The organism is Micromonospora rifamycinica (assembly GCF_900090265.1).
Classification (GTDB): Bacteria; Actinomycetota; Actinomycetes; order Mycobacteriales; family Micromonosporaceae; genus Micromonospora; species Micromonospora rifamycinica.
The window spans coordinates 4,712,517-4,769,574 of sequence record NZ_LT607752.1; the positions used below are offsets into that span (position 1 = coordinate 4,712,517).

The 57,058-nt window shown below is 71.8% G+C and carries 49 protein-coding genes and 1 tRNA gene (2 of these 50 only partly in view); 25 read left to right on the top strand and 25 right to left on the bottom strand.

Annotation, left to right across the window (positions count from 1 at the left end; all coding sequences use genetic code 11):
* A protein-coding gene (locus GA0070623_RS19600) for a thiolase family protein (protein WP_067309185.1) crosses the window boundary here: on the bottom strand, nt 1-984 show its 5' portion. The gene continues 189 nt to the left of window position 1, outside the view; 984 of the gene's 1,173 nt are visible here — the first part of the coding sequence; the start codon lies at nt 982-984; the stop codon falls past the left edge of the window.
* A 138-nt stretch (nt 985-1,122) separates the two neighbouring features.
* On the opposite strand from GA0070623_RS19600, the gene GA0070623_RS19605 reads away from it, so the two are divergent.
* Nucleotides 1,123-1,548: a PH domain-containing protein gene (locus GA0070623_RS19605; RefSeq protein ID WP_084261338.1), complete on the top strand. Its 426-nt coding sequence runs from the start codon at nt 1,123-1,125 to the stop codon at nt 1,546-1,548.
* A gap of 51 nt (nt 1,549-1,599) precedes the next feature.
* On the opposite strand, the gene GA0070623_RS19610 is transcribed toward GA0070623_RS19605, so the two are convergent.
* Both GA0070623_RS19610 and GA0070623_RS19615 read right to left on the bottom strand, forming a co-directional pair.
* On the bottom strand, nt 1,600-2,547 hold the full coding sequence (locus GA0070623_RS19610; protein WP_067309175.1) for a rhomboid family intramembrane serine protease: 948 nt from the start codon (nt 2,545-2,547) through the stop codon (nt 1,600-1,602).
* A gap of 27 nt (nt 2,548-2,574) precedes the next feature.
* On the bottom strand, nt 2,575-3,105 hold the full coding sequence (locus GA0070623_RS19615; protein WP_067309172.1) for a peptidylprolyl isomerase: 531 nt from the start codon (nt 3,103-3,105) through the stop codon (nt 2,575-2,577).
* A gap of 84 nt (nt 3,106-3,189) precedes the next feature.
* Here GA0070623_RS19615 and GA0070623_RS19620 point away from each other — a divergent pair, with 84 nt between their 5' ends.
* Together GA0070623_RS19620 and GA0070623_RS19625 are read left to right on the top strand one after the other, a co-directional pair.
* Complete coding sequence (locus GA0070623_RS19620) at nt 3,190-4,056, top strand: hypothetical protein (protein ID WP_067309170.1); 867 nt, start codon at nt 3,190-3,192, stop codon at nt 4,054-4,056.
* A gap of 138 nt (nt 4,057-4,194) precedes the next feature.
* Nucleotides 4,195-5,079 carry a polysaccharide deacetylase family protein gene (locus tag GA0070623_RS19625; protein ID WP_084261337.1) on the top strand — a complete coding sequence of 295 codons (885 nt, stop codon included), beginning with the start codon at nt 4,195-4,197 and terminating at the stop codon, nt 5,077-5,079.
* Between the two features lie 12 nt (nt 5,080-5,091).
* Here the strand turns inward: GA0070623_RS19625 and corA are convergent, their stop codons facing one another.
* Nucleotides 5,092-6,240: a magnesium/cobalt transporter CorA gene (gene corA / locus GA0070623_RS19630; protein ID WP_067309168.1), complete on the bottom strand. Its 1,149-nt coding sequence runs from the start codon at nt 6,238-6,240 to the stop codon at nt 5,092-5,094.
* A 351-nt stretch (nt 6,241-6,591) separates the two neighbouring features.
* A complete protein-coding gene (locus tag GA0070623_RS19635; RefSeq protein ID WP_067309166.1) occupies nt 6,592-7,686 on the bottom strand; it encodes an aminotransferase-like domain-containing protein in 1,095 nt (364 codons plus the stop codon).
* Nucleotides 7,687-7,853: 167 nt separating this feature from the next.
* Here GA0070623_RS19635 and GA0070623_RS19640 point away from each other — a divergent pair, with 167 nt between their 5' ends.
* From GA0070623_RS19640 to GA0070623_RS19655, 4 genes are all read left to right on the top strand, one after another.
* On the top strand, nt 7,854-8,663 hold the full coding sequence (locus tag GA0070623_RS19640) for a helix-turn-helix domain-containing protein (protein ID WP_231932478.1): 810 nt from the start codon (nt 7,854-7,856) through the stop codon (nt 8,661-8,663).
* Between the two features lie 197 nt (nt 8,664-8,860).
* Nucleotides 8,861-9,592 (top strand): phosphocholine cytidylyltransferase family protein, encoded by a 732-nt coding sequence (locus GA0070623_RS19645; RefSeq protein WP_067309164.1) that lies wholly within the window; start codon nt 8,861-8,863, stop codon nt 9,590-9,592.
* On the top strand, nt 9,580-10,647 hold the full coding sequence (locus tag GA0070623_RS19650) for an iron-containing alcohol dehydrogenase family protein (RefSeq protein WP_067309159.1): 1,068 nt from the start codon (nt 9,580-9,582) through the stop codon (nt 10,645-10,647). The genes GA0070623_RS19645 and GA0070623_RS19650 overlap by 13 nt, the downstream gene beginning before the upstream one ends.
* Complete coding sequence (locus GA0070623_RS19655) at nt 10,622-11,341, top strand: CDP-alcohol phosphatidyltransferase family protein (RefSeq protein ID WP_067309156.1); 720 nt, start codon at nt 10,622-10,624, stop codon at nt 11,339-11,341. Before GA0070623_RS19650 ends, GA0070623_RS19655 begins: the two co-directional genes overlap by 26 nt.
* Here the strand turns inward: GA0070623_RS19655 and GA0070623_RS19660 are convergent.
* From GA0070623_RS19660 to GA0070623_RS30070, 4 genes are all read right to left on the bottom strand, one after another.
* Nucleotides 11,338-13,548: a peptidase domain-containing ABC transporter gene (locus tag GA0070623_RS19660; protein WP_067309153.1), complete on the bottom strand. Its 2,211-nt coding sequence runs from the start codon at nt 13,546-13,548 to the stop codon at nt 11,338-11,340. The genes GA0070623_RS19655 and GA0070623_RS19660 overlap by 4 nt on opposite strands.
* On the bottom strand, nt 13,506-14,498 hold the full coding sequence (locus GA0070623_RS19665) for a TIGR04500 family putative peptide maturation system protein (RefSeq protein WP_067309150.1): 993 nt from the start codon (nt 14,496-14,498) through the stop codon (nt 13,506-13,508). Before GA0070623_RS19665 ends, GA0070623_RS19660 begins: the two co-directional genes overlap by 43 nt.
* A complete protein-coding gene (locus GA0070623_RS19670) occupies nt 14,495-15,505 on the bottom strand; it encodes a hypothetical protein (protein ID WP_067309147.1) in 1,011 nt (336 codons plus the stop codon). Before GA0070623_RS19670 ends, GA0070623_RS19665 begins: the two co-directional genes overlap by 4 nt.
* 69 nt (nt 15,506-15,574) lie before the next feature.
* Nucleotides 15,575-15,748 (bottom strand): putative ATP-grasp target RiPP, encoded by a 174-nt coding sequence (locus tag GA0070623_RS30070; RefSeq protein ID WP_157517551.1) that lies wholly within the window; start codon nt 15,746-15,748, stop codon nt 15,575-15,577.
* Between the two features lie 132 nt (nt 15,749-15,880).
* Between GA0070623_RS30070 and GA0070623_RS31445 the strand changes: the two genes are divergently transcribed.
* Nucleotides 15,881-17,284: a helix-turn-helix domain-containing protein gene (locus GA0070623_RS31445; RefSeq protein WP_067309142.1), complete on the top strand. Its 1,404-nt coding sequence runs from the start codon at nt 15,881-15,883 to the stop codon at nt 17,282-17,284.
* A gap of 40 nt (nt 17,285-17,324) precedes the next feature.
* Here the strand turns inward: GA0070623_RS31445 and GA0070623_RS19680 are convergent, their stop codons facing one another.
* The 7 genes from GA0070623_RS19680 to GA0070623_RS19695 form a co-directional block, all read right to left on the bottom strand.
* On the bottom strand, nt 17,325-19,421 hold the full coding sequence (locus GA0070623_RS19680) for a tetratricopeptide repeat protein (protein WP_067309139.1): 2,097 nt from the start codon (nt 19,419-19,421) through the stop codon (nt 17,325-17,327).
* Nucleotides 19,422-19,507: 86 nt separating this feature from the next.
* Nucleotides 19,508-20,767: a hypothetical protein gene (locus GA0070623_RS19685; RefSeq protein WP_067309134.1), complete on the bottom strand. Its 1,260-nt coding sequence runs from the start codon at nt 20,765-20,767 to the stop codon at nt 19,508-19,510.
* 76 nt (nt 20,768-20,843) lie between these two features.
* The gene (locus GA0070623_RS31450; protein ID WP_269458963.1) at nt 20,844-20,969 is read right to left on the bottom strand and encodes a hypothetical protein; all 126 of its coding nucleotides are present in this window, start codon (nt 20,967-20,969) and stop codon (nt 20,844-20,846) included.
* Nucleotides 20,970-21,643: 674 nt separating this feature from the next.
* Nucleotides 21,644-22,009, bottom strand: coding sequence for a hypothetical protein (locus GA0070623_RS30075; protein ID WP_172898428.1), 366 nt, complete (start codon nt 22,007-22,009; stop codon nt 21,644-21,646).
* Between the two features lie 10 nt (nt 22,010-22,019).
* Entirely contained in the window at nt 22,020-22,748 is a 729-nt protein-coding gene (locus GA0070623_RS19690; protein WP_197700004.1) for an RHS repeat-associated core domain-containing protein, read from the bottom strand.
* Nucleotides 22,749-22,980: 232 nt separating this feature from the next.
* Complete coding sequence (locus tag GA0070623_RS30080) at nt 22,981-23,277, bottom strand: hypothetical protein (protein WP_157746984.1); 297 nt, start codon at nt 23,275-23,277, stop codon at nt 22,981-22,983.
* A gap of 13 nt (nt 23,278-23,290) precedes the next feature.
* Nucleotides 23,291-29,428 carry a DNRLRE domain-containing protein gene (locus GA0070623_RS19695; RefSeq protein ID WP_089004131.1) on the bottom strand — a complete coding sequence of 2,046 codons (6,138 nt, stop codon included), beginning with the start codon at nt 29,426-29,428 and terminating at the stop codon, nt 23,291-23,293.
* 1,174 nt (nt 29,429-30,602) lie between these two features.
* Between GA0070623_RS19695 and GA0070623_RS19705 the strand changes: the two genes are divergently transcribed.
* The 9 genes from GA0070623_RS19705 (at nt 30,603) to GA0070623_RS30420 (ending at nt 38,524) form a co-directional block, all read left to right on the top strand.
* Nucleotides 30,603-30,677 (top strand) — tRNA-Lys (locus GA0070623_RS19705).
* A 704-nt stretch (nt 30,678-31,381) separates the two neighbouring features.
* The gene (locus GA0070623_RS19710; protein ID WP_067310881.1) at nt 31,382-31,951 is read left to right on the top strand and encodes an RNA polymerase sigma factor; all 570 of its coding nucleotides are present in this window, start codon (nt 31,382-31,384) and stop codon (nt 31,949-31,951) included.
* Nucleotides 31,948-32,751, top strand: a complete 804-nt coding sequence (locus GA0070623_RS19715) for a cupin domain-containing protein (RefSeq protein WP_067310884.1) — start codon at nt 31,948-31,950, stop codon at nt 32,749-32,751. Before GA0070623_RS19710 ends, GA0070623_RS19715 begins: the two co-directional genes overlap by 4 nt.
* A 73-nt stretch (nt 32,752-32,824) precedes the next feature.
* Nucleotides 32,825-33,625 (top strand): ABC transporter ATP-binding protein, encoded by an 801-nt coding sequence (locus tag GA0070623_RS19720; RefSeq protein ID WP_067310887.1) that lies wholly within the window; start codon nt 32,825-32,827, stop codon nt 33,623-33,625.
* 65 nt (nt 33,626-33,690) lie between these two features.
* Nucleotides 33,691-35,028, top strand: coding sequence for a hypothetical protein (locus GA0070623_RS19725; RefSeq protein WP_067310890.1), 1,338 nt, complete (start codon nt 33,691-33,693; stop codon nt 35,026-35,028).
* Complete coding sequence (locus GA0070623_RS19730; RefSeq protein ID WP_067310893.1) at nt 35,025-35,615, top strand: hypothetical protein; 591 nt, start codon at nt 35,025-35,027, stop codon at nt 35,613-35,615. The genes GA0070623_RS19725 and GA0070623_RS19730 overlap by 4 nt, the downstream gene beginning before the upstream one ends.
* Before the next feature lie 348 nt (nt 35,616-35,963).
* Complete coding sequence (surE, locus tag GA0070623_RS19735; RefSeq protein ID WP_067310896.1) at nt 35,964-36,869, top strand: 5'/3'-nucleotidase SurE; 906 nt, start codon at nt 35,964-35,966, stop codon at nt 36,867-36,869.
* Between the two features lie 485 nt (nt 36,870-37,354).
* On the top strand, nt 37,355-38,137 hold the full coding sequence (locus GA0070623_RS19740) for a hypothetical protein (RefSeq protein ID WP_067310899.1): 783 nt from the start codon (nt 37,355-37,357) through the stop codon (nt 38,135-38,137).
* A gap of 240 nt (nt 38,138-38,377) precedes the next feature.
* On the top strand, nt 38,378-38,524 hold the full coding sequence (locus GA0070623_RS30420; protein ID WP_172898429.1) for a hypothetical protein: 147 nt from the start codon (nt 38,378-38,380) through the stop codon (nt 38,522-38,524).
* Here the strand turns inward: GA0070623_RS30420 and GA0070623_RS19745 are convergent.
* Complete coding sequence (locus GA0070623_RS19745; RefSeq protein WP_067310902.1) at nt 38,514-39,104, bottom strand: helix-turn-helix transcriptional regulator; 591 nt, start codon at nt 39,102-39,104, stop codon at nt 38,514-38,516. The two genes, GA0070623_RS30420 and GA0070623_RS19745, sit on opposite strands and share 11 nt — an antisense overlap.
* Before the next feature lie 47 nt (nt 39,105-39,151).
* Between GA0070623_RS19745 and GA0070623_RS19750 the strand changes: the two genes are divergently transcribed.
* Nucleotides 39,152-39,955 (top strand): class I SAM-dependent methyltransferase, encoded by an 804-nt coding sequence (locus GA0070623_RS19750; RefSeq protein ID WP_067310905.1) that lies wholly within the window; start codon nt 39,152-39,154, stop codon nt 39,953-39,955.
* Nucleotides 39,956-40,058: 103 nt separating this feature from the next.
* Here GA0070623_RS19750 and GA0070623_RS19755 read toward each other — a convergent pair whose 3' ends face one another.
* Entirely contained in the window at nt 40,059-40,910 is an 852-nt protein-coding gene (locus tag GA0070623_RS19755; protein WP_067310913.1) for an SAM-dependent methyltransferase, read from the bottom strand.
* Between the two features lie 364 nt (nt 40,911-41,274).
* Between GA0070623_RS19755 and GA0070623_RS19760 the strand changes: the two genes are divergently transcribed.
* From GA0070623_RS19760 to GA0070623_RS19785, 6 genes are all read left to right on the top strand, one after another.
* Nucleotides 41,275-42,345, top strand: a complete 1,071-nt coding sequence (locus GA0070623_RS19760; protein ID WP_089004132.1) for an SMP-30/gluconolactonase/LRE family protein — start codon at nt 41,275-41,277, stop codon at nt 42,343-42,345.
* 31 nt (nt 42,346-42,376) lie between these two features.
* Entirely contained in the window at nt 42,377-44,095 is a 1,719-nt protein-coding gene (locus tag GA0070623_RS31455; RefSeq protein ID WP_084261417.1) for a PQQ-dependent sugar dehydrogenase, read from the top strand.
* Between the two features lie 172 nt (nt 44,096-44,267).
* The gene (locus tag GA0070623_RS19770) at nt 44,268-45,587 is read left to right on the top strand and encodes an extracellular catalytic domain type 1 short-chain-length polyhydroxyalkanoate depolymerase (RefSeq protein ID WP_084261420.1); all 1,320 of its coding nucleotides are present in this window, start codon (nt 44,268-44,270) and stop codon (nt 45,585-45,587) included.
* Between the two features lie 154 nt (nt 45,588-45,741).
* Complete coding sequence (locus tag GA0070623_RS19775; RefSeq protein ID WP_067310909.1) at nt 45,742-46,515, top strand: class I SAM-dependent methyltransferase; 774 nt, start codon at nt 45,742-45,744, stop codon at nt 46,513-46,515.
* A 288-nt stretch (nt 46,516-46,803) separates the two neighbouring features.
* A complete protein-coding gene (locus GA0070623_RS19780; RefSeq protein ID WP_067313267.1) occupies nt 46,804-47,922 on the top strand; it encodes a ricin-type beta-trefoil lectin domain protein in 1,119 nt (372 codons plus the stop codon).
* A gap of 63 nt (nt 47,923-47,985) precedes the next feature.
* The gene (locus GA0070623_RS19785; RefSeq protein WP_084261522.1) at nt 47,986-49,332 is read left to right on the top strand and encodes a poly(ethylene terephthalate) hydrolase family protein; all 1,347 of its coding nucleotides are present in this window, start codon (nt 47,986-47,988) and stop codon (nt 49,330-49,332) included.
* A 51-nt stretch (nt 49,333-49,383) separates the two neighbouring features.
* On the opposite strand, the gene GA0070623_RS19790 is transcribed toward GA0070623_RS19785, so the two are convergent.
* From GA0070623_RS19790 to GA0070623_RS19805, 4 genes are all read right to left on the bottom strand, one after another.
* Nucleotides 49,384-50,214 (bottom strand): polyphosphate polymerase domain-containing protein, encoded by an 831-nt coding sequence (locus GA0070623_RS19790; protein WP_067313269.1) that lies wholly within the window; start codon nt 50,212-50,214, stop codon nt 49,384-49,386.
* Nucleotides 50,211-50,804: a DUF4956 domain-containing protein gene (locus GA0070623_RS19795; RefSeq protein ID WP_067313271.1), complete on the bottom strand. Its 594-nt coding sequence runs from the start codon at nt 50,802-50,804 to the stop codon at nt 50,211-50,213. Before GA0070623_RS19795 ends, GA0070623_RS19790 begins: the two co-directional genes overlap by 4 nt.
* Before the next feature lie 142 nt (nt 50,805-50,946).
* Nucleotides 50,947-52,341, bottom strand: coding sequence for a carbohydrate-binding domain-containing protein (locus GA0070623_RS19800; RefSeq protein ID WP_067313273.1), 1,395 nt, complete (start codon nt 52,339-52,341; stop codon nt 50,947-50,949).
* A 273-nt stretch (nt 52,342-52,614) separates the two neighbouring features.
* Nucleotides 52,615-53,595, bottom strand: coding sequence for an NAD(P)-dependent alcohol dehydrogenase (locus GA0070623_RS19805; RefSeq protein ID WP_067313275.1), 981 nt, complete (start codon nt 53,593-53,595; stop codon nt 52,615-52,617).
* Between the two features lie 114 nt (nt 53,596-53,709).
* Here GA0070623_RS19805 and GA0070623_RS19810 point away from each other — a divergent pair, with 114 nt between their 5' ends.
* Nucleotides 53,710-54,417, top strand: a complete 708-nt coding sequence (locus GA0070623_RS19810) for a TetR/AcrR family transcriptional regulator (RefSeq protein WP_067313277.1) — start codon at nt 53,710-53,712, stop codon at nt 54,415-54,417.
* Nucleotides 54,418-54,598: 181 nt separating this feature from the next.
* Here the strand turns inward: GA0070623_RS19810 and GA0070623_RS19815 are convergent, their stop codons facing one another.
* From GA0070623_RS19815 to GA0070623_RS19825, 3 genes are all read right to left on the bottom strand, one after another.
* Nucleotides 54,599-54,823 carry a ferredoxin gene (locus GA0070623_RS19815; RefSeq protein ID WP_231932482.1) on the bottom strand — a complete coding sequence of 75 codons (225 nt, stop codon included), beginning with the start codon at nt 54,821-54,823 and terminating at the stop codon, nt 54,599-54,601.
* Nucleotides 54,820-56,043, bottom strand: coding sequence for a cytochrome P450 (locus GA0070623_RS19820; protein WP_067313280.1), 1,224 nt, complete (start codon nt 56,041-56,043; stop codon nt 54,820-54,822). The genes GA0070623_RS19815 and GA0070623_RS19820 overlap by 4 nt, the downstream gene beginning before the upstream one ends.
* A 163-nt stretch (nt 56,044-56,206) precedes the next feature.
* A protein-coding gene (locus GA0070623_RS19825; protein ID WP_067313282.1) for a hypothetical protein crosses the window boundary here: on the bottom strand, nt 56,207-57,058 show its 3' portion. 9 nt of this gene lie beyond the right edge of the window; only the last 852 of its 861 coding nucleotides appear in the window; its start codon lies off the right edge, out of view; the stop codon is at nt 56,207-56,209.

Genomic DNA, 57,058 nt, shown 5'->3' on the forward strand with positions numbered 1-57,058 from the left:
GGTCTCGGCCAGCCAGGCCAGCGGCACCGGGGCGAACGCCTCGTTCACCTCGTACACGCCGATCTCCTCGATGCCCAGGCCGGCGCGGCGCAGCGCCTTCGCGGTGGCCGGGATGGGGGCGGTGAGCATGGTGACCGGGTCGTCGGCGGCGACCACGGCGGTGTGCACCCGGGCGAGCGGGCGCAGGCCGTGCCGCCCGGCCCACTCCGCGGTGGTCACCGCGAGCGCGGCGGCTCCGTCGGAGATCTGCGACGCGGAGCCGGCGGTGACGACCCCGTCCTTTCGGAACGGGGTCTTCAGCTCGCCCAGCTTCGCCAGCGAGGTGTCCCGCCGGATGCCCTCGTCGGCGGTGACCGTGCCGCCGTCGGGCAGCGGCACCGGGGCCAGCTCGGGGTCGAACGCCCCGGCGTCCTGCGCGGCGGCGGCCTTCTCGTGGCTGGCCAGCGCGAACTCGTCGAGCTGGGCGCGGGACAGGCGCCAGCGGGCGGCGATCAGCTCGGCGCCGACCCCCTGGTTGAACGGGAGCGGCTGGTCGTCGGCGAAGCCCTCGACGCCCCGGTAGCGCTCGCGGAGCTGCGCGCTGAACGGTGTGCCGTCGCTGACGCTGGCGCCCATCGGCACCCGGGTCATCGACTCGACACCACCGGCCACCACCAGGTCGGCCTGGCCGGACAGGACGGTCGCGGCGGCGAAGTGCAGAGCCTGCTGGCTGGAGCCGCACTGCCGGTCGAGGGTGGTGCCGGGCACCGTCTCGGGCCAGCCGGCGGCGAGCACCCCGTTGCGGGCGACGTTCCAGGACTGCTCGCCGACCTGGGACACGCAACCCCAGATCACGTCGTCGACCTGGCCGGGGTCGATGCCGGTGCGGTCGGCGAGGGCGCGCAGCACGTGTGCCGACAGGTCGACCGGGTGGATGCCGGCGAGGCCGCCCTTGCGCCGCCCGACCGGGGTGCGTACCGCACCGACTATGACTGCGTCACTCATGGCTACTCTCCGGTAACGTCGGCTGGCTCGATACTACCGGGGCCCGGCCCCACCCCGTGCCCCCGGCCGGGTCGTCACGCCGTGGGCCGTCCAGGCCGGTCGGCGGGGTGGTGCGGGCGCGGCTGGCATGCTGGGGTGGTGCATCCACCATCGTCTCCGGCCCGTCAGTGGCGGGTGTCCCCGGCGCTCCCGGCGACGAAACTGGCCGCCGCCCTCGGTCTGCTCGCCCTCGGGCTGCTGCTCGCCGCCGGTGACCCGGTCCAGTGGGTGCTGGCCCTCGCCGCCGCGGTGGGCCTGGTCGGCTGGGCGGCACGCGACCTGCTCGCCCCGGTCCGGCTCGCGGTCGACGCCGACGGGATCACCGTCGTCCGGGGGTACGCCGGGCGGCGGCACCTGCCGTGGGACGTGGTGGAGGCGATCACCGTGGACCGGCGGACCCGGTTCGGGCTGTCCGGAGAGACGTTGGAGATCGACGCGGGGGAGACCCTGCACCTGCTCGGCCGGGCCGACCTGGGTGCGCCGCCGACCGAGGTGGCCGAGTCGCTACTTGCCGCCCGCCCCTGATCCGCCCCCGGCCTGCCGCCCCGCCCCTGGCCTGCCGATCCGACCGGGTGATCAGCCGAGCAGCAGCACGGTGCGGACGATCACCAGGCCGAGCAGCGCGGCCAGGATCACCGCCGTGCCGGCCGCCTGGAACACCGAGCGCCGCATCCGGGGGGCGTACGCCAGCACCAGCGCCATCAGCGCCCCGACGACGAGCCCGCCGACGTGGCCCGGGATGGAGATGCCCGGCACGGTGAAGGTGAAGATCAGGTTGATCACCAGGATCGGCAGGATCGCCGAGGTGTCCCGGCCGAGCCGGCGCATCAGCACGAAGACCGCCGCGAACAGCCCGAAGATCGCCGTCGAGGCCCCGGCCGAGGCGGTGTTGGGGCTGCTGAACAGGTACGCCGCAACGTTGCCGCCGAGTCCGGCCACCAGATAGAGGGTGAGGAAGCGCAGCGGCCCGAGCAGGGCCTCCAGCTCCCGCCCCAGCACCCACAGCGCCCACATGTTGAGCAGCAGGTGCACCACGCCGTAGTGCAGGAACATCGCGGTGACCAGCCGGTACCACTCGCCGGAGGCGACCCCGTGCGCCTCGCCGAACGGCACGTACGACGCGTAGCTGAGCACCGAACCCCACTGGGTCAGCGGGGTGCCGCCACCGAGCAGGCCGCCGAAGCCGGACCCGCCGATCATCGAGTCGCCGCCCCGGTCGCTGAGCACCGAGACGATCATCACCAGCACGTTCAGGGCGATCAGCGTGCGGGTGACCAGGCCGCGACGGCCGGCGGTACCGCCACCGAAGGCGGTACGCGCCGGCCGTACGCTGCGGCGTCCCTCGTCGACGCACTCCGGGCACTGGTGGCCGACGGGCGCGTCCCGCATGCAGTCCGGACAGATCGGCCGGTCGCAGCGGGAGCACCTGAGGTACGTCTCCCGGTCGGAGTGCCGGTAGCAGACCGGGCTGGTCGGCACCGGCGCACCGGTGGCGTCGCCGGCCGGCCCGGAGCGTTCAGTCATGCGTGCAAAGGTACCTCGCGGGTGCGGTCAGGCCCCGGTGCGCTCGATCTCGACCCGCTCGATCACCACGTCCTGCAGCGGTCGGTCGCTCGGACCGGTCGGGGTGTTCGCGATCGAGTCCACCACCTTCGCGGACTGCTCGTCGGCCACCTGGCCGAAGATGGTGTGCCGGTTGTTCAGGTGCGGGGTCGGCCCGACGGTGATGAAGAACTGCGAGCCGTTGGTGCCCGGCCCGGCGTTCGCCATCGCCAGCAGGTACGGCCGGTCGAAGCGCAGCTCGGGGTGGAACTCGTCGGCGAACGTGTAACCCGGCCCACCCCGGCCGGTGCCGGTCGGGTCGCCCATCTGGACCATGAAACCGCTGATCACCCGGTGCGAGATGGTGCCGTCGTAGTACGGCCCGTTGCCCGGCTGGCCGGTGCGGGGGTCGGTGTACTCCTTGTTGCCCTCGGCCAGGTCGACGAAGTTACGAACCGTCTTCGGAGCGTGATTGCCGAAGAGCTCCAGCCGGATCGGGCCAGCGTTGGTGTGCAAGGTGGCGTAGATAGCCTCGGCCACGGGTACTCCTCACTCGTTGGTCAGTTCCATGCGGATCCTCCCATGTGCCCCATCTGGCAGTGCGGAGGCATCCGGTGGTGGAGGATGACGAAGGAACAACTCCCAGGAGGTGGGACCGTGTTGGGAATCGGGCGGCGCAAGACCCGGGGGCAGCTCGCGAAGGTGGAGTTGCACCAGGGCATCGGTCATCTGAGGCAGGCCGCCACGCACGCGGCGAAGGGCGCCGGCGCCACGGTCGGCCCGCGGGTCCAGGCGGCCCGGGAGGCTGTCGCGCCGGCTGCGGTCGTGGCGCGGGACCGGGCCTCCAGCGGCCTCGCGTCGACGGTCGCGGCCCTGGCGCCGGTGGCCCTGGCGGTGCGCAACGCCCAGGCCGAGGCCGCCGACCGGGCGGTGGCCGGCAGGAAGATCGCCGCCGCCAAGCAGGCCGCGGTGAGCAAGAAGATCAAGGCGAAGAGCCCGAAGGCGCAGAAGCGCAAGCGCAGGTCGCGGGGCATGCTCGCCGGCCTGCTGGTCGCCGGCTCGGTGGCCGGGGTGGCCGGTGCGATGGCCCTGCGGCGGCGGCGTGAGCAGCAGGAATGGGCCGAGTACGACCCGACCCACGGCATCGACACCACCCCGGGCGCCCGCAACGTCGGCGCGGCGGCCACCCCGGGTGCCACCGGGGTCCGCCCCACGACCGGTGTCGAGGCCGCCCGGGACGAGGTCGACGTCCTGGTCGTCCAGACCCCGTCGGCCGGCGGGTCCACCCCCGCCGGGTCGGCTGCGCCGGCCACCGGCGTCGGCAGCTCCGCGGTGGCCGCCGACACGTCGACCGGCAAGCCGGTGATCCACCCGAACCACCAGGTTCCCTCGGTCGCCGAGGGCGCGACCGACGTGTCCGGTCGGCCGGCTGACGACCTCGGCAAGGCGCTCGACGCCGGGCGGTCGGCGAAGTCCGGCACCCGCCGCTGAGCTCCGCGGTCCCGCCGACGGCGCGGAGACGATCCCGGTCGTCCCGCGCCGTCGGCACGTCCGGGTCGGTGGGCGTCCTGACTTAAGTCGCCGCTTATGGGATCGTCCGCCGGGCGTCCGGCTCCTACAGTGCTGACCATGCAGACGCCGACCACCGACCCGGATCCCCTCGCCCCGGAACCGGGTCGCACCTCAGCGGCCGGGCGGGACCGGGCACTGTCCCGGCGGCGGATCCTCTCCGGTGGCGCCGCCGCGCTGGCCGGCGCCGGGGTGGCGCTGACCGGCGAGTTCGGGTATTCCGAGGCCACCGCCGGTGGCAAACTGCCCGTCTACGGCGGCTACGCGGCGACCGTGCACGCCGACCGGCGTACCCCGCCGAAGTCCTCCCGGGTCGACGTGGTGTGGAGCGTGGACACCACCCGACGGCTGATCGCGCTCACCTTCGACGACGGCCCGGCGCCGAACTGGACCCCGCGGGTGCTGTCGATCCTCGCCGAGACCGACACCCCGGCCACCTTCTTCATGGTCGGCCGCCGCGCCCGCGAGTACGGCCGCCTGGTGACCCACCGGCTGGACCGGCACGAGATCGGCAACCACACCTGGGACCACCAGGACCTGGCGAAGATGACCTACGAGCAGGCCTGTGTCGCGATCGGCCGGGCGCACAACGAGCTGACCCGGCTCTGCGGCCGGGAGCCCACCCTGCTCCGCCCGCCCTACGGGCACCTGGCCGGCAGCACCCTGCTGGCCGCCAACGACCTCGGTTACCAGGTGGTCCTCTGGAACCGGCAGATGCTCGAATCCCGGTTCACCCGGAATCCGGACGGCCTGGTCGACTACGTTGTCGACTCCTGCGACCCGGGCACGATCCTGCTCGCCCACGACACCGGGCCGGTGGACCGGCTGGTCGCCATCCGGGGGCTGGCCGCGATGATCAGCGGGCTGCGGCGGCGCGGCTTCGAGTTCGTCACCGTCTCCGAGCTGCTGGCGGCGGCGACCCCGGCCGCCGCCCCGGCCCACTGACCGGGACGACCGTCAGAGCCAGCCGTTACGGCGGAACCACCGGTACAGCGCCAGCGAGATCGCGAGCATCAGCGCGAGCACGCCCGGATAGCCGTACGTCCACTTCAGCTCCGGCATGTTCTCGAAGTTCATGCCGTAGACCCCGGCGAATGCGGTCCAGACCGCCGCGATGGCGGCCCAGGCGGCGATCTTGCGCATGTCGTTGTTCTGATCGACGGTGACCTGCGCCAGCCGGGCCTGGAGGATCGAGTTGAGCAGGTCGTCGTAGGAGTTGACCTGCTCGACGGTACGGCTGAGGTGGTCCTGCACGTCGCGGAAGTAACGCCGGACCTCCTGCGGCACCTCCCGGTTCACCTGGGCGGTCAACGTCAGCAGCGGCCGTTGCAGGGGGATCACCGCCCGTTTGAACTCCACCAGCTCCCGCTTCATCTGGTAGATCCGCTGGATCCGCCCGCTGGTCTGCCGGTCGAAGACGTCGGCCTCCAGCACGTCGAGGTCGTCCTCCAGCTGGTCGGCGACCTCCAGGTAGAGGTCCACCACCCGGTCGGTGATCGCGTACGCCACCGCCCACGGCCCGTGTCGCAGCAGGTCCCGTTTGGCCTCCAGGTCGGCCCGGACCGGCGCCAGCCGGCAGGCGTCCCCGTGCCGGACGCTGATCAGGAAGTTCGGGCCGATGAAGAGCATCACCTGCCCGGTCTCCACCACCTCGGAGGTCTCGGTCAACTCGGTGTGCTCGCAGTACCGGGCGGTACGCAGCACCAGGAAGCTGACCTCGCCGAAGCGCTCCAGCTTGGGTCGCTGCTGCGCCTTCACCGCGTCCTCGACGGCCAGTTCGTGCAGCCCGTACGTCTCGGCGATGGCGGTCATCTCGGCCAGCTCCGGCTCGTGCAGCCCGAGCCAGACGAAGGCGTCGCGCTCGTCGCGGGCGGCCGCCAACGCCTCGGCGTACCGCCACTGGCCGGGGCGGCGCTTCCCGTCGACGTAGACGCCGCAGTCGACCACGCCGCTGCGGCCGGGGTCGGCGGGCGCGGGCGTCCGGGGGGAGCCGTCGGCGTTGAGGATGCGCGACATCGCCCGGACCGGGGACACCCAGGCGCGGGGATTGAGCACCCGGCCGCCGTGGAGTGTCGCCGACCGTTCCCGTTCCGCCCGGTCCGTCATGGCGTTCCCCCTCCCCGGTGTGGTGCTGCGGCTTGCAGGCTACGCCGCCACCGCACCGGCGGCCCCCGGGCGATCGGCGGCTCCGGGTACGGCGGCCCGGCCACCGGCAATGCGCGACCGTGGCTGGCGCCGGGCGGGTCGGGCCGCGTTCAGGGGGTGAGGGGGCGACCCGACCCACCCGGCGCCCTCGGGGGGCGGGGTGAAGCTGCGGTGTCGTCGACGTGTGGGCGCGACCGGGCCAGGTCAGCGGCCGAACGTGAGCGACGCTCGCAGCATTGTGGGTCGCCGGGCCGGTCAGGGCGAGCCCCTGACCGGCCGATGGCGTACTTCTGTCGGAAATCCGACAGATAATCAGCCGCGTACCGCGGCCACCGCCTCCGCCAGCCGGCGGACGCCCTCGTCGATCCGGTCCGCGGTCACCGCGGAGAAAGCCAACCGCAACGCGTGCCGCCCGCCGTCGACCATGAAGTCGCTGCCCTTGACCACGGCCACGCCGCGCTCGGCGGCGGCCGGCGCCAACCTGTCGACGTCCACGTCGTCCGGGAACTCCACCCAGAGGAAGTAACCGCCGTCCGGTTCGACGAAGGTGACCTCGGGCAGGTGCCGGCGCAGCGACTCGGCCAGCACCCCGGCCCGCTCGCCCAGCGCCGAGGAGACCGTGGCGATCGACCGCTGGATGTCACCGGAGACGCAGAACTGGTGCACGATCGCCTGGGAGACCATGCCCGGCGAGATGTAGAGGCTGGTCGCCGTCTTGGCGATGTCCGCGATCAGGCTCGCCGGCCCGACCAGGTAGCCGACCCGGACCCCCGGGCAGACGGTCTTGGTGAAGCTGGACGCGTGCACCACCACGCCCCGGGTGTCCATCGACAGCATCGACGGCAGTGGCTCACCCCGGAACCGGATGTCGGCGTACGGGTCGTCCTCGAAGATGGTGAAGCCGTACTCGGCCGCGAGGTCGAGCAGCTCCCGCCGCTTGTCCAGGGAGAGGGTCACCCCGGCCGGGTTCTGGTAGTTCGGGATCACGTGGGCCAGCCGGGGGCGTACCCCCGACTCCAGCAGCTTGCGCAGCTCGGCGGTGTCCAGCCCGTCCGGCTCGATGCCGACGCCGTGGATCTCGCCGCCCATCCGCTGGAGGTTGAGCAGGGTCCGGTCGTACGTGGGCCGCTCCACCACCACGGCGTCGCCGCGCCGGACCAGGTGGTCGAAGAGGAACGCGTCGGCCTGGAGCGAGCCGTTGGTGACCAGCACCTGGTCCGCCTCGACGCCGTGCTTCTCCGCGATCCACTTCCGCAGGGGCGGGTAGCCGACGGAGGTCCCGTACGCGGTGACCCCGGCGGGGTCGGCGTCGAAGGCACGGACGGCGGCGGCCTTGAGCCCCTCGACATCCACGATGTCCAGCGAGGGGGCGCCACGGGCGAACGAGATCAGCTGCTCGGCGGTCATGCACACGAGCCTAGGACCTGGTCGGGCCGCTCCGGCCGGGATACACGCCGAGTTCAACATGCGGGCACACCGTCGGGGGGTGACCTGCCCGGAACCGGTCGACTCCGTGCAGGTCGGGACAGGACCGGACATCGGCGCGGTCGCCCGCCGCTCGCTACTGTCGAAGCGTGCCCACCGAGCCCCTCCGCTGTCCCGGCGCGTTGACCGTGGACGATGGCGTCGAGTTGGCACCGCACCGGTTCGCCGGGCTGGTCGCCCCGGCGGTCGAGCGGGCGTTCGTGGCGGGGATGCTCGCCGGCCACGACGGTGGCGGCGCCGAGCTGAGCCAGCGGTACGGGGGACCGGCCGCCACCGCCTTCCTGGTGGAGTTCCGCACCCGGCTCGCCGTGCCCGGGGGCACCGTCGACCGGGTGGGCTTCGCGGCGGTCAACCGCTACCGCGATCCCGCGACCTGCCAACGTGCCCTGGACAAGCAGGTCGCGCACGGCATGATCGCCCGGCGGCCGGACGGCGGCTTCACCGCCACCGAGCGGGGCGCCGACTTCCTCGCCGAGCTGTACCAGGTGCACGCCGAGGTCACCGAGGAGCTGTGGGCCGGGCACGACGACCGGGTGCGCCGGCTGGTCGAGGCGTACGGCCGGGTGCTGGCGTACGCGCTGCTGCTGGCCGGGGAGCCGGCCGCCGAGCCCGCGCCGGCGTTCGACGTGCTGGCCCCGCCCCACGAGCCGGACGGCACCCCGCCGGGAGTGCTGCTGCTCAACCGGATCGGCGCGCTGCGGTACCACCGCGCGGACGCGCACGCCGCCGCGTGGACCGCCGCCGGGCACACCGCGACCAGCGTCGGCAAGCTGCCGGACGGGCCGGAACGACGGGCCATCGAGCTGGAGACCGACCGTCGGGCGGCCGGCCCGTACGCCACGCTGACCGCCGACGAACGGCTGGGCGTGCTCGCCGACCTGGCCGCCCTGCCCGGCTGAACCCCCGATCGACCCGGCCCGGACTTCCCGATCGACCCGGCCCGGACTTCCCGATCGACCCGGCCCGGACTTCCCGGCCCGGACTCCCGGGTGGCCCGGGGGTGAACTCCCGGTTGACGGCGGCCGTCCGGTGACGCGGGGCTATCCTCCACGGTGACCTGGAACGGTGACCTGGAGTAGGACGAGGGAGGCCCCGCATGATCGGGATGGTGCTCGCGGCCGGTGCGGGGCGCCGACTGCGCCCGTACACCGACACCCTGCCCAAGGCGTTGGTGCCGGTGGACGGTGAGACCACCATCCTGGACATCGCGCTGCGCAACCTGGCCGAGGTGGGGCTCACCGAGATCGTGATCGTGGTCGGCTACGCCGCCGACGCGGTCGTGCAGCGGCAGGCGGCCCTGGAGGAGAGGTACGGCGTCACCCTCACCCTGGTGCACAACGACAAGGCCGAGGAGTGGAACAACGCCTACTCGCTGTGGCTGGCCCGGGAACACTTCGCCCGGGGGGTGCTGCTGGTCAACGGTGACACCGTGCACCCGGTGAGCGTGGAGAAGACCCTGCTGGCCGAGCGGGGGCCGGGCATCCTGCTCGCCGTCGACACCCTCAAGACGCTGGCCGAGGAGGAGATGAAGACCACCTTCGACGCCGCCGGCCAGCTCACCCGGATCACCAAGCTGATGGACCCGGGCGAGGCGTACGGGGAGTACATCGGGGCGACGCTGATCGAGCCGCAGGTGGCCGGGGCGCTCGCCGATGCGCTGGAGGCGACCTGGCGGCGCGACCCGAACCTCTACTACGAGGACGGCTACCAGGAGTTCGCCGGCCGGGGCGGTGAGGTGCGGGCCGCGCCGATCGGGGACGTCTCCTGGGTGGAGGTCGACAACCACGACGACCTGACCCGGGCGCGGGAGATCGCGTGCCGCTACTAGCCCGTACCATCCTGACCCCGCTGCACATCGACGTGCGGCGCGGCGCGGTGGCCGACCTCGCCACCATCCTCGCCGACGGGCGGATCTCCGCCGGGGGCGACGTGGCGGTGGTGGTCGGCCCCGGTCAGGGCGGGCAGATCGCCGAGCTGGTCCGGCCGGCACTGCGCTCGGCGGACGTCTTCACCGTGTCCGGCGGCACCCTCGACGCCGCCGACGAACTGGGCGGCAAGCTCCGCGAACGGTCGTACGACGCGGTGGTCGGCATCGGCGGCGGCAAGACCATCGACGTGGCGAAGTACGCCGCCACCCGGCGCGGCCTGCCGATGGTGACGATGGCGACCAGCCTCGCCAACGACGGCATCGCCTCCCCGGTGGCCAGCCTGATCACCGGCGGTCTCAAGGGCTCCTACGGGGTGCACATCCCGATCGCGGTGATCGTCGACCTGGACTTCGTGGCCGCCGGCCCCGACCGGCACAACCGGGCCGGCATCGGCGACGTGGTCAGCAACATCAGCGCGCTGGCCGACTGGGAACTGGCCCGGCAGGTACGCGGCGAGCCGGTCGACGGCCTCGCCGCCTCGCTGGCCCGGATGGGCGCGGAGGCGGTGCTCGCGCACACCGGCGACATGACCGACGACGCCTTCGTGACGGTGCTGGCCGAGGCGCTGATCTCCAGCGGCCTGGCGATGGCGGTCTGCGGCAGCAGCCGACCGGCCAGCGGCGGCTGCCACGAGATCATGCACGCGATCGACACCCTCTTCCCGGGCACCTCGTCGCACGGCGAGCTGGCCGGGCTCGGCGCGCTGTTCTGCACGTTCCTGCGGGGCGACCGGCGGCGCTTCGCCGAGATGGCGGCCTGCCTGGGCCGGCACCGGCTGCCCCGGCTCCCCGCCGACGTGGGCCTGACCGACGCGCAGTTCGTCGAGGCGGTGCAGTTCGCCCCGGCCACCCGACCCGACCGGTACACCATCCTGGAGCACCTGGCCATGTCGGTTACCGAGACGCGGAAGCAGCTGGCAGACTACGCCGGTGCACTCCGCGACCACTGTGGCTGAACCCCGTCCCACCGTTGCCGACTTCCACCGGGTCAACCGGGGCGGCGGCCTGTTCAGCGAGTCGGTCAGCCAGTGGCTGGGTGCCGTCTTCGCCCTGGTCGCCCAGCGTCTCGGGCTGCGCCCGACGGCGCTGACCATCACCAACCTGGTGCTCGGTCTGGCCGCCTCGGTGACCGTGGTGGCGCTCGCCGGCCGGGTCGCCGCCGGGGCCGTACCGGCCTGGCTGGTCGGTCTGGTCGCGCTGGTCGGCTGGCAGGTGGCGTACGCGCTGGACTGCGCCGACGGGCAGCTCGCCCGGGTCACCGGCCAGGGCAGCGCAGCCGGCGCCCGGGTCGACGTGCTCTGCGACGTGGCCGCCCAGATCGCCCTGGTCGCCGCCCTGTCCGCGACCGCCGTGGCGCAGCGCCCGAGCACCCCGACCTGGCTGGTCGCCACCTTCGCCGGCACCTGGATGGTCAACCTGGTGACCTCGGTGATGCAGGCCGGCCCGAACGCCGCCAGCATGGTCACCTCCACCTCGCTGCCGGTACGCCTGGTCAAGCTGGTCCGCGACTACGGTGCGGTGATCTTCGTGGCCGGGTTGGTGCTGATGGCCGCCCCGGCGCTGGTGTTCTGGGTGATCGTGGCGTTCACCGTGGTCAACGGCGGGTTCCTGCTCGCCAGCATCGCCTTCTCGGCCCGCGCCTCGCTCTAGCACCGCGGGCGGGCCGCACCGGGGGCCGCACCGGGTAGGCGGGCCGCACCGGGTACGCCGGCCAGCCGGGCGAACGGCCCACCGGCGGCGAGCAGCACCCGGGGTGGTCCGCTCTCCACCAGCCGGCCGCGGTCCAGCACCAGCACCAGGTCGGCGTCGGCGACCGTGGACAGCCGGTGCGCGATGACCAGCCGGGTCATCGGCAGCGTACGGAGCGCCGCCTCGACGGCGGCCTCGGTCACCGTGTCCAGCGCGCTGGTCGCCTCGTCCAGGATGAGCAGGGCGGGGTCGGCGAGCAGCGCCCGGGCGAGCGCGACCCGCTGCCGTTGCCCGCCGGACAGGCCGGCGCCACCGTCGCCGAGGTGGGTGTGCAGCCCCATCGGCAGGGCCGCCACGTCGTCGTGCAGCGCGGCGAGCCGGAGCGCCCGGGCGATGGCGGCGTCGGAGGCGTCCGGGCGGGCCAGGGTCAGCGCCTCCCGGAGGGTGCCCGCGCCGAGGTAGGTCTCCTGGAGGACCACCCCGATCTGCCGGCGCACCGAGGACAGGTCCAGCGTGGCCAGGTCGTGGCCGTCGACGTGGATGCGCCCCCCGGTCGGTGCGTACAGGCCGGTCAGCAGGCCGACCAGGGTGCTCTTGCCGCTGCCGGAGCCGCCCACCACCGCCACCTTGCTGCCCGGCCGGATCACGGCGGTGACGTCGTGCAGCGCCCAGGGCGAGCGCCGGTCGTAGCGGAAGCTCACCCCGCTGAGGGTGACCAGCCCGGTCAGGGTGGGCGCGGGCATACCCGGGGCGGGTTGCTCGACCGGTGCGTCCGCGATGTCGGCCAGCCGGTCCATGGTGGGCGCGAGCAGGGTGAACGACGGCAGCCGCTGCGCCAGCGCCACCGCCGGGGTGATCGCGGCGACCGCGAGCGCGGCCAATCCGGCCGCCCGGCCGGGTGAGTCGGCCTGCCGGACCGCCACCAGCAGCATGAGCACCGGGCTCGCCATCGACCAGGCGGCGAGCAGGGCGTCCGCGACCGCCGACAGCCGGGCCAGCCGGTGCGCCGCCCCGACGCCCCGGTCGAACGACTCCTGCCAGCGGCCCAGCACCCGCTGCTGCGCCCCGGCGACCCGGATCGCCGCCATCCCCTGCACCGCGTCGGCCAGTCGGGCCGCCTCCTCGCCGGAGGCGAGCAGCTCCTCCCGTTGTAGCGCGCCGGAGCGACGGCCGACCCACAGCGCCGTGCCCGCCTGGACCGCGATCACACCGGCGGCCACCAGGCCCAGCACCGGCGCCAGCACGGTCACCACGGCCAGGTAGCCGACCACCAGCAGACCGTCGAGCGCGGTGGCCACCAGCGCCGACGCCAGCAGGTCACGGACGGCGGTGACCGCCCGGACCCGGTCGACCAGGTCACCGGCCGACCGGCGGTGGAAGTACCGGTAGACCACCGCGAAGAGCCGGTGCACCGTCTCGGTGCCGAGCCGGGTGCCGATGCGTCGTTGCAGGGCGGCCACGGTCAGCCCGCGGGCCAGGGACAACGCCCCGGTGAGCAGGGCCAGCGCGGCGACGGCGGCGAGCCAGGACGCTTCGGGGGGCGCGGCGGCGTCGATGATCGCGGCGGTGGCCCACGGTACGGCCAGTCCGGTCGCGGTGAGCAGCACCGAGGTCGCGGCCAGCAGGGCGAGCAGGCCGGTGTGCCGGCGCAGCACCGGCACCAGCAGGTCGCGTACCGGTGACGGTGCCGGGAGTGCCGGCGGGGCGGGACCGGCGGGCTCGGCCAGCAGCACCACACCGGTGGTGCCGGCCGAGAACTGGGCGGGCGACAGCCGCCGTCGGCCCACGGCCGGGTCGACCACGTCGATGCCGCGCCGTCCCACCCGCTCCACCACCAGGTAGTGGTCGCCGTTCCAGTGCGCCACCAGGGGCAGGGCCAGCTCCCGCAGCCGGGTGGCGTCCCGGCGCAGCGCGGGCAGGGCGATCGCCCGGCAACGCAGCCCGTGCTCCTGTGCCGCGTCGCGCAGGTCACGCAGGCTCAGACCGTCCCGGCCGACGTCGAGCCGGGCCCGCAGGTACGACGCCGGGACCGCCCGGCCGCAGGCGGCGAGCAGCATGGCGAGCGCACTGGGTCCACAGTCGGTGGCGGCGACCTGGAGCACCACCGGCACCCGTCGCCGGCCGGTCACCGGACCCGCGTCGTCCGGTCCCGGGGCAACCAGAACCACTCGACGTCCGTCTCGGCCCGCCGCCGCGCCAGCCACTCGTCGAACATGGCCCGCTCGACCAGCGCCCGGGTGCCCCCGTCGAGGACGGCCGGCTCGCGGTCGACCACCACCGCCGTCACCGCCGTCCCGGCGATCGTGGTCGGCACCGGTCCGCTGGCGGCGCGCAGCTCGGGCGGGGCCGCCACCGCGACCGTCCGCAGGATGCCCGCGGCCCGCCCGGCGCGGACCGCGGCGGCGACCGCCGGGAGCGCCGCCGCGCGGTCGGTCGGCGGCGACCCCTCGGCGGTCCAGGCGATCACGAGGGTGTCGAACGAGGACCGGTGGGCGGCGAACCAGGACGGTAACCCGTCGCCCACCACCTGCCGGCGCAGCCGGGCGACCGCCACGGTGTGGGCGATCAGGTCGGCGAAGTCCTCGGCGCTGAGCCCCCGCTCGGTGAGCCACCGTGCGGTCGCCTCGGCGTCGAGCAGGCCCTTGGCCCGGCGGTACGCGTCGGCCGCCGCCTGGAGTTCGTCGTCGTCGACCTCGACCGGGTGCTGCTCCAGCTCGGTGGCGACCAGGCCGGTGTCGACCAGCCGGGCGAGCACGTCGTGGTCGTACCAGAGGAAGTCGAGGGCGGTGAGCGCCTCGCCCACCCGCAGGGTCCGGGTGCCCACCCGGGCGAGATGGAGGTCGGAGTGCCGGACCGCCCCGCGCAACGGCCACGGCAGCGCCGGCGTCGGGCTGTACGCCACGGAGACCGTGCCGGCGGGTTCGCGCAGCAGCACGTCGAAGGAGACGGAGCCGTCGGCGGCCTCCTCGTCCCGCACGATCGCCGGATCGGCCCCGGGCCAGCGCTCCCGCAGCGGGGCGAGGCGCCGGCGGGCCTCGCCCATCCCGGCGCGGTCGGTGGTCAGCTCCCGTACCAGGCGCAGGGCCGCGTCGAGCAGGGCCGGGTCGAGGGTGGTCATGTGCTGGCTCCGGGGGTGGGGGCGGGCGCGGTGAGCAGGTCGACCACGGCGGCCGTGATGGGCAGCCCGGTCTCCTCCTCCACCCACAGGTACTGGCCGGTGGGGTTGATCTCGATGTAGACGTACCGGTCGTCGGGGGTGACGATCAGGTCGAGGGCGCTGTAGCGCAGGCCGAGCGCGCGGGTCAGCGCCACGCACCGGGCGGCGACGTCGGTGGGTAGGTCGTACCGGGTCAGCGGGGTGTTCCGGTCGTCCTGGCGACGCCAGTCGTGGCGGGCGTGGTTGGACCGCTGGGAGTCGATGGCGGCGGTGAACACCCGGTCCCCGACGACGGTGACCCGCAGCTCGACCCGCTTGGGCACCCGTTCCTGCGCGATGAGGGGACAGTGACGTACCCCGTCGACGTGGCCGACGTCGCGGTGGGAGACCGGTTCGGTGAAGCGCATCAGCTCGTCGCGCAGGCTGGTCAGCCCGACCTGCTTGGTGATCAACCGGCCGCCGGTGTGCGTGAACAGGTCGAGCACGTCGCGGGGGTCGTTGCCGACGGCGGTCGCCGGCACGTCGAAGCCGAGGCGCAGGGCGAGCTGGAGCTGGCGGACCTTCTGCTGGGCGCGCAGCACCACCGGCCGGGCGGCAGGCAGCGCCGGCACGTCGAGGGTCTCCCAGACGTCGCCGACGAACTGCCGGCTCTCCGCGACCACGAAGCCGGCGTGGGGTTCGCCCAGGTGGGCCGGGGCGACCGGGACACCGGGGCGGCGGAACCAGACGGCGGTGACCGTGTCGAGGTCGAGGACCCGGTCACCGGTCCCGTCCGGGTGGACGTCGCCCGGGGCGGCGTGCCGGACCAGGGTGCGGGTCAGCCGACCCTCCCGGATGGTCACCGACAGCGACGCGCGGGACGGGACGTCGGCCGGGTCGAAACGGACCCAGCTGACGCCGCGCCGGCCCAACTCCACCTCGGCCGCGTCGGCGTGCACGTCGTCGGGAGCGGTCAGGATGAGGATCATGGGTACTCCGGGCGGGGGCCCGCCGACGGTCCGGCCACCTCGGTGGACCGGATCGCCGGCGGTGACGGATCAGTCGAAGTCGGTGTCGGTGTCCGGTCGGCCCCCGCCGGGGATGTCGTCGATGGTCTTCGACGAGCCCGCGCCGTTGCGCGGCAGGCCACCGAGCATCCCGGCGAGCTGCTCGTCGGCCAGCTCCACCCCGTCGGCGGGGATGGTGTCGATCTGTACGGTCCTACGCTTCATGGTGCTACCTCTATCTGGTTCGCCACGCGGGCCGGCCGGGTGGACCGGCTGGTCCGAGCAGTGTGTGCCGGCCGGGGTGAGCTGGGCACCAGGGATCTCCCCAGTCTTGGACCCGGGTTCTACGCTCAGCCGGTGTCCACCGAGATCACGGCCGAGCGCCTGCTGTCGGCGGCCGACCGCGCCGATCCGGAGCGGGCCGCGGGCCTGGTGTTCCGGGCGTTCCTCGCGCTGTCCCGGACGGCCGACAGCGACCGGTTGCTCCCGCTGTTGGCCCGGGCGCGGCAGGCCCACGAGGCGAGCGGTTCGCCCCGGACCGAGGTGATCTACCGCACGCTGGCGGGGACGGCGGCGACCCGGGCCGGTCTCGCCGAGGGGCCGGAGCACCTCGCCACCGCCGTCCGGGTCTACGACGAGAACGCTTTCGGGGACGATCCGGTGCTGGTCGAGTGCGCGCTGACCGCCGTGATGACCCTGATGCGCCCGCACGAGGCGCGACGGTTCGCCCCGCTGCTCGCCACCCTGGACCTGGCCCCCGCCGACCGGGCCCGGCTGCTCGCCCTGATCGGTGTGGGTGACGCCTGGGCCGGCAACCTGGTCCGGGGTCAGGCCGAGCTGCGGGAGGCGGCCCGGCTCGCCGCGCAGTGCGGCAGCCTCGACGTACTGGCGGAGGCGACCTCCTGGCTGGCCAAGTGCGACGCGCTGCGCGGGGACCTCGACCAGGCCGCGCTCCACCTCGACCAGGCCCGCGAGCTGGCCGCGCAGGTCGGTTCGGCCTGGGTCGCCCGTCACCTGCCCGAGTGCACGGCCGCGCTCGCGTTCGCCCGGGGCGACGAGGAGACCTGGGCGGGGTTGCTCCAGCTCGTGGTGGCCACGGACGCCGGGGTGACCGCCGGCCTCCAGTACGAACACCGCTGGGAGCTGGCCACCCACCACGCCCTGGCGGGCCGACCCGGGTCAGCCGCCGACCTGCTCGCCGGGGTCGAGGACCCGCCGCCCTCCTGGCCCGGCGGCTCGGTGCTGCCGGCGTGGCGGGCCTGGATCCTCGATCCGCATCCGGCTACGACGACGGCACTGACCGCCGCGCTGCACCTGCTGACCCGGCCCGTCGAGCAGCTGCTGGCGGCCCGGATCGCCTGGCTGCTGGGCGTACACCACGGGCGGGCCGGTCGGCGGGGGGACGCGGCGCGGCTGTTGGAGCAGGCGTGTGCGGGCTACGCCCGGATCGGTGCCGCGGGGATGCTCGCCCTGGTGATGCGGGACCTTCAGGCGCTCGGCACACCACCCGCCGTCGGTGCCGCCCGGTCGTCGTCCGCTGCCCCGACCGCCGACTTCGCCGGGCCGACCGGTGGGCCGACACTGACCGAGGCCGAGGCGCGGGTCGCCACCGCGATCGCCAACGGGCTCAGCAACCGGGAGGCGGCCCAGCGACTCTTCGTCTCGGTCAAGACAGTCGAGTTCCACCTCGGCAACATCTTCCGCAAGCTCGGCGTCCGCAACCGCACCGAGCTGGCGACCCGACAGGCCCGGATCCGCTGAGACCGGTACTGCCGGCCGGGAACCGGGCCGCCGGCCGTACTCAGGCCGGCAGCAGCCGTGCGCGGTGTTCGGCCACCTCGGCGGCGAGCGTCGGATCCGCTGCCGCACACGCCTGGAAGTCGGCGTCCGCCTCGGCGTGCCGGCCGGCATCGGCCAGGGCGAGCGCCCGGTTGAACCGGACCGCCGGATCGTCGTCGAGTTCCAACGCGTGGCCGAGGTCGGCGACGGCAGCCGGCAGGTCGCCCAGCTCGTAGCTGGCGACCCCGCGGGCGGCCCAGCCGGCGGCGAGCGTCGGATCGGCGGTCACCGCCTCGGTCAGCGTGCGCCGGGCCTGCTCGGCGTCCGTCTCCAACTCCAGTTGCCCGCGTACGCAGAGCAGGTGGCCGTTGTCCCGGGCGAGCGCCAGCCCGGCCCGGACGTCGTCCCACGCCCCGTCGACGTCGCCGATCCCCTGGCGCAGCCCGGCCCGGTTGATCCGGGCGTCCAGGTGCTCCGGATCGAGGTCGAGCACCCTGTCGAAGCCGGCCAGGGCCGCTTCGGCGGCACCGAGTTCCAGCAGCACGTCGGCCCGGTTGTAGTGCACCTCGGGGAAGGGCGGGGACAGCCGCGAGGCCTGCTCGTAGCTCTCCAACGCCTCGTCGAGGCGGCCCAGCCGGCGCAGCAGGGTGCCCCGGTCGAGGTGGTACTCGGCGTAGTTGGGATCGATCGCGATGACCGTCTCCAGGTCGGCCAGGGCCTCCTCCGGCCGGCCCAGGGCGGAGAGCAGCTGCGAGCGGTTGTGGCGCAGCACCGAGCGGTGGAGCAGGTGCTTGTCGTCACCCAGGGCGTCCTCCATGCTGGCGATGCCGGTGGTGATCAGGTCCAGCGCCTCGGTGAGCTTGCCCTCGTGCATCGCGACCAGGGCCAGACCGTTGCGGTTGAAGACCAGGTTGGCGGCGCTGTCCTGCGGGTTCGGGGCCAGCCGGGCGTACGCGATCGCCGCGTTGCACCAGGCCCGCGCCTTGCGGTGGTCGCGCTTGCCGGTCTCCAGGTGCCGGGTGTAGATCATGGCGGTGGCGTACGCCGCCTGCATGTGCACCATGCCGCTGTCGGTCTGCGCCCGCGCCTCGTCGTAGAGGGCCAACGCCTCCAGCGGCCGTTCCAAGGCCATCAACGAGGTGGTCATCTTGGTGGTGAACGCCCACCAGTGTTCGACCTGTCCGGACCAGTCGATCACCGCCCGGCCACGCGCCCCGTAGTCCAGGGTGGCGTGATAGAAGCCCAGGTTGACGCAGTATTCGAGTGCCTCGCGCAGCGCGTCGGCACCGGTCGAGCCGGGCGCGCCGCCCCGCTCCCGGTGCAGCGGGACGGCACCGAGCCGCCACGACCACTCCCCGGTGGCGAGCAGCTCGTCGGCCCGGTCGTCGTGCAGGGCGGCCCGGACCTCGGCCGGCAGCTCCCGGTAGGCGGCCAGCACCGCCGGATCGTCGTCGACACAGTCACCGGCCACGTAGCTCCGGGCGTAGGTCGCCGGGTCGGCGGGCGGCCCGGCCGCCGGCTGCGCCGGATCGCCGTCCACCGGCACCGCGTACCGCTGGAGGGCGGGCAGCAGCGGGACGGCGACCGCTCCCGGCGGCTCGTCGACCGCGTCGGTGGCCGTCGCCACCCGCAGTTGCAGCAGGTCGGGGTCGGCCCGGCGCAGCAGCGTCCCGACGAACTCCCGGTCGGTCTGGTCCGCCTCGTGCAGGTTCTCCACCACCAGGCACCTCGGCCCGTCGTCGAGGTGCCGCAGCCACGCGTCGAGCAGGTCGACCAGCCCGTGCGCGTGGCGCAGGGTCCGCATCCGGGAGTAGAACCGGGTCCGCTCCGCCGGCACCGCCAGCGACGTCAGCGTCTCCCGGGTGGCCGGAACGAGATCCCGTAGCTCCGGCGCGACCGAGAGGATCTCGATCTGGTGCCGGGCGACGAGGTCCGGACGCCCGGCCAGGATCGTCGGGACCAGGGCGCGCAGCAGGGTGCCGGCGGCCGTGTACGGCCCGCGCAGCCACCGGTGGGCGTCGAGTACGGCGAGCACCGGCACGTCGATCCCGGCGGTCAGCAGCCGTTGCCGGTCGTGGTGCCGGGCGGCCCGGATCCAGCGGTGGGGGGTCTGTTGCACGGGTTCGCCTCTCGGGTGGTTGCGGGGCCGTCGGGGGTGGCCGGCTTGCGGCGGGGCCTGCTCGGGGCGGTCCGGGCGGGTCATGCTCAGGCGGGAGCGGTCCGGGCGCGACGTCGGGTCCGTAGGGCCAGGTAGCCGACGAAGGCGAGTTCGGCCGCGCTGAGCACGAGCACCACGGCGGAGTCGACGAGATTGTCGACGCCGTGGCGGCCGTCGAGTTCGGCCACCGCCTCGACGAAGAAGTGGATGCCCGCCGGCACGATGGCGAAGGCCAGCGTGGCCAGGGTGGCGGCGTACCCGGCGACCATCAGCCACGAGTACCAGCGCGCGGTTCGCCGGTCGGTGGGGTGCAGCCGGGCCACCTGCCGGTCCAGACCCGGCCGGCCGGTCAGCCGCCGGAACCGGTGCCGCAGCAGCACACTGGCGCTGCCGTGCAGGTCGACCGTGCCGAGCACCAGCGTGAGCAGGTAGTACAGGTCGGTACGCAGGTAGAGGAAGAACTGCCAGGCGACGCGGAGCAGCGCGCCGAAACTCAACGCGAGGCAGAGCCGTGCCGGCAGGGGCAGCGAACCGTCGGGCTCGCGCAGCGCGGCGGCGGCGAGGGTCAGCAGCGCCATCACCACCAGGTCCACGCCGATGCCGGCGAGCATCGGCACCCAGCGCTGGCGACGCGGGACGGTGACCAGGCCGTCCATCACCGTCTCGAAGACCAGATACTGCAAGCGGTACCCGATGGTCAGCCGGCTCCGCAGCCCCAACCGTCGACCCGCCAGCGCGTGCGCGGACTCGTGCAGGGCGATCAATGGCCACTGGCCGACGGCCAGCACGATCGTGACCACCGTCAGGTAGTCGGTGAAGAAGATGGCCCGGTAGTGCGGGCGCAGGTCGGGTTGCGCCACCGCGACGACGACGGCGGCCACGACCAGCGCCGCGTAGGCGAGCAGGGCCACCGGGGAGAAGAGCGCCCGGCCCAGCCGCTGCCAACGCACCGGCGCGGAGGCGGCCGCGGGTGCGGAGGTGGTGGTCGGCCCGGTGGTGTCGGGCAGGGTGACCAGCCCCAGCTCGGCCAGGTCGACGAGGAGTTCGGCGATGTCGACCTCCTCGCCGTAGGTGTCGGCGTACCAGGCGGCGGCGGCCCGGGGGGTCATCCCCTCGCTGAGCCGGCGCAGCAGCTCCGCGCCGTCGACGGGCAGGACCGCGTACGAGTCGGCGGCGGCGTTGCCCACGACGACACCGTCCCCCTCGGGCAGGAACGACAGGCTCGGTACCTGCACCTGCCGGTCCGGGTCGAAGTCCGGTACCCCGGCCGGGGCGGTGACCTGGTCGGTGCCGGCGTGGCCGCTCATGGCGTCCTCCTGTGGTGGTGTCGGTCCCGGCGGAGCGCCGCCCGACCGGGAGAGCCGGCCGGGCGACGCGCCACGATCAGAACGGCCAGCAGGAGAAGGGGGCGTACAGGGAGTTCGCGTTGGCGGTCAGCCGAACCGAACCGGCCTTGCGAACGGTGATCTTCTTCATCGGCCGCGCGGCCTTGACGTCCTGGGTGTTCATGGCGGAGCCCTCCTCTGGTCGGGACGCTCGGTAATGAGCCGATCACAGGCTATTCCGGTGGGCTCGAATTAACCTTGAGATCTCCTGAAGAGGGACTTGGGAACGGAGAAATGGCAGGGAAGGCCCCGGTTTTTCTCGTGGCCGTGCGCGCGGGCATTCGCCGATCAAAGCACAAAATCCGACAATGACCTGGTAAGTGCCAACTGCGGGAAGTGAAAGCAGCATATTTTACCAATTGGCGAGTGGGTCGGCGGTGTCGTCTGGCGAAGCACGGTGCGACGGCCGGCGGTGAGCCGCTCCGGCCCGGGTGCCGACTGCCGGACACCTGGCGCACCCACTGCCGTTTCGGCGGTGGATGGGCCGCGACGCATCCGGCGACTAAGCCAAAGCTGTATTTCGCTGAAGGTGCCGGTACCGAAGGGGCGACCGACGTGCTGGTGATCGGCCGACTTTGACCCCCTGTGCGCCGAACGAGGCCACCCGGGCCGGGTTGATCAATCCGCTCCAGGACGGCAGCGTTGATCTTCGCGCATCTCGCGCTACTGCGGTTGAGAAGTGAATCGCCACTACTGGAACGAGCACGAAAAGCGTCCGGTAATGCGGTGGGGCAATCTGATGGCGTGGTATCGGGGTGGCCGACCGAGCGGCCGCCACCCCGATACCGTGATAGGTCATTAGGCTGTCAAGTACGGCTCAAAGTAACGCGTCTTGCCCCTGCGGGCGAAGATGGACATACCTTGGCGGGTGTGCACCTTTACAATTCGATCAGGCAGTTCCACGCGGGCCACCGCCCGCACTGGCGACGCACCTCTCAGGTAGACGGTCTCTGAAACTCTGCCGGCGATGATGGCATCTACCACCTCTCGACAGGAAGAGATCATTTCGTCACGGTCATCGTCGACAAAATCGAGGACAGACATTTCGCCGAAAGCGACGGTTATCTCGTCCTCGTCTTGAAAGAACGCGGCGAAACCGCAAGCTTGTTTATTGCTTGGAGTTACCTCAATCCTCCTTCTAATGCCGCTTCCCGTGGTCGTCACGCGAGTCTCGTCATCGACTCGAGTTCGGACATGATCGGCCAACTCGTCTAGATACTTGAAAAAGTTCATCCAATTCAACCTCGGAATAGATCCCAGTGGAAGTGCGGCGGTATGCGGTGCCACCATTTTTGCGGCTTGTTGCAACCGCCATGAACGGAGAGCATGTTGCGTTGTTTGTGCTATTCCAGCTCCACCCCAAGCGGATTATCTTTGACCTGTTGAAGATCCCCTGATAGCCGTGTACGGACTTTCTGCCGAATAGGTACTTGTTGGCTCGATAAAGGGTTCGTGCGCCTAGACCCAGTTGCCATCTGGTGAACTTCGAGTAGGCGCGTCTACTGCCATCAATTGCGCGTTGCAGCCATCTCTTTACCGGCCTTTTCCAGCCGTAGTCGCTGCTGCAGCCGCATTCTGCCCGCTTTCCGTCGAGGTCGGAGCAGTTGACCGGGTCTGCTCCGCAGTATTCGTAGGGGTTGGCGCTGCCACCGTAGACGGGGTCGATCTGTAGGAAGCGGCCGGTGGCGGTGTTGTAGAGGCGGACGCCCATCAGGAGCATGCCTGACGGAGTGTCGGCGGCACGTTGCTTGGCGCCGAGCCAGCCGTACCGCTGCTTGCCGATGTCGTCGCTGTTGCGTGGAGTACCGTACTCGGTGGTTTCACTGGTACGGGACAGGCCTTCGTCGCCGGCGTGGAGGGCGGCGACCAGGTCGCCGTGCAGGCTTGTAATCTGCCAATCCACCTGGCCGCTGGGGAACGCGCGTACGCGACATTGCAGGCTACGGGGCTGTACCAGTATGGCGAGCCGCCGGCTGGCGACTCGACGCACCAGACCCTGACCTTTTAAGCCGCAGAGCCGGGGCGGCAGAAGCTGCCCCGGCTTGTACCACAGTTCTGCTTCTGCTATCTGGCCTCACCAGTCAACCCATGTTATGCGATAGTGTCCCGTCCTGATCGGGCCGCTACCCCAACTATCACATTATCGACCCATCGGGTTGCATCAGAAATTCGCGGACAAGGGGTTTGAGGGAGGAAAGTCCTCCGTTGTCAACAGCCGCAGCAACACGCAAAACTCCCTCCGGCTCCGCGATTCCGAAAGCAACGACATTGTAGACAATACCGTCAGAGCCGCGGATTGCGTTTCTCTCACTATCTACACTCAGCTTTACCAATTCCTCATAGGACCTGCTTCGCAGTTCGGATATAACACTCTCGGCAATTCGTGTCGCCTCGATCGAGTCGAGCGAAAAGATTCTTTTGAAGATCGTCATCACAGCTCCGTTGCTACCAAAATACTGGGACCCGCCATGTCCTGTGACTCCCCTTAATGCCCGGGTTCCACCGGTCGATCTGGAAGTGTTTCCTATTGCCAAGTCTACCGAACGGATGCGGCTTGCGGTCATATCCAATCCGCCACCCGGTCCGCTTTCCGTTGTACTGCAGCCTCTTTCTCTCCCAGCTGCTACCCTTGAACTTTTTAAGCGTGCGACCAGCAAGGGTGGCAAACCGACCCAGTTGCCATCTGCTGAACTTCGAGTAGGCGCGTCTACTGCCATCAATTGCGCGTTGCAGCCATCTCTTTACCGGCCTTTTCCAGCCGTAGTCGCTGCTGCAGCCGCATTCTGCCCGCTTTCCGTCGAGGTCGGAGCAGTTGACCGGGTCTGCTCCGCAGTATTCGTAGGGGTTGGCGCTGCCACCGTAGACGGGGTCGATCTGCAGGAAGCGGCCGGTGGCGGTGTTGTAGAGGCGGACGCCCATCAGGAGCATGCCTGACGGAGTGTCGGCGGCACGTTGCTTGGCGCCGAGCCAGCCGTACCGCTGCTTGCCGATGTCGTCGCTGTTGCGTGGAGTACCGTACTCGGTGGTTTCACTGGTACGGGACAGGCCTTCGTCGCCGGCGTGGAGGGCGGCGACCAGGTCGCCGTGCAGGCTTGTAATCTGCCAATCCACCTGACCGCTGTCGCTGTCATAGATGCCTGCTGTGGCCGATAGCCCTGACAACGGTCGGGTGAACCGACCCGGCGTCTCTTGTGTCCACGAGGGGCTGTCATCGTCGCCGTCGTAGTGGTGTACGGACTCGACCGCCGTGCCGCTGACGTTGTCGGTCCAGGATCGAACCCGCTCGCCAGTGACGTCGAGGGTGTAGTCGGTCGTGCGGCTGGCCTGGGTGATGGTGTCGACCAGATCGGTGGAGTGGTAGGTGACCGTGACGTCGCCGTCGGTCGGGTTGGCTGTGTCGACTGCCGGTACGGTCTTCGTCCGGCCCAGGGTGTCGTAGACGTACCCGGCCGTGTTCACTCGATCGGCTGTGTCGTAGGTCCAGGTGCGCGACGATGCCGTCGTAGTGGTCTGGCAGGAGCCGTCTCCGGCTGGTGCGTATTCGGCCAGGCTTGTCCGGTTGGATGAGGTGCTGAACCCGTACAACCTGGTCGTGCACTGACTGCCGACGATGTCGTTGATCGATGTGAGTCGGCCTGTTTGGTCGTAGGTGTAGCTCTGCTCCGACAGACTCGACGTCCGCTGCCGCCATTGGCCATGCGCCGACTCGGTCACCGACTCGGTGTAGAGGGTGCAGTCCGCCGCCGCGCAGCCCGGCTTGACGTAGATCAGGCCAACCTGCGTGCCGGTCTCGTCGGTTTCCGTAGCCACCTGTACCCCGTTCGGCCACAACTCCGAAGCTAGGTTGCCGTCGGCGTCGTAGCTTCCGGAGAACGTCCCGCCCTGCGAGTCGGCGACCGAGGTCAGCAGGCCACGTCGCTCGCTGCCACCGTCGTAGGTGTAGGTCCGGGTGGCCTTACCGTCGGTGCTGGTCGCCACCCGTCCGAGCAGGTCGTAGGTGGTCGTCGAGACGACTCCGTCGGTGTCGGCGTAGGAGGTCTGTCGACCGAGGGTGTCATAGCCCTTGATGGTTTGGGCAGTCGCCAGCCCGCCGACCATCTGCTGTACCCGCAACAACCGTCCGGTCGCCTGGTCGTACACGTTGCGGATAATCGGCACCGCGGTGCCGAGCCCCGACGCTACCGCCACCGTGGTCTCATACGCCCGGCCTGCCCCGTCGTAGCTGGTGGTGGAGGTCCGCAGTGTTCCGGTGCTGGTCTTCTCTGTCACCAGCCGTGACTGGTTGAACATGTCGTAGGTGGTTACCGTGGTCGGCAACTCCGGTCCGGACGCGGCTTGGCCGCCTGGCTGCACCCGGCACGGCAGGTTCGCCCACTCCGGTTTGAGGTCGCACTCGGTGTAGCCGGAGCCGGACGTGGCCTGGTAATAGACCGTTCTGCGGGTCGACGGCGTGGTGGTGCTGGTGCCCCCGGCTGGCGTAGTCGTGGAGGTGGTCAGGCCGGTGATCGGGTCGTATGCGGTCCGGGTCGTTTGGGCCAGGCCGGTGGGGTCGACCGTCACCACCGTCGGCTGCCGCAGAGCCCAGTCGTAGGCGGTGGTGGTGGTCCGTATGTCGGCGTCGGCCTCCACGCCGTTGGCGTCCCACATCCGGACGCCGGTCTCCTGCTTGGTGATCAGGTTGTATGGTCCACCGGTGGTCGGTGCGCCCTGGTCATAGGTGTTCTTGGTGAGTTTGCGTCCTCGCACCTTGATCCCGTCGGGGAGCATGACGTCGTGCTCCGGTTCGAGGGTGCTGGTGAGTCGCTGCCCGTCAGAGGAGTAGATGTTCAGTGCTGAGTAGCTTCGAGCGAGCGTGCTCTCCGCTGCGGCGTCATCGGTCGCGCTGACACTCAATGCACGGGCGCGGTTGCCGGCGGTCAGCGTGCGGATGGTGTTTCCCCATTGGTCGTACCAGGTGGCGCTGATGTGCCCACCTGGCGTCGCGGTGTCGACTTGGCGGGCGTTGGCGTCCAGGTATGTCACCGTCGCCCGCTCGTACGAGGAAGGAAGGGTACCGGTTGCTGGGCTGCCGGTCGGTACCTGGCTTGCCGGGAAGACCGCAGTGGCGTCCGTCGGTGCCTCTGGCTGTGTCCAGCGGCTGGTCTGTGCCGGCGACAGGTCATATGGAGCCCCAGCCCCAGAGGTCGGCACCTTGTAGATCACGGTCTGGGTTGCGGTGCCGGCACTCAGCGCCGACCGGGTGACCTTGTGTAGCCGGCCCTTACCCGGGTCGCCGGGGATGGTGGTGTAGGTGAGCTGCCACGGCTCCTCGGCGACGGGTGTGATGGCGCTGAGGATGCCGTCACTGTTGTAGTCGTAGGTCTCCCGGAGTCGCCGCAGTGTGCCGCTTTCGTTCCAGTCCAGACGGGGATCCCAGGTGGCGCGCAGTCGGCCTACGTTGTCGTAGGCGTAGCGGGTCATCGAGACGGTCCGCATTGCTGGGGTGGGCAAGTCGGGATCCCAGGCGGTGAATGCGATCTCCTTTACCCGGCCGATGTGGTCGCCCCACCCGGACTCGGCCGTGCCGGTGGCGGTCGTCGTGGTGGCGTAGGTGAGGGTCAGCGCCCGGCAGCCCCGGGTCAGAGTCGCGCAGTTGACGCCGTCCGCGACCGGGGCAAGCATCCGCGTCGGACGGACGATCTCCTTTCCGTCGATGGTGACTCTTTCCCAGCTCAGCGTAGTGGTCTGGTTGCTGCCGGGCACGGTCACTGAGGTGGGGAAGTACTTGCCGGTGGCGGTGCCGGTGACTCGGGTGAAGAGAACGGTGTTGCCGTCCTCGTCGGTCAACGAGTAGGAGTCACTGCCGCTGCTGTAGGTCAGCTTCAGGAACTCCATTCCGATCTCGGGGTCATAGGCGGTGGCGGTGCGTTTGGTGAAGCCGATCGTGTCGCCCTCTGGCAGCCCGACCTGCACCAACGAGCCGTAGACGGTCAAGGACGTGTACGGCGATTCGGCCTCGTCCACCACTGCGCCAGAGACCCAGCCGGGCCCGAACATGTTTGCCGTGTCGGTCTCAGCGGCCCGCCGGGTGTTGTAGGAGCGGGTGACCGTCAGGTCGGTGCCGTAGGAGCTGACCGACGCATCGGTGTCCGACAGCGTGTAGTTACCGGTGATCAGGTTGGCCGAGCCGGGGCCGATCTCCTGCTCGGCTGCCGATGCCTGGTCGCGGTCAAAGGTGATCTTCACCGGGCTGGATGTGCCACCTGTCCCGCCCGTGAACACCCCGCGTAGCTGCAGCGGGCCGTTGCGGGCGATCGATTCGGCGTCGGCCGCCGCGACAGTGGCCTCGACGTCCCAGTTAAGCTTCGGGAAGATGCCGCCACCACTGGTCGGTAGCGGCCAGGTCACCGCGCCGCCGCCGGCCGCTACCGTGACGTGCCCGGCTGGGATGTTCACCCAGGTGTCGGCGTCACCGCGTCGCCACTGGTAGGTCACCCCGGTTGCCGCAGCCTGGCCAACACCGGTGATCGCGGTCTTAGCCGCAGTAATGTCACCTTCCTTCGGGGCGGTCACCGCGCCGGAGCCCACGTTGAAGGTGTACGTCCGGATCGCCGACTGGTTGCCGGCCCGGTCCCTCGACCGCACGTACAGTGTCTGTGGGCCGTCCGCCGTGGGGGTGATGGAGACCGTGGCGTTCGCGCCGAGGCTCGGTGCGTTCACCGTCTGGTTCGGCGGGTTGACGTTCAGGCCGTACTCATACATGGCCACATCGGACACTCCCGAGGCACCGAAGGTGAAGCTTCCGGCCGTGCCGGCCGTGCCGGCCCACTGTCCTGCCGGGTACACCGTGGACGACACCGTCGGTGTCGCCGCGGGTGCGACGGTGTCGATGATCAGCCCGCAGTACCCGGTCCACGGCCCGTCGACCAGGCCGTCGTTACCGCGCACCCGCCATGAGTAGGTGCCACCCTCGCTGAATGCACCCGCCGGCACGGAGGCCGCCAGCCAGGAGCCCGACGCACCCGGCCCGACGATCACCCCTCCGATCCGGGTGCCGCCGCCGGTCAGCCACTCAAACTCGGCCCTGACCTGCGACCCTTCCGCATCGGTGGTCTGTGCCCGCAACTGCGGGGTCGTCGTGTTGACATAAGGAGTGCTCGCCCCCGTCGCGCACGGGGTCGACGGGACGGTTGCCCGCGCCGTCACCGTCGGCGGCGACTGGTAGGTCAACGTCACGTACGGGTCGTTCGTGCCCTCCACCGAATGGAACCGCTTCCAGCCGAGGCTGTCAGTCTCCGAGGTCGCCCGCAAACCGACATTCGCCGAGGTCGCCCCGCTGTTGGCCGTTGACGCGAAAACGCCGGTCACGGAGACGTTCGCCCAACCCGCCGCGCAGGAGGAACTGTAGCCCTTGGTGGTCGAGGTGGTTCCTCTCTGTTCCCGCCACGTCGGCTGGGCGGTCCAGCGGGCACTGGTGTCGACGTAGTCGACCCGCCACGCTTCCCACTGCCGAGCCGTGCAGCTGTACGAATGGTGGTTCCACAGGTACAACGTGGCAGCCTGCACCTGCTTGCCCGAGAGCCAACTCAGGTTGCGGAAGCTCAGAAACGACCGTGCCTTCGTGGTCCCGCCGTCGTATGTCCCGAGCTTCAACTCGGTGGCCGCCGACTGATCAGAGCTGTAATCGGTCTGCACGAACGCGTCGTAGTTGGGGTTCAGAGTGACCGCCGGATCGATAGTCACCGGGAACACCGTCGCGGGGTCGGTCAACCACTCCTCGTCCGGGTTCAGCGTCACCGCCAGTCGACCGGCCTTCGCCGCACCGACCGTCTTGGCGACGGCAGTGCGGCGCATCTTCTCACCCGACCGTGGATCAACCTGTGCGTCCCACATCTCCGGCTGCGGCGACACCCCGATCGCTGACCCGGTCTGATTCCGAATCTCGAAGCCACCATGGTGGTCCTCGACCAACGACACCCCCTTGCCCCGCAGAAGCAGGGCAAGGTCGCCGACCTGGGCCACCGCTGCCCGATCCTTGACCACCAGGAACTGTTCGAACCCGGTCCGGGTGGCCTCAACCACCAGGTCGACACCGGGACGCACCTCCGAATAGGTCGCCTTCGTGCCATCCACCACCGGGGCCGGCAGCCGGCCGGCCCAGCCCAGCGACACTGTCCCGCCGTCCGTCGAAATCGTCGCCAGATCGTGCTCGCCCTCGCCTGCCGGACCGGACAGCCGCAGGCCCGCCGGATGCGCCTTGGTCACCACCGAGCCGTCAGCCTGCGGTGCGAGCGAGAAGTCCACGGGCATCCACCCGCCATTCTCCTTATCCCGTAGCCGCACCGGGCCGAGGTGAACCTCTGCCTCCACCCGGCCGTCGGGGAGCGCCCAGAACTCCGACGTCTCCGAAGTCGTCCCCGAGATTCGGACCTTCTTCTTGCTCAACCGCGCTGTCGCCAGCGCCGCCGCCTCGTCCGGCCGCTCGAGTACCTGCGCTTCCGCAGCAGCGCGCTCGACGGGCTGCGGCGCTGCGGCGACCGGCCGCGCGGTCACCCAATCCGCCATCGTTGCCGCCAACACCACTGACAGGCCAGCGGCCACCATCCGCCCCGGACCGCAACGTGACAGCCGCGGAATCCGGGACACAGAGCCCCAAATGGATGTCCTTCGTCTCACTGACCCTCCTAAATCTTTGACCAGGAGTGATCAGGGGAACACATAGTGAGTTGATCATCACCAACTGTGTAGGCGGAAAGATCATCGATCTAGATGGTTGTCACAGAGCCGCATCATCCGCTACAAAGGTTGTAAGACCTGAGCTATCTCGGGCCACTCGAGCGGCGGCCGCCCGACGTTGCCGAAGGTCGGCTTGCCGCGTTCCAGGTCGACGATCACGGTCGAGTCGTTGTCCGGTGTACGAGAGCGCAGAGCGCGACCGTCTCCCGCGGTCAGGCCACGATCCCGGAAGAAGTCGTCGTAGCCCTTGTGTTCGCTGCCCGTACACGCTATGACCTGGTCCCGGGCGCAGTCGCAGTAGTAGGCGAGCGCGGCGGCGAGGAGCCGGTCGATGGTCTCGCGGTGCTGCGGGCGTAGTCGGACTGGAACAGCGGACCCTCGTACTCACTCGGACCGAGGCCGAGACACTCCATCGCATTGCGGATGCCCTGGATCCACTCCGGGCGGTTCCGTCGATCCGCAGCGCCATCGTCCCGCTCGACTGTCGGGTCAGCACCCAGTTGAACAGGACGGACCGGCCATGCCCGCGTGGAACATGCCCCCGGGGAGGGTGCGAAGGGAACGCCGAGAGCGGGACTGGCCACGGATGGCCGGCTACCGAACGCGATCAGCCTTACCTGTATCCGCCCCCGGAGCCTCCGGGCCGGGGCGTCGTATCCCTGCCCGGGCAACGAATCGCCGAGACAGTCACTGTCGCCTCGGCCGCACCCAAGGATGACTCGTGCGACCCGCTGTGGCCGAGGGGTCACCTGTCGGCACACGGCGCAACTCGTCCGCAACCGAGGCCCCGAGGCGCGGGCTCGACGACCCGGAGGCGGCCACCGTCGAGTACATCGACTGGCACAACAGCCGCCGCTTGTCGCCGCTTGTTCGGCGCACTCGGGCATGTCCCGCTCGTCGAGCACGAGGAGCCGGTGTGGGTAGCCGGACCGCGATGGTGAGACGATCTGTGGTCACCAGCACGGTCTGTTACACCGCTTCGAAGGGCGAGGCGCAGGCGAACCCGACCCGACGGAGGAGTTCGGGTAATCTGTGGCGCAGCGGGCCGTTAGCTCAATGGCAGAGCTGAGGACTTTTAATCCTTAGGTTCTGGGTTCGAGTCCCAGGCGGCCTACCATCTGAACTGTGGAAACAGGCGGTCGTTGTTTTATTTGATCGCTCTTCTGTTCGAATATTGTCTGATTTGAGGCATTTCCGCGAGTATCTGTGGAGCGCCCGCCCCGGGAATGGCAGGGGCGACGAGCATGCAGCCCATCGTCACGGCGGGGTTCGCTGGCTCGGGTGCCCCCTGACGAGTGCGGTGCGGACGAGGTCTGACCGACGCCGACTCCGGCCACACCGCGCCCTCCTGCTCGGCGACGTTGCCGATCCGCTGCTTGACGCCTGGCCGTCGACGTCTTCACCGCCCGCCAACCCGGACCTGACGACCGGTGCATCATCCTGCAGTGCGCCGACCAGGGCAGAGGCTCGTGTGGCCCGCTGTGCCACAGGTTGGCCGAGCGTCATTTCCCGGGTCGGGTTTGCCCGTGGGTGGCCCATCGGCGTGGTGGGGTCCACCGGCCCGGATGCCGTCACGGGTATCGCGGGGCGTGCCGGTGGGAGTGGTCACCGTCGTGACCGGCTGCCACGAGTGGCCGTACCTGATCCGGCATGGGAGTGCGCCGGCCGTGTGGAGCGGACGCCGTACCAACCGGTCGAAACGGGTCACCCGGTCACGCGCCGGGCGGTGACCAGCGGTTTTCCGGGGAGTTCGTGGTCTAAAGTGACGACGGTCACAGGAGATCGGGATCCGATCCCGGTCGCCCGGTCGTCTTACCGGGTGTGAGAACAGACCTGGACGCGGCTGACGAGGGCGAACTCGTGCGACGCGTCGCCCGTGGAGACCGGCGGGCGTTCGACGAGCTCTACCGGCGTACCTCGCCGTGGCTGGAGGTACGGCTGCGTCGCCGCTGCGCCGACCCCGACGTGGTCGCCGAGGTGCTCCAGGACACCTACCTGACGGTCTGGCGGGCGGCGGGCAGCTTCGCCGGCACCCCCGCCAAGGGCGGTGGCGCGGCGGCGGGGAGCGCCGTGGGCTGGCTGTGGACCATCGCCGCCCACCGCCTGGTCGACGCGTTCCGGCACCGGGCGCGTAAGGGGCGGGTGCCGCAGGTGCCGTTGATGCCGAGCACGGCTCCCGCCGCCGAGGACGAGGTGATGGCCAACCGGATCGGCCAGGAGCTGGAGCAGGCCCTGCTCGTCCTGCCGGCCGAGGTGCGGGCGGCGCTGCGGGCCACGGTCCTCGACGGGCTCTCGACGCGTGAGGCGTCGGTACTGCTCGGCGTACCGGAGAACACCGTGAAGTCCCGTGTCCGCCGTGCCCGGATCGCCCTGCGGGAGGCGCTGTCATGACCACCCATCCCAGTCTGACCCAGATCGACCGCTACGCCGCCGGGGATCCGGACCTCGACGAGCCCAGCGTCTGGGCGATCGAGGTGCACCTGGAGGACTGCGCCGACTGCCGGGCCCGCCTGGCCGGCAGCACCACCCTGGAGAGCCGGGTCGTGCTCGACCAGGTCGCGGCGGTGCTGGACCGGCGGATCGCGGCGGCGCCACCACCGGTCGGCCGGAGCCGGCCCTGGTCGGTGCTGCGTCACCGCTGGTTCGTCGGCACGCTGTTCCCGTGGCTGGCCATGACGGCCATGGTGCTCGGGTGCGCGGCCGTCCTCGGCGCGCTGTGGGTCGGCACCCCCTCGCTGGTGCTGCTGATCGCGCCGCTGGCCCCGCTGCCCGGCGTGGCGGTCGCCTGGCACCGTCGGGCCGACCCGGCCTGGGAGCTGATCGCCACCACGCCCGCCGCCGGTCTGACGACGCTGCTACGGCGTACGGCTGCGGTGCTGGCGTTCGTCATCCCGGCGCTCGCCCTGGTCGGTGCCGGCACGGGGGTGTCGATGGCCCTGTTGCTGCTGCCCTGCCTGGCGTTCACCGCCGCCACGCTCCTGCTGGGAACCCTCGTCGGGGTGCGGCGGGCCGCGATCGGACTGGTCGTGGTCTGGACGCTCGCGGTGGTCACCCCGAGTCTCGTCGCCGCCCGGCTGCCGGCCCTGCTGTCGGCGCAGAGCGCCCGCAGTTGGGCGCTGGCCACGGTGTTCCTGACCCTCCTGGCCCTCCTGCGGGTCGACGGATTCCGGCGGCTCTCCCACCACGGGTAGCCCCACCCCCACAGACGGCCGACGGCCGTGCCTCCACGCTGCCCTCTGGCGATCACTGAAGGAGATCATGACGATGCGTGCCGTGAGTGCGGTCGAGACGACCGCCACCACCCATCCCTGGGCGATTCATGCCGAGGGCCTCCAGGTCCGGGCCGGGCGGCACCTGGCCGTCAACGGGCTCGACCTGGCCCTCCCCAGCGGCGTGCACGGTCTGCTCGGGCCGAACGGGGCGGGGAAGACCACGCTGATGCGTGCCCTGGCGACCGTCGTGGCCCCGGCCGGCGGCCGGTTGACGCTGCTCGGGCACCCGGTCGACGGCCGCTCCGAGCTGCGACCGGTGCGCCGGGCCCTGGGCTACCTGCCGCAGCACTTCGGCTACTACCCACGGTTCACGGTGCGGGAGTTCGTCGGGTACATGGCCTGGCTCAAGGAGATGCCCAAGTCCACCCTCCCGGCGGCGGTGCAGCGGGCCATCGACCGGGTCGGGCTCACCGCCAAGGCAGACGCCCGGCTGAAGACGCTCTCCGGCGGCATGCTGCGGCGGGCCGGCATCGCGCAGGCCATCGTGAACGACCCCCGGCTGCTGCTGCTCGACGAACCGACCGTCGGTCTCGACCCGGAACAGCGGCTCGACTTCCGTGAGCTGCTGCGTGACCTCGGCACCGACAGTTGCGTGCTGGTCTCCACCCACCTGGTCGAGGACGTGGCGGCGGCCTGCACCGACGTCGTGCTGGTCAACGAGGGCCGCCTGGTGTGGCGGGGCACGCCCGAGGTGCTCGCCGCGCAGGGCGACCAGGGGCACGCCGGCGACAGCCCGGCCGAGCGGGGCTACTCCGCGCTGCTGCGTCAGCACCGGGCGGAGGCCACCCGATGAGCGGGCGGACGGTCGGAGCCGGTGCCACCGCCACGGGTCGGCCCGGAGGGGGACGGAGAGCCGGGATGAGCATCATGGGGATCGAACTGCGCCGCTCCGCCGCGGTCGGTGCCGCGCTGGTCACGGTGGTGGTCGGGACCGGTGCGCTGTACGTGGCGACCGGCCGGTGGTCGAGTGGCTGGATGCCGTTGGCCCTGGCCATCCGGGAGTACCTGCTCCTGTTGTGGCCGCTGGCCCTCGCGGCCGGGGCCTGGCAGGGGCGACGGGAGCACCGGGCGAAGGTCGGCGAGCTGTTCGCCACCACCGCCCGCCCGCGCGTCGCCCGGATGCTGCCGGTGCTCGGCACGATGGCGCTCACCCTGGTGGTCGCCTATCTGCTGGTGACCGTGGCGGGCATCGCGTGGATCGCGGACACCTCCGCTTACGTGCCCCTGCCGAGTTTCGCCGTGGTCACCGGGGTGGGCGCGTTGTCCCTGGTCGCCGCGGCATGGCTCGGACTGGGGATCGGGCGGCTGCTGCCCGCCCTGGTGACCGCCCCGGCGCTGGCGGTGGGTGGCGTGCTGCTGGTCTTCTTCGTCACCGTCGGGCCGTCGGTCCGGGTTGCCGCGGCGCTCTCCCCGGCCCACGGCTCGGGTCCGTTCCACGACTACCAGACGATCGACAACCGGGTCAGCGGTGCGCTGGCGATCTCGATGATGGCGCTCGCCGTCACCGGTCTGCTGTTGTTCGTCGCCGACGGTTGGCGGAGCCGGTTGACGGCGGTGCTGCCGGTGCTGCTCGGGTTCGCGGTGGCGCTGACGGTCCTCCCGCACGACCGGGACGTGCTCACCTGGCCGGTCGACCCGGTCGCGCGGGAGCTGGTGTGCACCGACGACACCCCGACGGTGTGCGTCAGCCGGGTGCACGCCCACGTGCTCGACACGGTGACCCCGCTGGCCCGGCAGGGCCTCGCGGCGCTGGGGAAGCTGCCGGACGCGCCGACCGTCGTGCACGAGGACACCCACACGATCGGGTACGACCGGGACGAGCCGGCCCCCCGGCCGGGCGTCGTCACGATCGAGATCCGGATCGACAAGCGTGGCGAGCTCGCCCATCCGGCCGCCGTGGTGCCCGAGATCGTCAGGAGGCTGGGCGTCCCCTACGACGGGAAGTGCGGGAACGGCAACGAGGTGGTCGAGCGGGCGGCGGCCTACTGGCTCATGGGCCGTGAGCCACGGTCGGACGTGGGCCTGATGCCCGGACTGATCGAGGAGGACCCCGAGATCACCACCGGAGCGGTGGCCCTGTGGCGGGGGCTGCGTGACCTCCCCGAGGCGGAGGCGCTGGCCCGGGTCACCGCGGTCCGCAACGCCCTGCTGGCCTGCCAGGACCCGACCGGCCTGCTGTCCCGGAGCGCCCGGTGACCTGGACGCTGCTGTACCTGCGTTCGCGCCGGGTGCCCCTGGCCCTGGCCGCGGCCGTCGGCGGCCTGGCGGCGCTCTGGACGACGTACCTGATCTTCGCCGAGGACCGGGACGTCACCCCGATGATGGTCGTCCTGACCGTCCTGCTGATGGTCGCGGCGCTCGCGCCCACCCTCGCCGGCCCGGACGAGAGCCTGGACCGGACCGCCTCGGTGCGCTGGCCCTGGCGGCGTGCGGTGCACCTGCTCGCCGGGCTGCTGGTCGTCCTGGTGGTCCTGCTCGCCACGTTGCACACCGGAGCCCGGTTCGGACCGGCCGCCCTGGTGGTCCGCGACGCCGCCGGCCTGCTCGGCCTGACGGCGTTGTGCGCGACGGTGTTCGGTGCCGCCCGGTCGTGGTTCCTGCCGCTGGGCTGGACCATCGTCGCGGCCATCTATCCGCAGGGCGGCACCTGGGGGGCGACCGCGACGTGGCAGGGCCAGCCGCCCGACAGCCGGGCCGCCACGGTGGTGGCGGCGGTGCTCGCCGTGGGCGGCCTGGTCGCCTACGCGCTGGCCGGCCCGGCCCGCCGGGCGTCGGCGGAGTGAACGGAGCCGCCGGTACGCCTGCCGTGAGTGCCCGGTAGGCGTACCGGCGGCGGTGGTCGTGCTCCCGCCGGGCGGTACGACGGGAAGGTGGGGTGGTCGGCAGGCCGGGCGGTTTCGTGGGTGACCGGCCCGGGTGATCCGACCGTCGCATGTGGAGGAGCTGGCGCGGTTCGTCAAGGTGGGACCGGTGCGGGTGTGATCGTCTACACTCGACGATCAGTCACCGCACACCCCACGATCCCGCGCCTGCCGCCCCGTCGGATCAGGCCCTCGCGGCACGAGACGACGGTGTGCGGTCCCGGGCCGGGGCCTCGAAGAGGAGTTGCCTTGCGCACCGCGCGTCGTCTCATGCCACTCGCCCTGACTCTCGCCCTGGTCCTGGTCCCGTCCCTGGACGCGGCGGCCAAGCCCGGCGACCAGCCCGCCCCCCAGGCCCACCCCGAGCCCCGCCGGCTCCACATCATGATCACCAATGACGACGGCTGGATCGGGCCGGGGGGAGCGAGCACCCCGATGATCGTGGCCCTCCGCGACGCCCTGGTCGCGGACGGCCACGACGTGACGGTCGTCGCCCCGGCGACCAACCAGAGCGGCACCGGCACGGTGATCACCTATCCGACGGTGAACCTGGCCAACCCCGAGCCCCGGGTGTGGACCGTGACGGGCACCCCCAGCGACGCGGTGATCGTCGGTCTCGACGCCCTGTTCCGCAGCGCACCGCCCGACCTGGTGGTCTCCGGGATCAACCCGGGCGGGAACTACACCACGGTCGCCAACCACTCCGGCACCGTCGGTGCGGCCATCGCCGCCCTGGAGAACGACGTTCCGGCGATCGCGGTCAGCATCGACGGCAAGACCGTCGACCAGTCGCTGGCGCTCAAGGACACGGTCGCCGCGTACACCAGTGACGTCGTGGCGGCGCTGGCCCGCGACGCCCGGGGCGGCGCCCTCCTGCCCGAGGGCCTCGGCCTGAACATCAACTACCCCGGCGCCACGGCGGTCACCGGTACGAGCCTGACCCGGATGGACCGCAACGGCTACCTCCGCTTCGGGTTCACCAACACCACCGGGGCACCCGGCCAGCCCGGGACGTACGCCCTGTCGATCGGCGGGCCGACGGGCACCCCCGCCCCCGGCAGCGACTGGAGCGCCCTGCAGGCCGGCAGGATCAGCATCACCCCGTTCGACGTCGACCTCAGCGCGAACCCGCGCGGGACGGCCCGGCTGCGCTTCCTGGAGCGGCTCGCGCCGTGACGTGCCGGGCTCCCCGGCCGCTCTCCCCGGCGTGCTCCCGGCCGCGCCGCCGGGCCGCTGGGTCGGGTTGCCGCCGGGCTGCTCGGGTCGGGTCGCCGGCGGGCCGCCCGCCCGGTGTCGCCATCCGGGCACCCGGTCGATGTTGCCCGAGCACGTATCGACATGCTGGAATGGCTGTGATCACCGCAGTGTGGGGGCAACCACGCTGGGAACGGTGAGCGCGGGAGCAGCGCAGGCCGGCAACGCGCCTTCTCGGCGTACCTGCCGCGGCCTGCCGGGTCGTCGCCACGACGACGGGCTGTCGACGTCCCGCCGTCCGTGACCCCGCCACACCTTTCCGCGACCACCGAGACGCTCGACCGTCGGCGGCCGGAGACGTCCGACGCCTGTCGACGTCCTGCGGCCGGCACCGGGGCGAGCGACGCTCGGGAGCCCGTTCTGCTTCCCGCCCCCGGGGCGGGAACGCGATGTCATGGAGGACGACCATGCGCAGTTTCCTCGCGGTCTTCACCGCCGCCCTGATTCTCGGCACCACGGCCGGCAGCGTCCCGGCCGGTACGGCTGACGCGGCCGGTTCCGCCCCGCGCTCGTGCCCCCGTGGCCTGCTCTTCTGTGAGGACTTCGAGCGGCTGCCCCAGGGCGGCCCCAGCACGCTGAAGTGGGGCGTCGACACCCGCAACGGCACGCTCACCGTCGAGCGTGCCCGGCACGGCAACCAGGTCCTGCACCTGCACACCGTCGACAACGGACGCGCGTTCCTGCGGGTCGACGACTTCGCCGCCCCCGGCAACCGCTTCTACGGTCGGCTGCGCCTGCGCGTCGACGCCTTCCCCACCGCCCCCGACTGGGCACACTTCACCCTGGTGGAGGCGACCGGCAGCGGCAGCGCGGAGGTCGTCCGTCCGATCGGCGGGCAGTACGCGCCCACGGTCCCCGGCACCTTCTGGGGGGTGGGCGCCGACGGCGGCCCGACCGGCGACTGGACCAACTGGCGGGAGTCCGCCCCGGTCACCGAGGACGAGTGGCAGTGCTTCGAGTGGAAGTTCGACCCGACCGACAACCGTGTCGCGGTGTGGATCGACGGGGTGGCGAACCCGGAGCTGACCGCCTCCACCACCGAGCACGGGGGCAACGACGTCCCGTTCGTGCTGCCGACGGTCGACACCGTGAAGATCGGCTGGCAGCTCTACCAGGGCGGCACCACGCCGGGCGCGTTCGACCTCTGGATCGACGACGTCGCCCTCTCCACGAAGCGCCTCGGCTGCTGAGTCGCCCGGCTCGACCGTCCGGGCCGGACCGACGTGCAGGGCTCCACCATCCGGGCCGGACCGACGTGCAGGGCTCCACGCTCCGGACAGGACGATGATCCGTCGTCCTGTCCGGAGCGGGGACTCCCACCCGGCTCGGCCGGGCGGGGCGGCCGCGGTGCGGGCAGGCGGGGGTTTCCCGGCAGGGTCGGCCGGGGTAGTGATCGCACCGCCATCAGCCAACCTCCCGAGGAGACTCCCATGTCGGTGCAGGCGTTTCTCTACGTCATCGCGGTCATCCTGCTCGTGCTCGCCGCGCTGCCCATCCCCACCAGGGGTTTCTCGCTCGGGATGCTCGGGGCGGCGTGCGCCCTGCTGGCCTACGCCTGGCCGGTGATCACGGCGTAGCTGCCGCCGGACGGTCCGGGGGAGTGCGGTGCGGGCCGAGGTGGCTGCGCTCCCCGTCGTGGTCGAGGATGCAGAGGATCTCCGCCGGGCCGCCGTGTGCGCCGAAGGCGTGCGGGACCAGGGTGGAGAACTCGGCTGCCTCGTTGGTGCCGACGAGGATCGTCCGCTCGCCCAGCCGCAGCTCGATCGTGCCGGAGAGCACGGTGAACCAGTCCCGTCCCGGGTGCACCCGCAGGTCCGTGGGCACCTCCCGGTTGATCCGCATCTTGGCGACGGTCTGGTGGTGGTCCCGGGAGAGCAGCCAGGTGGTGACGCCCCGGTCCTCGTCGCAGTGCGGACGGATCACCACGTCGTCGTCGGTGTCACCCTCGACCAGCCGGTCGAGGGTGATGCCCAGCACCCGGGCGATGGTGGCGATCTGGTCCAGGGCGACCCGTCGGTGCCCGGTCTCGATCCGGCTGAGCGTGGACGGGCTGATCAGGCAGCGGTGGGCCAGCTCGTCCAGCGACCAGCCCCGGGCCGTCCGCAGGCTGCGGATCCGCTGGCGTACCAGGGTCTCCAGATCCTTGTCTTGCGTCATAGGCAAGATGCTATGCCTCTGAGGCATGAAGCGGCTACCGTTGCCTCATGTCACATGACTCCCTGATCGAGCTGCTCGACCTGGACGCGGAGGTGCTGCACGACTACGTCCACGACCTGGTCGGCTGGGTCGGCCGCGAGGCCGCCGAGCGACCCCGCGTCGTCGACCTCGGTGCGGGCAGCGGCACCGCCTCCCTCGCCCTGGCCCGGCAGCTCCCCGGTGCCACCGTCACCGCGGTCGACCAGTCCCCGGAGATGCTCGCCCACCTGCGGGCGCGTGCCGACGCCGCCGGACTGACCGCCCGGATCCGTACCGTCGACGCCGACCTCGACCGACCCTGGCCCGACCTCGGGCCGGTCGAGGTGATCTTCGCCGCCGCGTCGATGCACCACCTGGCCGATCCGGCGGCGGCGGTCGCCTCGGCATTCCGGGCGTTGCGGCCGGGCGGGCTGCTGGTGATCGCCGAGTTGGAGTCGTTCCCACGGTTCCTCACCGGCACGCCGGACGAGGAGCTGGAGTCGCGCGGTCACGCCGAGGCGGCGAAGCGTCGGCACGAGGCCGGCATGCACATGCACGAGCCCTGGGGGCACCGGATGGAGCAGGTCGGCTTCACCGCGGTGACCGAGCGGCACTTCGACATCGACCTGCGCCCGCCGCTGTCCGCCGCCGCCATCCGCTACGCGCAGGTCTGCCTGGGCCGGATGCGCCACGGACTCCAGGAGCGCCTCTCCCCCCGCGAACTCGCCGCCCTGGACGAGCTGGTCGAGAGCCTGCCGGGCCGGTCCGACCTGAGCGTCCGCACCGAGCGGACGGTGTGGTTGGGTCGCCGCGCGGTGCACCCGACCGGGTAGTCCCGCCGCGGGTCGTGCCGGCGGCCGGTGCGGTGCCCCGGGCCGGGAGCGGCGGGGCGGGGCGTGTTCGCCCGGTGCCCTGCCGCTCCCGCCGCGGCCTGTCTCAGAGCTTGCGGGCCACCCCACCGACGATGGTGTGGTAGGTGGTGGTCTGCCTGCTGTCGTCCTCGCCGTCCGGCTGCCACTCGGCCAGCGGGACCAGCCCCGGCGGCAGCAGCTCCAGGTCGCCGAAGAAGCCCAGGATCTCGTCACGGGTACGCCAGCGACCGGTGCCGAGGGTCTCGTTGAAGATCTTCTCCACCGCCCGGGCCCGCTCGGACACCTCCGGCTGGGACTCGCCCGGGTCGTAGAAGTGCGAGATGGCCAGGTAGCTGCCGGCGGGCAGGGCGGCGATGAGCCGCCGGGCGACACCGGCCGGGTCGTCGTCGTCGTTGAGGTGGTGCAGGATCGCCAGGAGCAGCAGTCCGACCGGCTGGTCGAAGTCGATGAGCCGGCGCTCGCGCAGCTCCGCCAGCAACTCCTCCGGCTGCCGGACGTCAGCCCCCACGACGGTGGTGGTCCGGGCGTCGGCGAGCAGGGCGCGGCCGTGCGCGAGGGCCATCGGGTCGTTGTCCACGTAGACCACCCGGGTGTCCGGGTCGACCCGGTGGGCGATCTCGTGCACGTTGCCCCGGGTGGGCAGCCCGGATCCGAGGTCGAGGAACTGGCGGATGCCCGCCTCGGCGGCCAGGTACCGGACCGATCGGCGCAGGAACGCCCGACAGGCCCGCCCCGCCTCCGGGCCGTCCGGGGTGACCTGCATCGCCATCTGCGCGGCGTGCCGGTCGACCGCGAAGTTGTCCTTGCCGCCGAGGTAGTAGTCGTAGACCCGGGCGATGCTGGGCCGGGTGGTGTCGACGCCCGGCGGCGCCGCCTTCTCGCTCGTCAACGCTTCGATCCCTCCGAACAGGGCCATGGCGGTCACGGATTGGCGGGGAGACCAGGACAATCATGGCTGCCGAATCGATGTCGGCCCACGACGGTGGGCCGGATGTGCCCTGAGGGTAGATGAGCGCGCTCCCAAACGTCGATTCCGGCGGTGTCAACAACCTGCCAAGGACGCCCGCCGACCTGGGAGACCGACCCGTCGCGCCCTCCACAGTCGACCCGGCGCGAGCGTTCTGGGAGGTCGGCTCCGGGGGTGGGCGGCGGCTCGGACCCGTGCGGGCCAGCGGATCCTCGCTTATGCTGCCGAGGGCTATATCGATACAGTTAGATTAAGCCGGTAACACCACCGCGACCGCCGACGACGGCGGGCCGCCCGCCGATCGGAGTCATCGATGGTCCTGCACCCCGCCACCACCGCACTGGCCGGTCTCCTGCTCGCGCTGCCCGCCGCCGTCCCGGCGAACGTCGCCGTCCCCGCCGCGCCGCTGGTCCGGGCCGCCGATGTGAACGGTCACAGCGGAGCCGGGTCACTGGCCGGGCCGCCCGGGGCACCGCCCGGCGTCTGCCCGTCCGGCACCGGGTACGGCCCGCCGCTGCCCGCCACCTCGGTCGTGGCCACGAAGATCCGCAGCGGTTTCTCCTTCCTCGAAGGACCCGTCTGGATCGCCGACCGGGGCTACCTGCTCTTCTCCGACATGGGCGCGGCCACCGGGTCGGAGTACGTCCAGCCGTCGACGATCCGGCGGTTCACCCCGCCGGCCACCTTCGACACGTTCCTCCCCAACGCGGGCAGCAACGGGCTCGCGCTCACCCCGGACGGGCAGCAGCTCGTCGCCGCCACGCACGACCAGCGCAGCGTCTCGACGTACCGGCTCGACAACCTGGCCCGGGGCGTGGTGGCCGGCAACTACCAGGGGCGGGCGTTCAACTCGCCGAACGACGTGGCGGTCCGCTCGGACGGCGTCGTCTACTTCACCGACCCCAACTTCCAGCGCGGCAACCGCCCCGACCAGATGAGCGGGCGGACCAGCGTCTTCCGCGTCTCGGGCGGCCAGGTGTCGCTCGTCGACGACGCGCTGCGGCAGCCCAACGGCATCGCCCTCTCCCCGGACGGCGGCACCCTCTACGTCGGCGCCTACGGCGAGAACAAGATCTACAAGTACGCCGTCCAGCCCGACGGCAGCACCGGCCCGCGCAGCGTGTTCGTCAACTACGTCGGCGGCCCGGACGGCGGCACGATCGACTGCGCCGGAAACGTGTACTGGACCTCGGGAGGCGACGGTCTGGTGCACGTCTACTCGCCCACCGGCACCCAGCTCGGCACGATCCGCTCCGGCTCCTCGGGCACCACCAACGTGGCGTTCGGCGGTTCCGACCGGCGGACCCTCTTCGTCACCTCGGGCCGCACCAACGACTCCGGTCTGTACAGCGTGCGGCTGAACGTGCCCGGCTACCCGTACTGACCACCAGGTTCCCCAGGAAGGGACGTATCGCGTGCGTACCAGTCCACCCCACACCCGCCGGCTCGCCGTCCTCGCCGCGTTGACCGTCGCCGGCACCGTCGCGGTCGCCCCGACCGCCACCGCCGGCCCACCCACGGTGACGCAGGCCACGGCCGCCGTCGGCCGGCTCGCCGCCGACACCCGGGCGCCCACCCCGCCGACCAACCTGCGCAGCAGCAGGCTGAGCTGTCAGTCCGTCACGCTGACCTGGTCGGCGTCCCGGGACGACGTCGGCGTGGCGTACTACGACGTCTACCACGACGGGCAGCTGGTCACCTCGGTCCCCGGCCGGACGCTGACCGCCACCCTCACCGTCGCGCAGGGCGTCACCTGGGGCTGGTATGTCAACGCCCGGGACGCCGCCGGCAACGTGTCGCAGGCCAGCGCCACGCTCCCCGTCACGCCGCCGTTCTGCCAGTCGGACACCCAGCGGCCCACCACCCCGACCAACCTCGCCGCCACCGCCAACGGCACGGACGTCACCCTGACCTGGACGGCCGCCACCGACAACGTCGCCGTCACCCGGTACGACGTCCTGCGTGACGGGGTGACCGTCGGCTCGGTCACCGGCACGGCCACCAACCCGCCGGTGACCACGTTCACCGACACCGGGCTGACCGCCGACACCGAGTACCGGTACACGGTCGTCGCCCGGGACGCGCAGGGCAACACCTCGGCGGCGAGCAGCGCGGTGACCGTCCGCACCGGGTCGACCTGCACCAGCCCGGTCTGCGGCACCACAGTGGTCACCACCGAGCGGGACCTGCCGTGGGGGCTGGTGCAGCTGCCCGACGGCACCGTGCTCTACGGGCGGCGTGACCTGTTCGACGTGGTCGCGATGAACCCGGACGGCAGCAACAAGCGCAGCATCGGCACGGTGCCCAACGTCGCCGGCACCAACGGCGAGGGCGGGGTGCTCGGTCTGGCCGTGTCGTCGAGCTTCGCCATCGACCGGTGGCTGTACATCTACCACACCACCACGACCGACAACCGGATCGTCCGGATCCGGTACGACGGGACGCTGCAGACCGGCTCGGTGCAGGTGCTGCTGACCGGCATCCCGCGCAACAAGTACCACAACGGCGGGCGGCTGCGGTTCGGCCCGGACGGGATGCTCTACGCCGCCACCGGTGACGGGCAGAGCCCGGACCGCGCCCAGGACGTCAACGACCTGGGCGGCAAGGTGCTCCGGATCCGCCCCGACGGCACCGTGCCGTCCGACAACCCGTTCGGCAACGCGGTCTGGAGCTACGGGCACCGCAACCCGCAGGGGCTGGCGTTCGACTCCCGGGGCCGGCTCTTCGAGCAGGAGTTCGGCAACAACGTGATGGACGAGACCAACATCATCGTCCGGGGCGGCAACTACGGGTGGCCGGCGTGCGAGGGCACCACGGGCAGCTGCGCCAACCCGAACTTCGTCGCGCCGGTACGCACCTACCCGGTGGCCGAGGCGTCGTGCAGCGGGCTGGCCATCGTCCGGGACGTGCTGTATCTCGCCTGCCTGCGGGGCAACCGGATGTACCGGGCGGTGATCAGCGGAAACACGCTCACCGACGTGCAGCAGTACTTCGTCGGCACGTACACCCGGTTGCGGACGGTCGAGCCGACGCTCGACGGGAACCTGTGGCTGACCACGAGCACCGGCGGCGACAAGGACAGCGTCCCGAACAACAGCAACGAGCGGATCCTCAAGGTGACCCTGGGCCGGTAGCCCTGGACCGGTACCACCAACCCCACCACCTGCGGTGCGGTCGTCGACCTGCCGGTCGGCGACCGCACCGCCCCCCGTCCCCAGATCGGAGACCCTGCCCGTGAGACGTCTACTCAAGGCGGTGACGGCCGTGGCCGGCGCGGTCGTGCCGCTGCTGGCGATGACCGTGCTGATGACGGCGCAACCGGCCGCGGCGGCATCGCTGACCCAGGTCACCAACTTCGGCAACAACCCCAGCGGCCTCAACATGTACCTCTACGTGCCCGACAACGTGGCGCCGCGACCGGCGCTGCTGGTGCTGATCCACTACTGCGGCGGCTCCGGCCCGGCGATCTTCAACGGCAACGGGCGTGACTACGTCACCGCCGCCGACCGGTACGGCTACGTGATCGTGCTACCGGAGGTCACCCGCAGCAGCAAGTGCTTCGACGTGTACTCGCCGCAGGGGCTGCGGCGGGGCGGCGGCAGCGACTCCGACGGCGTCATCTCGATGGTCAACTACGCCAAGCAGCGGCACAACGTCGACCCGTCCCGGGTGTTCGTCAGCGGCTTCTCCTCCGGGGCGATGATGACCAACGTGATGGCGGCGCAGTACCCGGACGTGTTCGCCGCCGGGTCGTCGTTCAGCGGGGTGCCGGCCACCTGTTTCGCCACCGGCAGCAGCACCAACACCTGGAACGGCCAGTGTGCCGGTGGCCAGCTCACCAAGACCGCCCAGCAGTGGGGCGACGCCGCCCGCGCGATGTATCCCGGCTACACGGGCCGGTACCCCCGGATGCAGTTCCTGCACGGGACCACCGACACCACCCTGTCGTACGTGAACTTCGGTGAAGAGATCAAGCAGTGGACCAACCTGTCCGGGTTGAGCCAGACGCCGGCGTTCACCGACCGCCCGCAGTCGAACTGGACCAGGACCCGGTACGGCGACACCGGCACCCGTGCGACGGTGGAGGGCATCAGCATCAGCGGGGTGGGCCACGAGCTGCCGCAGGCCGGTCAGATCGCGTACGCCATCTCCTTCCTCGGCCTCGACGCCCCGTCGACCACGCCGACCCCCACCCCGACCACGCCGACCCCCACCCCCACGCCGACCACTCCAGCGGGCGGGGTCACCGTCGTCGGCGAGCAGTCGGGTCGCTGCCTGGAGGTGCCGAACGCCAGCACCACCAACGGCGTGCAGACCCAGCTCTGGGACTGCGCGGGCGGTGCCGGGCAGCGGTGGACCCGCACGTCGGGACGCCAGCTGACGGTGTACGGCACCAAGTGTCTGGACGCCAGCGGGTCGGGCACCGGCAACGGCACCCCGGTGATCATCTGGGACTGCCACGGCGGCGCCAACCAGCAGTGGAACGTCAACGCCAACGGCACCGTCACCAACGCGCAGTCCGGGTTGTGCCTGGACGCCAACGCCGCCGGCACCGGCAACGGCACCAGGATCATCCTGTGGTCCTGCAACGGCCAGGCCAACCAGCGGTGGGCGCTGCGGAGCTGAGCCACCCCACCGCAGCCACGGGTGCGTCTCCCCGTCGTGGGGCGGCGCACCCGGTCGTGGGGCGGCGTGCCCCGTGGTGGGGGAGGTGCACCCGTGACCGTCGGGAGGCACAGTGGAGCGTCCGAGCCGATGCCACGACGAAGACGGGACGACCATGAGGGGTTACGCGTTCGACAACGCGAGCGAGCAGGCCACCGACCACCACTCCGCGCTGGCGGACCTGCTCGACGGGCACACCCGGGCGGCGCTCGGCGAACTGGGCGGGCTGGCCGGTCGTCGCTGCCTGGAGGTGGCCGCCGGGGCGGGGAGCATCGCGACCTGGCTGGTCGGGCAGGGCGCCGAGGTGGTCGCCACGGACATCGCGCCGCAACACGTTCCGGCCCGTCCCGGGCTGGTCGTCCGCCGCCACGACATCGTCGCCGACGAGCCGCCGGTCGGCTTCGACCTGGTGCACGCCCGGCTGCTCCTGGGCCACCTGCCCCGGCGGGAGGAGGCGCTGCGCCGGATGACCACCGCCCTGCGGCCGGGGGGCGACCTGCTCATCGGTGAGTTCGCCCTCGCTCCGGGGAGTTTCGTGCGGTACGCGCCGGACGAGGCGACCACCGGTCTGCTGAGCCGCTACCTGGCCGCCCACGTGGCGGCCCTGGTGGCCAGCGGGATGGACCTGGACTGGGCGCACCGGGCACCGGCGGCCTTCGCCGAGGCGGGGCTGACCGGCGTGCGGTCCCGGACGCAGGCGGAGAGCTGGCACGGCGGTGGGCCGGGCTGCCGGCTGCTGCGGGCCGGCATCCCGCAGTTGCGCGGGGCGCTGGTGCGGCAGGGCCTGACCGACGCCGAGCTGACGGCGACGGTCGAGGCGTTCGGTGACCCCAGGGTGGTCGTCAACGGCTTCCACTTCGTGCAGGTCAGCGGGCGCGTCCCCGGCTGACGGCCGACGGGGGCCGGTCGTCGGCCGGTCCGCGCCCGCCGGATCCGGGTCGAGGTGGACCGGGCCGCAACAAAGAATTTACAATGGTCACTGTTAGCGCTCACAAACCGTCCCGTGCCGAGGCGGCGCCGACCATGCCGACGTGGCTGCCGGCGTGTCCCGGCCGGACCCGGCAACCGATGGCCGCCGGGTCCGGCCGCCCACCCCCGGACGTGCCGCCGGCCCACCCCGGCGGCCGTCCGCCCGGCCCTCGTCCTCGGCCAGCTCCACCGATCCAGGGAGAGATCCATGCGAACGAGGACAAGATGGCTCGCGGCGCTCGCCGCGTTCGGTGTGCTGGTCACCGGAGTGGTGACCCCCACCGGCCCGGCCCGGGCGGAATCCAACGGCGGGACGCGGGTGATGCCGCTCGGCGACTCCATCACCGAGGGCACCCAGGTGCCGGGCGGCTACCGGATTGGCCTCTGGCAGCGGCTGGCCGGCGGCCGGTACACCGTGGACTTCGTCGGCTCGCAGTTCAACGGACCGGCCAGCCTGGGCGACCACGACCACCAGGGGCACCCCGGCTGGCGCATCGACCAGATCGACGCGAACATCGTCGGCTGGCTGAACACCCAACGGCCGCAGAGCGTCCTGCTGCACATCGGCACCAACGACATCCTCCAGAACTACAACGTGAGCACCGCGCCGAACCGGCTCTCCACCCTGATCGACCGGATCACCACCACCGCGCCCACCGCCGAGGTGTTCGTCGCGCAGATCATCACGCTGTCCAACAGCAACCAGGCGGCAGCCGCGCGCACCTTCAACGCGGCGATCCCGGGCATCGTGCAGAGCAAGGTGAACGCCGGCAAGCGGGTGCACCTGGTCGACATGCAGAGCGCCCTCACCACCGGTGACCTGATCGACGGCATCCACCCCACCGCCGGCGGCTACGACAAGATGGCCGCCCGCTGGTACAGCGCCCTGCAGGCGGTGCCCGGCAGCATCGGCAACCCCGGCAGCGGCGACGGCAGCGGCCAGGCCACCGCGATCGTGGGCACCCGGTCGGGCAGGTGCATGGACGTGCCCGGCTCCGCCACCACCAACGGCCTCCAGCTGCAGCTGTGGGACTGCCACGGCGGCACCAACCAGCAGTGGACCTACACGTCCGGCCGGGCGCTGACCGTCTACGGCAACAAGTGCCTCGACGCCGCCGGCTACGGCACCACCCCCGGCACCCAGGTCACCATCTACGACTGCCACGGCGGCACCAACCAGCAGTGGACCGTCAACGCCAACGGGACCATCACCGGCGTGCAGTCCGGCCTCTGCCTGGACCCCTACAACCAGGGCACCGCCAACGGCACGAAGCTCGTCCTGTGGACCTGCACCGGGCAGGCCAACCAGCAGTGGAGCCGTCGGTAGCCACCCGGCCGGCGACGGCCCGCCCGCCGGCTACGGCCCGGCTGATCGAAGGAGAAACGCGACATGAACGTACCGACAGCGCGTCCCCCGGCACCGGGGGACGCACCCCGGACGCGGTCCGTCCGCCGGACCGGCCCGGCCCGGTGGCTGACCGCCGGACTGGCGGTGGTCCTCGGCCTGACGGTGTCCGCGACGACGCCGCACGCGGCGGTGGCGGACAGCCCGTACCAGCGCGGTCCGGACCCGACCCTGGCCAGCGTGGCCGCCACCCGGGGGCCGTTCGCCACGACGCAGGCGACAGTGCCGGCGGGCAACGGCTTCAACGGCGGGTTCGTCTACTACCCGACCGACACCAGCCTCGGCACCTGGGGTGCGGTGGCGATCGTCCCCGGCTACTCCGCCCTGTTCGCCAACGAGGAGGCCTGGATGGGCCCCTGGCTGGCGTCCTTCGGCTTCGTGGTGCTCGGGATCGAGACCAACAGCCGTACCGACGGGGCCGACGCCCGCGCCACCCAGCTCCTCGCCGGGCTCGACTACCTCACCCGGACCAGCCCGGTGCGCAGCCGGGTGGACGCCAACCGGCTCGGCGTGATGGGCCACTCCGCGGGCGGGGCCGGGACGCTCCTGGCGGCGCTCCGGCGGCCGTCGCTGAAGACCGCGGTCGGCCTCGCCCCCGGCACACCCGGCAACAACCTGAACATGTCCACCACCCAGGTCCCCACCCTGCTGCTGTCGGGCCAGAACGACGGCACCGTCACGCCCTCCTACGTGCAGGGCATCTACAACACCCTGCCCGCCACGGTGGAACACGCCTGGGCGGAGCTGGCCGGCAACGACCACCTCTCGTTCACCCGGTCGAACCCGACCGAGATGCGGCTGCTGATCCCCTGGCTCAAGATCTTCCTGGACAGCGACACCCGCTACACGCAGTTCCTCTGCCCGCTGGCGGACAGCACCGGTGTCTCGCGGTACAGCTCCACCTGCCCCCTGGTGCCGTCGGGCGGGCCGACCCCGCCGCCCACCACGACCCCGCCGCCGCCCACCACGACCCCACCGCCCACCAGCACGCCACCGCCGCCCACCACCACCCCGCCGCCCACCACCCCGCCCGCCGGTACCGCGTGCACCGCGACCTACCGCACCGTCAACTCGTGGTCCGGCGGCTTCCAGGCCGAGGTCACGGTGACCGCCGGCAGCACCGCCACCGACGGCTGGACCGTCCGCTGGAACCTGGGCGCCGGCCAGAGCGTCAGCCAGGTCTGGAACGGCACACTGAGCACCAGCGGCACGACCGCGACCGTCCGTAACGCCGCCTACAACGGCACGCTCGCCCCGGGCACCTCGACGACCTTCGGGTTCCTCGGCTCCGGCACCCCGAGCAGCCCGTCGCCGACCTGCACCAGCCCCTGACCGCGGGGCCGCCGGTCGACCACCGACGGGAGGCCGTCCACCTGGCGCACGTCAGGTGGACGGCCTCCCCGGCGTCGGGCGGGCAGTCGCAGGCGTCGGGCTGGCCGGCGTCGTGCCCGCGGGGCCGTCGTGCCCGAAGTGACGCCGCAGGATGCGTCGCCAGCGTGCGGCGGGCAGCTCCGGGTCGAGGGCGGCCAGCCCGGTCGCGTACTTCGAGATCGCCACCGGGCGGTGACCCCGACGCCAGAGCATCCGGTCGACGTGCGAGGCGGTGGAGCCCGTCTTCGTCTCGACGATGGCCAGTTGGGGCAGTTCCAGTCGGCGACCGCCAGGGTCCTCCCAGTGCAGCGCGACGTCGATGGTCGCCCGGCTCCCGGTCGCCGGCAGGTAGAGCGTGCTGCGCAGGTAGCGGGTGGTGAGGGTGGGCGCGAACGCCAGCTCGGGGCCGGTGCGCAGGGGCGCGAGCACGCCGTCGACGAACGACCGCCCGGGGGTGAGGGTGCCGCTGTCGTCGGGACGGTAGGGCAGCCGCTCCTTGACGGTGCCGCCGCGGGTGCCCTCCGTCTTGACCTCCAGCCAGCAGAGGCCGGAGTCGAGGTACGTCCGAGTCCTGATCTTGAATCGGCGTCGCCGCCGCCGGGCGGTGAGCCGGAAGCTGACCAGATCGGCGGTGTCGAAGTAGATCGACTCGTAGCGGAAGGTCCGTCGACCGTCGATCTCCAGCACCTGGTCGCCCCGGCCGAGCCCGGCGATCAGGTACGGCACCTCGGCGAGCGGGAGCAGGTACTTGCGGTCGAACCGGGTCTGCAGGCCGGCGCGTTCGGTCAGCTCAGCGAGGCCGATCGGCGTCAGGTGGGTCAGCGTCGTACCGGGAGGGGTCATCGGGCGGATCCCGTGTCGACCGGGCGTCGCCCGCCGGTGGCGGTGGCCCTCGGCCGTGAGTAGCGGACGTCCACCACCGTCGTGTCGTTGACCAGGTCGACCCGCTCGACGTTGACGTTGTGCACCCGGGCACCGAGCAACTGCTCCAGGTGGGCGGTCAGGGCGACCGAGTCGGTGACCGCGCTGTCCAGCACGATGACGTGCCGGCGGTACCGGCGCAGCAGCCGGGGATGGTCCCCGACGAACATCACGGCGAGGATCAGCGCCGTCAGCGCGCCGACCATCCAGACCGAGGTGCCGGAGAGCGGACCGAGGATGCCGAGCGCGAGCGCGGAGAAGTAGTACGCCACCTCGTGCTGGTCGAGTTCGGTGGAGCGGAGCCGGATGATCGACAGTACGCCGAAGAGACCCAGCCCGAGGCCGGCGCCGACGGTGCTGCTGCTGAGCGAACTGGCCACGGCGAAGACGCCGACGTTGACGCCGAGGTAGGCCACCACGAGGTCCCGCCGCCGGTGGCGCGGAAAGTACAGCGCGAAGACGAGCAGGACCACGGCGACCAGGTCCATTCCGGCCAGTACCAAGCGCGTCATTATCTGCTCCTTCGGGTGGCCCTCCGCCGGCTCTCCCGCCATACGGCGTTCGACGGACGGGCCTCGGGTCGACGATGGTGCGTTCACGGGTCCGGTCCCGCCGGTGGGGGCCGCGGTGGCCCCGACCGGCGGCACCGGAGGCTCAGAACCGCCCGTACCGGCCGGCGGTGACGCCGGTCAGCACCCGGGTGGCGCCGGTGATGCTGCCGCCGGAGTAGAGACCGCCCACGTTGGTGCCGCTCACGCTGCCGCCGGTGTAGATGTCGTACCGCTGGCCGTTGACGATCCGGTTCGACGAGAAGACGACCTCCCGGACGGTGGCCGAGGTGCGGTACGAGGCCAGCACCGTGCTGCCGGAGACGACGTGCACGGTGGTGTTGGCGGCCAGGTTGGCGTTGAACCGGGGGGCGACCCAGCCCTGGGCGTTGTTCGGCACCGCCTGGAAGACGGCCAGCGAGGTCAGCGCGGCGCCCACCACGGTGCCGCCGGTGAAGGCGATCGGGCCGTCGGCGTCGATCGCGCCCTCGCCGCCACCCCGGGTGCTGGAGCCGCGGGCCACCACGGTGCCCCCGGCGAAGGTGAGCGACCCGTTGGAGTCGAAGCCGTCGGTGCCGCCGGTGGCCACGACCGTGCCGCCGGTGACCTTGATGAACGCGATCGCGGAGGGCTCCATGTGGCCGAGGCCCTCCTCGGCGGCGTTGACCGCGTCGTCGCTGGCCACGACGGTGATGTTGCCGCCGCTGATGGTGGTCCGGAGCCCCTCCAGCGCCTCGTAGGACCGGGTGACGTTGATGGTGCCGCCGGAGATGTTCAGGTCGTTCTCGCCCTTGATGGCGTCGTCGGCGACCGAGGCGGTGATCGTGCCGTTGGTGATGGTGAGCACGCCCTTGCCGGCCTCGGTGTCGTTGGACTTGAGCCCGTCGCCGCCGGAGGAGGTCACGTTGATCGTGCCGCCGTTGACGGTGAGCGAGTCCTTGCCCCGGATCGCGTCGTCCACCGCGGTGACGGTGATGGTACCGGACTGGATGACCAGGTCGTCCTTGCTGACGATGCCGTCGGCGTGGTTGGCGCGTACGGTCAACGCCCCGGTGCCGGCGATGGTCAGGTCGGCGGCGCTGAACAGCGCGGAGTCCGGCTCGCCGGCGTTGGTGTAGGTCGCCGCGTCGGTGAGGGTGTTGCTGGTTCCGGCGGCGAGCGTGACGGTGACCGCGTCGGCGTCGGTGACGTAGAGCGGCGACGAGGTCGAGTTGGTGATCGAGGCGCCGGCGAGGATGAGTTCCACGGTGCCGGCGGCGGCGCTGTCCACCCTGACGTAGCCGTTGTTCAGCGTGCCCCTGATCTCGTACGAACCGGGGGCGGTGATGGTGACGGCGCTGCCGGCGACGGTGACGTTGCTGCCGGAGACGGTCGCGCCGGTGCCGTTGAGGGTGATCGTGGCGGTCGGCGCGGCGGCGACGGCGGCGACCGCGAGCGGGCCGGCCAGCAGGGTGGCGGTGAGCCCGGCCAGGACGGTGGTACGGCGTGCGGTGGCTTTCATGGCGGTCCTGCTCCTGTTCCTCGGTGCGGGCGGGTGGGGTGCACGGAGCCCGGGTGCGGTGCGGGTGCCTCGAAGGCCGGCCGTCGATGAGGTGAACGGCGGATGAACGAGACCTTGCATTGACGATGCTAAATGAGAGTCGTCTTTCGTCAACAGTGCTGGAGCACGAAATCGAAGCGCTTCCACTATTGACAGCTCATTGACAGTTGATATTGGGAGACTTCCCACCGAGGGCTGTCGAATGGCTGGCGGGTCGGTCGGATCGCCGGTGGGTCAGAGGGTGACGACCACCTTCGCGCGGGCGTGTCCGCCCTCGACGTGGGCGATGGCCCGGGCCGCCTCGTGCAGCGGATAGGTCCGGTCGACGATCGGGGTGAGGCGACCGGCCTCGGCGTGGGCGCGCAGCGTGTCGAGCTGTGCCCGGTCGGGGGCCGCGGTGGGGGCGAGGATGCGGTGCCGGACGAAGGGCGCCAGCAGCCGCCCCCGCAGGAGGAGTCGGACCGGTCCGAGGAGACTTCCGCCGTGGTACCCGCCACCGCCGGAGAGCACCAGCGTCCCGGTGGGGGTCAGGGCCCGGCGGAGCGCGGTCAGGGAACGGTTGCCGACCAGGTCGAACACGACGTCGTGGCGGGGGCCGCGGGTGAAGTCCGCCCGGGTGTAGTCGACGACGTGGTCGGCGCCGAGCGAGCGGACCAGCTCGACGTTGCGGGTGCTGCACACCCCGGTCACGGTCGCGCCGAGCGCCGTGGCGAGCTGGACGGCCAGCGTGCCGACACCCCCGGCCGCGCCGTTGACGAGGACCCGGTGCCCGGGGCCGACCCGGCCGGCGTCGCAGAGCCCCACCAGGGCGGTGCTGCCGGCCAGCGGCAGGGCGGCGGCCTGCTGCGCGGTCAGGTTCGCCGGCCTCGGCGCGACCCGGGTGGCCGGCGCGCAGACGTACTCGGCGAACGCCCCGTCGGCGTCCCCGAGGTCGCCGAAGACCGCGTCGCCCGGACGGATTCCCCGCACGTCGGCGCCGACGGCCTCGGCCCGGCCGGCGAAGTCCCGGCCCCGGATCCGCGCCCGGGGCCGCGACAGGCCCAGCGCCAACCGCGCCATCCGCGGGTCGCCGCGCATCACGTGCCAGTCGTACGCGTTGACCGACGCCGCCTCGACCCGGACGAGCACCTCGCCGGCGCGGGGAACCGGCACGTCGACCTCGGCGAGGGTCAGCGTCTCCGGCGGCCCGTATCGATCCTGCACGATCGCTCTCATCGTCTCCCCTTTGTTGGTGTACGGCGTACACTTCGCTGTCCACCACGGTAGGTGTACGCCGTACACCTGTCAATGCGGATAGGGTTTCCCCACCGACCGAGGACGGGAAGAGAGATGGCCGAGCAGGCTGGGACGCTGCGCCGGACGCCGCTGAGCAGGGACCGGGTGTTGCGGGCCGCCGTCGCGCTGGCCGACGACGCCGGGATCGCCTCGCTCAGCATGCGCAACCTCGCACAGGAGCTGGGCGTCGTGCCGATGGCCCTCTACAAGCACGTGGCCAACAAGGACGAACTGCTCGACGGCATGATCGACGTCATCGTCGGGGAGATCGATCCGCTGCTGCCGGAGCCCGACTGGCAGCACGTCGTCCGCCGCCGCATCCTCTCGGCGCGGCGGGTGCTGCGCCGGCACCCCTGGGCGCCGCTGGCGATCGAGTCGCGGAACATGGCGACGCCCGCCGTCCTCGGCTACCTCGACTCGATGATCGGGGCGCTGCGGGCCGGCGGGCTCTCCGTCGATCTCACCCACCACGTCATGCACGCGCTGGGCAGCCGGATCCTGGGCTTCAGTCAGGAGCTGTTCGACACCTCCCGCCGGGCCGGTCGGTCCGGTCCGACCGATCCGGAACCTCCGGCGCCGATGCCGCCGGAGGTCGCCGCCCGGTTCCCGCACGTCGCGGAGATCGCCCGCGCGGCCGCCCACGAGGACGCCTCCGTCGTGGGGTCGGGCTGCGACGACCAGTTCGAGTTCGAGTTCGCGCTCGACCTGCTGCTGGACGGCATCGAGCGGTTACGCCGGCAGGGGTGGACGTCGGCCCGCTGAACCATCCCCGCCACTGCCGGACTCCGCGTGCCCGGGTTGAGGCCGTCGACGGCGCGCCGGGCTGGCGTGCCGGTTGAGCGTCGGGCGGGCAGGCCGATGGTGCGTCGGGTCCGGCGTGCCGGCGGTCCGTCGGGCGGGTGCCTCGGCGGTCCGTCGGGCGGGTGTGCCGGCGCGGCCCGCCTCAGTCGAGCCGGATCGCGTCGGCCGGGCAGAGGTCGGCCGCCCGCTGGAGGCGGTCCCGCAGCGCCGCCCGTGGTGCGGGATCGCGCAGCAGCACCAGCCCGTCGGTGTCGTCCTGGTCGAAGACCTCCGGCGCGGCGAGGACGCAGTTGCCCGACCCGCAGCAGCGGCCCCGGTCGACGCTGACCGCCACCGTCGTCGCCCCATCCGTCGGCCGGGGCGTCACCAGGCCACCGGCAGTGCGTCCAGGCCGAAGACGATGGAATTGTCGCGGACGGCCAGCTCCTGTGGGGCCGCCGTCACCCGCAGGTCGGGGAAGCGGCGGGCCAGCTCCACCAGCGCGATCCTCAGCTCGGCGCGGGCGAGGGGCTGCCCGATGCACTGGTGCATCCCGAACCCGAAGGCCAGGTGCTGGTGCGCCTGCCGGTAGGGGTCGAACCCGTCGGGATCGTCGAAGACCCCGGCGTCCCGGTTGGCCAGCGAGAGCAGGACGACGGCGCCCTCGCCGGCCCGGATCCGCCGGCCGCCGATCTCGACGTCCTCGGTGGCCACCCGGAGCAGCCCGGTCCGGACGATGCTCAGGTAGCGCAGCAGCTCGTCGACCATCCCGGCGGCGAGCTCGGGCCGGTCCCGCAGGAGCGCGTACTGCCCGGGGTGGCGGGTCAGCAGCAGGACGCTCAGGCCGATCATGTTGGCGGTGGTCTCGTGGCCGGCGACGAGCAGCAGCAGCGCCATCCCGACCAGCTCGTCGACGCCCAGCTCGCCCGGCTCGACCCGTTCCCGGACCAGCCGGCTGAGCAGGTCGTCCGCCTCCTCGGGACGGGCCCGTTTGCGGTCGACCAGCGCCCGGAGGTAGCCCCGCAGCTCCTGCGCGGCGTGCTGGACCTCGTCGGCCGGCAGCCTGCGGTCGAGCAGGAGGCGACTGCGGGACTGGAAGAAGTCGTGATCGGCGTAGGGGACGCCGAGCAGGTGGCAGATCACCTTGGACGGCAGGGGCAGGGCGAACGTCGACACCAGGTCGGCCGGGGAGCCGGCGGCGGCCAGGTCGGCCAGGGCCTCGTCGACGGTCCGGTGGATCAGTGGCTCGATCCGGCGGACATTCTTGATCATGAACTCGGCGGTCAGCATCCGCCGCAGTCGCAGGTGGGCCTCCCCGTCCATCTGGATGAACGTGCCCCGCAGATCCCTGTCCGCGTCGGAGGGCAGCGGACGGAGCAGGGGAAAGCCGGGACGCTGGAAGTCGGAGCTGAACGCCGGATGCCGGAGCAGTTGGCGGACGTCGGCGTGCCGGCTGACCAGCCAGGCGGTCGCCCCGGTGGGCAGCAGCACCCGGGTCACCGGGCCGACGTACCGCTGCCGCTCGGCGTCGTCCAGCGGGGTGAACGGGCTGCGGGCGGCGTTGACCGGCGGCCAGTGGGGGAGTTCGGTCTCCATGGTCTGTGTCATGTGGACATCTCCTGCCATGACCATGAGTAGTTGTATCGATGCATTACGTTACCGACGGGTGGGGGTGGACACAACCCCGGAGCGCCGCCGGCCCCACGGCCCGCACCGACGGATCGGCGCGGGACCGCGGGGCCGACGGGGTGGCCGTCGACTCACCGGCCGCTCAGTTCGCACAGACGGCGTACGCGCGCACCTTCCAGTTGCCGCTGAAACCGTTCTCGTCCTCCGTCGCGCGGACGGTCGCCGTGGTCGACGAGGTGGGCCGCATCTCGGTCAGCCGCACCTGGCCCTCACCGCCGACGATCTCGCCGCCGACGCCGTGCAGGAACTTGCCGGCCGGGCAGGTCGCGGTGACCGTACGGCTGGTCGTCGAGTTGTCGGCGCTGTCCACGGTGACCCGCTGCTCACCGGGGAGCGGGTCGACGCAGATCACCGAGGCGTCCACCGACCAGTTGCCCGCGAAGGCGTTGCCGGCCTCGACCCCCGCCACCGTCACGCTGCTCTGGTTGATCCGCAGATCCTCCAGCAGCACGTCACTCGCTCCCGAGCCGACGGCCGCGCCACCGCCGCCGATCGCCCGCTTGCCCACCGGGCAGAACAGCTCCAGGAACTTCGGGTTGACCGAGTTGACCGCCGAGTGTCCGGTGACCACCTCCAGGCCCGAGGGCGCCGGGGCGCAGATCGCGCTGGCGGTGAGCGCCCAGTTCCCGGCGACCCCGTTCGGGTCCTCGCGACCGGTCACCGAGTAGAGGTCGGCGTTGGCCAGCGGCTGCACGATGTCCATGCCCACCTGGCCGAGGCCCGACCCGGTGACCGCCCCGCCGCCGCCGATGACCGTGGTGCCGGTCGGGCACACCGCGTTCTGCGACTTGGCGACGCTGTTGCTCGGCCCGACCGTCGTGCGGAACAGCAGGCCGGGCACCGCCGCCACCGGTCCGCTGAGTGCGACCTGACCGAGCACGACCGCGCTCAGCAGCGCACCGCCCAGGGTGGCCGTCCGTCGCTTCCACTCTTG

Excerpts from the sequence above, each read along its gene's own strand:
- GA0070623_RS19610 (WP_067309175.1), bottom strand. The coding sequence starts at position 2,547 with ATGACTGAACGCTCCGGGCCGGCCGGCGACGCCACCGGTGCGCCGGTG.
- GA0070623_RS19620 (WP_067309170.1), top strand. The coding sequence starts at position 3,190 with ATGACGAAGGAACAACTCCCAGGAGGTGGGACCGTGTTGGGAATCGGG.
- GA0070623_RS19625 (WP_084261337.1), top strand. The coding sequence starts at position 4,195 with ATGCAGACGCCGACCACCGACCCGGATCCCCTCGCCCCGGAACCGGGT.
- corA (WP_067309168.1), bottom strand. The coding sequence starts at position 6,240 with ATGACGGACCGGGCGGAACGGGAACGGTCGGCGACACTCCACGGCGGC.
- GA0070623_RS19635 (WP_067309166.1), bottom strand. The coding sequence starts at position 7,686 with ATGACCGCCGAGCAGCTGATCTCGTTCGCCCGTGGCGCCCCCTCGCTG.
- GA0070623_RS19645 (WP_067309164.1), top strand. The coding sequence starts at position 8,861 with ATGATCGGGATGGTGCTCGCGGCCGGTGCGGGGCGCCGACTGCGCCCG.
- GA0070623_RS19665 (WP_067309150.1), bottom strand. The coding sequence starts at position 14,498 with ATGACCACCCTCGACCCGGCCCTGCTCGACGCGGCCCTGCGCCTGGTA.
- GA0070623_RS19670 (WP_067309147.1), bottom strand. The coding sequence starts at position 15,505 with ATGATCCTCATCCTGACCGCTCCCGACGACGTGCACGCCGACGCGGCC.
- GA0070623_RS30070 (WP_157517551.1), bottom strand. The coding sequence starts at position 15,748 with ATGAAGCGTAGGACCGTACAGATCGACACCATCCCCGCCGACGGGGTG.
- GA0070623_RS19685 (WP_067309134.1), bottom strand. The coding sequence starts at position 20,767 with ATGAGCGGCCACGCCGGCACCGACCAGGTCACCGCCCCGGCCGGGGTA.
- GA0070623_RS31450 (WP_269458963.1), bottom strand. The coding sequence starts at position 20,969 with ATGAACACCCAGGACGTCAAGGCCGCGCGGCCGATGAAGAAGATCACC.
- GA0070623_RS30080 (WP_157746984.1), bottom strand. The coding sequence starts at position 23,277 with ATGACGATCTTCAAAAGAATCTTTTCGCTCGACTCGATCGAGGCGACA.
- GA0070623_RS19695 (WP_089004131.1), bottom strand. The coding sequence starts at position 29,428 with ATGGTGGCCGCTGGCCTGTCAGTGGTGTTGGCGGCAACGATGGCGGAT.
- GA0070623_RS19715 (WP_067310884.1), top strand. The coding sequence starts at position 31,948 with ATGACCACCCATCCCAGTCTGACCCAGATCGACCGCTACGCCGCCGGG.
- GA0070623_RS19720 (WP_067310887.1), top strand. The coding sequence starts at position 32,825 with ATGCGTGCCGTGAGTGCGGTCGAGACGACCGCCACCACCCATCCCTGG.
- GA0070623_RS19725 (WP_067310890.1), top strand. The coding sequence starts at position 33,691 with ATGAGCATCATGGGGATCGAACTGCGCCGCTCCGCCGCGGTCGGTGCC.
- surE (WP_067310896.1), top strand. The coding sequence starts at position 35,964 with ATGCCACTCGCCCTGACTCTCGCCCTGGTCCTGGTCCCGTCCCTGGAC.
- GA0070623_RS19740 (WP_067310899.1), top strand. The coding sequence starts at position 37,355 with ATGCGCAGTTTCCTCGCGGTCTTCACCGCCGCCCTGATTCTCGGCACC.
- GA0070623_RS30420 (WP_172898429.1), top strand. The coding sequence starts at position 38,378 with ATGTCGGTGCAGGCGTTTCTCTACGTCATCGCGGTCATCCTGCTCGTG.
- GA0070623_RS19745 (WP_067310902.1), bottom strand. The coding sequence starts at position 39,104 with ATGACGCAAGACAAGGATCTGGAGACCCTGGTACGCCAGCGGATCCGC.
- GA0070623_RS19750 (WP_067310905.1), top strand. The coding sequence starts at position 39,152 with ATGTCACATGACTCCCTGATCGAGCTGCTCGACCTGGACGCGGAGGTG.
- GA0070623_RS19755 (WP_067310913.1), bottom strand. The coding sequence starts at position 40,910 with ATGGCCCTGTTCGGAGGGATCGAAGCGTTGACGAGCGAGAAGGCGGCG.
- GA0070623_RS19760 (WP_089004132.1), top strand. The coding sequence starts at position 41,275 with ATGGTCCTGCACCCCGCCACCACCGCACTGGCCGGTCTCCTGCTCGCG.
- GA0070623_RS19770 (WP_084261420.1), top strand. The coding sequence starts at position 44,268 with ATGACGGCGCAACCGGCCGCGGCGGCATCGCTGACCCAGGTCACCAAC.
- GA0070623_RS19775 (WP_067310909.1), top strand. The coding sequence starts at position 45,742 with ATGAGGGGTTACGCGTTCGACAACGCGAGCGAGCAGGCCACCGACCAC.
- GA0070623_RS19780 (WP_067313267.1), top strand. The coding sequence starts at position 46,804 with ATGCGAACGAGGACAAGATGGCTCGCGGCGCTCGCCGCGTTCGGTGTG.
- GA0070623_RS19785 (WP_084261522.1), top strand. The coding sequence starts at position 47,986 with ATGAACGTACCGACAGCGCGTCCCCCGGCACCGGGGGACGCACCCCGG.
- GA0070623_RS19790 (WP_067313269.1), bottom strand. The coding sequence starts at position 50,214 with ATGACCCCTCCCGGTACGACGCTGACCCACCTGACGCCGATCGGCCTC.
- GA0070623_RS19795 (WP_067313271.1), bottom strand. The coding sequence starts at position 50,804 with ATGACGCGCTTGGTACTGGCCGGAATGGACCTGGTCGCCGTGGTCCTG.
- GA0070623_RS19800 (WP_067313273.1), bottom strand. The coding sequence starts at position 52,341 with ATGAAAGCCACCGCACGCCGTACCACCGTCCTGGCCGGGCTCACCGCC.
- GA0070623_RS19805 (WP_067313275.1), bottom strand. The coding sequence starts at position 53,595 with ATGAGAGCGATCGTGCAGGATCGATACGGGCCGCCGGAGACGCTGACC.
- GA0070623_RS19810 (WP_067313277.1), top strand. The coding sequence starts at position 53,710 with ATGGCCGAGCAGGCTGGGACGCTGCGCCGGACGCCGCTGAGCAGGGAC.
- GA0070623_RS19820 (WP_067313280.1), bottom strand. The coding sequence starts at position 56,043 with ATGACACAGACCATGGAGACCGAACTCCCCCACTGGCCGCCGGTCAAC.